The organism is Streptomyces sp. NPDC086549 (assembly GCF_044746205.1).
Taxonomy (GTDB): Bacteria; Actinomycetota; Actinomycetes; order Streptomycetales; family Streptomycetaceae; genus Streptomyces.
Genome location: NZ_JBIVBS010000007.1, coordinates 348,720 through 404,157 on the forward strand (window position 1 = coordinate 348,720; position 55,438 = coordinate 404,157).

54 protein-coding genes, 5 tRNA genes, 1 other RNA gene and 2 pseudogenes are annotated in these 55,438 nt (G+C 70.8%); 26 read left to right on the plus strand and 36 right to left on the minus strand.

Annotation, left to right across the window (positions count from 1 at the left end):
* Window positions 1–137: 137 nt before the first annotated feature.
* From ACIPSA_RS24145 to ACIPSA_RS24160, 4 genes are all read right to left on the minus strand, one after another.
* Complete coding sequence (locus tag ACIPSA_RS24145; RefSeq protein WP_402638044.1) at window positions 138–608, minus strand: PPOX class F420-dependent oxidoreductase; 471 nt, start codon at window positions 606–608, stop codon at window positions 138–140.
* A 67-nt stretch (window positions 609–675) separates the two neighbouring features.
* Complete coding sequence (locus ACIPSA_RS24150; RefSeq protein WP_402638045.1) at window positions 676–1,497, minus strand: YceI family protein; 822 nt, start codon at window positions 1,495–1,497, stop codon at window positions 676–678.
* A 111-nt stretch (window positions 1,498–1,608) separates the two neighbouring features.
* Window positions 1,609–4,173 carry an MFS transporter gene (locus ACIPSA_RS24155; RefSeq protein ID WP_402638046.1) on the minus strand — a complete coding sequence of 855 codons (2,565 nt, stop codon included), beginning with the start codon at window positions 4,171–4,173 and terminating at the stop codon, window positions 1,609–1,611.
* A gap of 21 nt (window positions 4,174–4,194) precedes the next feature.
* Window positions 4,195–4,713, minus strand: coding sequence for a MarR family winged helix-turn-helix transcriptional regulator (locus tag ACIPSA_RS24160; RefSeq protein ID WP_402638047.1), 519 nt, complete (start codon window positions 4,711–4,713; stop codon window positions 4,195–4,197).
* Window positions 4,714–4,918: 205 nt separating this feature from the next.
* Here ACIPSA_RS24160 and ACIPSA_RS24165 point away from each other — a divergent pair, with 205 nt between their 5' ends.
* Window positions 4,919–5,116, plus strand: a complete 198-nt coding sequence (locus ACIPSA_RS24165; RefSeq protein ID WP_402638048.1) for a hypothetical protein — start codon at window positions 4,919–4,921, stop codon at window positions 5,114–5,116.
* Window positions 5,117–5,212: 96 nt separating this feature from the next.
* Here the strand turns inward: ACIPSA_RS24165 and ACIPSA_RS24170 are convergent, their stop codons facing one another.
* The 9 genes from ACIPSA_RS24170 to ACIPSA_RS24210 all read right to left on the minus strand — a co-directional run bounded on the left by ACIPSA_RS24170 (window position 5,213) and on the right by ACIPSA_RS24210 (window position 10,617).
* On the minus strand, window positions 5,213–5,761 hold the full coding sequence (locus ACIPSA_RS24170; RefSeq protein ID WP_402638049.1) for a hypothetical protein: 549 nt from the start codon (window positions 5,759–5,761) through the stop codon (window positions 5,213–5,215).
* A 277-nt stretch (window positions 5,762–6,038) separates the two neighbouring features.
* Window positions 6,039–6,968 carry an RNA polymerase sigma factor SigF gene (locus ACIPSA_RS24175; RefSeq protein WP_402638050.1) on the minus strand — a complete coding sequence of 310 codons (930 nt, stop codon included), beginning with the start codon at window positions 6,966–6,968 and terminating at the stop codon, window positions 6,039–6,041.
* Between the two features lie 267 nt (window positions 6,969–7,235).
* Window positions 7,236–8,081, minus strand: a complete 846-nt coding sequence (locus ACIPSA_RS24180; protein WP_402638051.1) for an RNA polymerase sigma factor SigF — start codon at window positions 8,079–8,081, stop codon at window positions 7,236–7,238.
* A gap of 188 nt (window positions 8,082–8,269) precedes the next feature.
* Window positions 8,270–8,563 (minus strand): Dabb family protein, encoded by a 294-nt coding sequence (locus ACIPSA_RS24185; RefSeq protein WP_402638052.1) that lies wholly within the window; start codon window positions 8,561–8,563, stop codon window positions 8,270–8,272.
* A 33-nt stretch (window positions 8,564–8,596) separates the two neighbouring features.
* Complete coding sequence (locus tag ACIPSA_RS24190; protein ID WP_402638053.1) at window positions 8,597–8,776, minus strand: hypothetical protein; 180 nt, start codon at window positions 8,774–8,776, stop codon at window positions 8,597–8,599.
* 122 nt (window positions 8,777–8,898) lie between these two features.
* Window positions 8,899–8,983: transfer RNA gene (locus ACIPSA_RS24195), tRNA-Ser, on the minus strand.
* Window positions 8,984–9,028: 45 nt separating this feature from the next.
* The gene (tadA, locus tag ACIPSA_RS24200) at window positions 9,029–9,460 is read right to left on the minus strand and encodes a tRNA adenosine(34) deaminase TadA (protein WP_235459596.1); all 432 of its coding nucleotides are present in this window, start codon (window positions 9,458–9,460) and stop codon (window positions 9,029–9,031) included.
* Window positions 9,461–9,516: 56 nt separating this feature from the next.
* Window positions 9,517–10,047 (minus strand): hypothetical protein, encoded by a 531-nt coding sequence (locus ACIPSA_RS24205; protein WP_402638137.1) that lies wholly within the window; start codon window positions 10,045–10,047, stop codon window positions 9,517–9,519.
* A 357-nt stretch (window positions 10,048–10,404) separates the two neighbouring features.
* Window positions 10,405–10,617 (minus strand): hypothetical protein, encoded by a 213-nt coding sequence (locus tag ACIPSA_RS24210; RefSeq protein WP_402638054.1) that lies wholly within the window; start codon window positions 10,615–10,617, stop codon window positions 10,405–10,407.
* Window positions 10,618–10,713: 96 nt separating this feature from the next.
* Here ACIPSA_RS24210 and upp point away from each other — a divergent pair, with 96 nt between their 5' ends.
* Window positions 10,714–11,349 carry a uracil phosphoribosyltransferase gene (gene upp / locus ACIPSA_RS24215; RefSeq protein ID WP_402638055.1) on the plus strand — a complete coding sequence of 212 codons (636 nt, stop codon included), beginning with the start codon at window positions 10,714–10,716 and terminating at the stop codon, window positions 11,347–11,349.
* Window positions 11,350–11,416: 67 nt separating this feature from the next.
* On the opposite strand, the gene ACIPSA_RS24220 is transcribed toward upp, so the two are convergent.
* The gene (locus ACIPSA_RS24220) at window positions 11,417–12,058 is read right to left on the minus strand and encodes a LytR C-terminal domain-containing protein (protein WP_402638056.1); all 642 of its coding nucleotides are present in this window, start codon (window positions 12,056–12,058) and stop codon (window positions 11,417–11,419) included.
* A gap of 188 nt (window positions 12,059–12,246) precedes the next feature.
* Entirely contained in the window at window positions 12,247–12,543 is a 297-nt protein-coding gene (locus tag ACIPSA_RS24225; RefSeq protein WP_003999914.1) for a type II toxin-antitoxin system VapB family antitoxin, read from the minus strand.
* Between the two features lie 118 nt (window positions 12,544–12,661).
* Between ACIPSA_RS24225 and ACIPSA_RS24230 the strand changes: the two genes are divergently transcribed.
* A complete protein-coding gene (locus ACIPSA_RS24230; RefSeq protein ID WP_402638057.1) occupies window positions 12,662–14,323 on the plus strand; it encodes a helicase HerA-like domain-containing protein in 1,662 nt (553 codons plus the stop codon).
* Between the two features lie 202 nt (window positions 14,324–14,525).
* Here the strand turns inward: ACIPSA_RS24230 and ACIPSA_RS24235 are convergent, their stop codons facing one another.
* The 4 genes from ACIPSA_RS24235 to ACIPSA_RS24250 form a co-directional block, all read right to left on the minus strand.
* Window positions 14,526–14,843: a hypothetical protein gene (locus ACIPSA_RS24235; protein ID WP_402638058.1), complete on the minus strand. Its 318-nt coding sequence runs from the start codon at window positions 14,841–14,843 to the stop codon at window positions 14,526–14,528.
* Between the two features lie 78 nt (window positions 14,844–14,921).
* Window positions 14,922–15,590 carry an HdeD family acid-resistance protein gene (locus tag ACIPSA_RS24240; RefSeq protein ID WP_402638059.1) on the minus strand — a complete coding sequence of 223 codons (669 nt, stop codon included), beginning with the start codon at window positions 15,588–15,590 and terminating at the stop codon, window positions 14,922–14,924.
* A gap of 76 nt (window positions 15,591–15,666) precedes the next feature.
* The gene (locus ACIPSA_RS24245) at window positions 15,667–16,260 is read right to left on the minus strand and encodes an HhH-GPD-type base excision DNA repair protein (protein ID WP_402638060.1); all 594 of its coding nucleotides are present in this window, start codon (window positions 16,258–16,260) and stop codon (window positions 15,667–15,669) included.
* A gap of 24 nt (window positions 16,261–16,284) precedes the next feature.
* Entirely contained in the window at window positions 16,285–17,007 is a 723-nt protein-coding gene (locus ACIPSA_RS24250; protein ID WP_402638061.1) for a siderophore-interacting protein, read from the minus strand.
* Window positions 17,008–17,086: 79 nt separating this feature from the next.
* Between ACIPSA_RS24250 and ACIPSA_RS24255 the strand changes: the two genes are divergently transcribed.
* The 3 genes from ACIPSA_RS24255 (at window position 17,087) to ACIPSA_RS24265 (ending at window position 21,883) form a co-directional block, all read left to right on the plus strand.
* Entirely contained in the window at window positions 17,087–19,237 is a 2,151-nt protein-coding gene (locus ACIPSA_RS24255) for a penicillin acylase family protein (RefSeq protein WP_402638062.1), read from the plus strand.
* Complete coding sequence (locus tag ACIPSA_RS24260; protein WP_402638063.1) at window positions 19,230–19,847, plus strand: GNAT family N-acetyltransferase; 618 nt, start codon at window positions 19,230–19,232, stop codon at window positions 19,845–19,847. Before ACIPSA_RS24255 ends, ACIPSA_RS24260 begins: the two co-directional genes overlap by 8 nt.
* A 221-nt stretch (window positions 19,848–20,068) precedes the next feature.
* Window positions 20,069–21,883 (plus strand): copper resistance protein CopC, encoded by a 1,815-nt coding sequence (locus ACIPSA_RS24265; protein WP_402638138.1) that lies wholly within the window; start codon window positions 20,069–20,071, stop codon window positions 21,881–21,883.
* Window positions 21,884–21,915: 32 nt separating this feature from the next.
* On the opposite strand, the gene ACIPSA_RS24270 is transcribed toward ACIPSA_RS24265, so the two are convergent.
* On the minus strand, window positions 21,916–22,935 hold the full coding sequence (locus ACIPSA_RS24270; RefSeq protein WP_402638064.1) for an endonuclease/exonuclease/phosphatase family protein: 1,020 nt from the start codon (window positions 22,933–22,935) through the stop codon (window positions 21,916–21,918).
* Between the two features lie 487 nt (window positions 22,936–23,422).
* Between ACIPSA_RS24270 and ACIPSA_RS24275 the strand changes: the two genes are divergently transcribed.
* Both ACIPSA_RS24275 and ACIPSA_RS24280 read left to right on the plus strand, forming a co-directional pair.
* Window positions 23,423–24,004 (plus strand): hypothetical protein, encoded by a 582-nt coding sequence (locus ACIPSA_RS24275; RefSeq protein WP_402638065.1) that lies wholly within the window; start codon window positions 23,423–23,425, stop codon window positions 24,002–24,004.
* Between the two features lie 5 nt (window positions 24,005–24,009).
* Entirely contained in the window at window positions 24,010–24,903 is an 894-nt protein-coding gene (locus tag ACIPSA_RS24280) for an SgcJ/EcaC family oxidoreductase (protein WP_402638066.1), read from the plus strand.
* Between the two features lie 88 nt (window positions 24,904–24,991).
* On the opposite strand, the gene ACIPSA_RS24285 is transcribed toward ACIPSA_RS24280, so the two are convergent.
* Window positions 24,992–25,207 (minus strand): hypothetical protein, encoded by a 216-nt coding sequence (locus ACIPSA_RS24285; protein WP_402638067.1) that lies wholly within the window; start codon window positions 25,205–25,207, stop codon window positions 24,992–24,994.
* Window positions 25,208–25,630: 423 nt separating this feature from the next.
* Between ACIPSA_RS24285 and ACIPSA_RS24290 the strand changes: the two genes are divergently transcribed.
* Window positions 25,631–25,969: a hypothetical protein gene (locus tag ACIPSA_RS24290; protein WP_402638068.1), complete on the plus strand. Its 339-nt coding sequence runs from the start codon at window positions 25,631–25,633 to the stop codon at window positions 25,967–25,969.
* 160 nt (window positions 25,970–26,129) lie between these two features.
* Here the strand turns inward: ACIPSA_RS24290 and ACIPSA_RS24295 are convergent.
* The 4 genes and pseudogenes from ACIPSA_RS24295 to ACIPSA_RS24310 form a co-directional block, all read right to left on the minus strand.
* A pseudogene (locus tag ACIPSA_RS24295) lies at window positions 26,130–26,492 on the minus strand (hypothetical protein); the annotation flags it as partial.
* A complete protein-coding gene (locus ACIPSA_RS24300; protein WP_402638069.1) occupies window positions 26,489–26,917 on the minus strand; it encodes a hypothetical protein in 429 nt (142 codons plus the stop codon). The gene ACIPSA_RS24300 and the pseudogene ACIPSA_RS24295, both read right to left, overlap by 4 nt.
* A 300-nt stretch (window positions 26,918–27,217) precedes the next feature.
* Complete coding sequence (locus tag ACIPSA_RS24305; RefSeq protein WP_402638070.1) at window positions 27,218–27,643, minus strand: hypothetical protein; 426 nt, start codon at window positions 27,641–27,643, stop codon at window positions 27,218–27,220.
* Complete coding sequence (locus ACIPSA_RS24310) at window positions 27,640–27,918, minus strand: CopG family transcriptional regulator (protein ID WP_402638071.1); 279 nt, start codon at window positions 27,916–27,918, stop codon at window positions 27,640–27,642. The genes ACIPSA_RS24305 and ACIPSA_RS24310 overlap by 4 nt, the downstream gene beginning before the upstream one ends.
* Window positions 27,919–28,153: 235 nt before the next feature.
* Here ACIPSA_RS24310 and ACIPSA_RS24315 point away from each other — a divergent pair, with 235 nt between their 5' ends.
* A complete protein-coding gene (locus ACIPSA_RS24315; RefSeq protein WP_402638072.1) occupies window positions 28,154–28,582 on the plus strand; it encodes a hypothetical protein in 429 nt (142 codons plus the stop codon).
* A 95-nt stretch (window positions 28,583–28,677) separates the two neighbouring features.
* Window positions 28,678–29,364 (plus strand): annotated as a pseudogene (locus ACIPSA_RS24320) (site-specific integrase); the annotation flags it as partial.
* Window positions 29,365–29,443: 79 nt separating this feature from the next.
* Here ACIPSA_RS24320 and ACIPSA_RS24325 read toward each other — a convergent pair.
* Window positions 29,444–29,531, minus strand: a tRNA-Ser gene (locus ACIPSA_RS24325).
* 97 nt (window positions 29,532–29,628) lie between these two features.
* Between ACIPSA_RS24325 and ffs the strand changes: the two genes are divergently transcribed.
* The 6 genes from ffs (at window position 29,629) to ACIPSA_RS24355 (ending at window position 38,442) form a co-directional block, all read left to right on the plus strand.
* An RNA gene (gene ffs / locus ACIPSA_RS24330) (signal recognition particle sRNA small type) lies at window positions 29,629–29,727 on the plus strand.
* Window positions 29,728–29,785: 58 nt separating this feature from the next.
* A complete protein-coding gene (locus ACIPSA_RS24335) occupies window positions 29,786–32,038 on the plus strand; it encodes a DNA polymerase III subunit gamma and tau (protein WP_402638073.1) in 2,253 nt (750 codons plus the stop codon).
* 166 nt (window positions 32,039–32,204) lie between these two features.
* Window positions 32,205–33,458 carry a phosphoribosylamine--glycine ligase gene (purD, locus tag ACIPSA_RS24340; protein WP_402638074.1) on the plus strand — a complete coding sequence of 418 codons (1,254 nt, stop codon included), beginning with the start codon at window positions 32,205–32,207 and terminating at the stop codon, window positions 33,456–33,458.
* A 286-nt stretch (window positions 33,459–33,744) separates the two neighbouring features.
* Entirely contained in the window at window positions 33,745–35,775 is a 2,031-nt protein-coding gene (locus tag ACIPSA_RS24345; RefSeq protein ID WP_402638139.1) for a hypothetical protein, read from the plus strand.
* Between the two features lie 194 nt (window positions 35,776–35,969).
* Entirely contained in the window at window positions 35,970–37,472 is a 1,503-nt protein-coding gene (locus ACIPSA_RS24350; protein ID WP_402638075.1) for a N,N-dimethylformamidase beta subunit family domain-containing protein, read from the plus strand.
* 70 nt (window positions 37,473–37,542) lie between these two features.
* Complete coding sequence (locus tag ACIPSA_RS24355; RefSeq protein WP_402638076.1) at window positions 37,543–38,442, plus strand: phosphoribosylaminoimidazolesuccinocarboxamide synthase; 900 nt, start codon at window positions 37,543–37,545, stop codon at window positions 38,440–38,442.
* A 34-nt stretch (window positions 38,443–38,476) separates the two neighbouring features.
* Here the strand turns inward: ACIPSA_RS24355 and ACIPSA_RS24360 are convergent.
* The 8 genes from ACIPSA_RS24360 to ACIPSA_RS24395 form a co-directional block, all read right to left on the minus strand.
* Window positions 38,477–38,552: transfer RNA gene (locus ACIPSA_RS24360), tRNA-Gly, on the minus strand.
* A gap of 23 nt (window positions 38,553–38,575) precedes the next feature.
* On the minus strand, window positions 38,576–39,190 hold the full coding sequence (locus ACIPSA_RS24365; RefSeq protein ID WP_402638077.1) for a response regulator: 615 nt from the start codon (window positions 39,188–39,190) through the stop codon (window positions 38,576–38,578).
* The gene (locus tag ACIPSA_RS24370) at window positions 39,187–40,407 is read right to left on the minus strand and encodes a sensor histidine kinase (protein ID WP_402638078.1); all 1,221 of its coding nucleotides are present in this window, start codon (window positions 40,405–40,407) and stop codon (window positions 39,187–39,189) included. The genes ACIPSA_RS24365 and ACIPSA_RS24370 overlap by 4 nt, the downstream gene beginning before the upstream one ends.
* A 16-nt stretch (window positions 40,408–40,423) precedes the next feature.
* Entirely contained in the window at window positions 40,424–41,233 is an 810-nt protein-coding gene (locus ACIPSA_RS24375; RefSeq protein ID WP_402638079.1) for an ABC transporter permease, read from the minus strand.
* Window positions 41,230–42,225, minus strand: coding sequence for an ABC transporter ATP-binding protein (locus tag ACIPSA_RS24380; protein WP_402638080.1), 996 nt, complete (start codon window positions 42,223–42,225; stop codon window positions 41,230–41,232). The genes ACIPSA_RS24375 and ACIPSA_RS24380 overlap by 4 nt, the downstream gene beginning before the upstream one ends.
* 124 nt (window positions 42,226–42,349) lie before the next feature.
* Window positions 42,350–42,422 (minus strand) — tRNA-Gly (locus ACIPSA_RS24385).
* Window positions 42,423–42,507: 85 nt separating this feature from the next.
* Window positions 42,508–42,579: transfer RNA gene (locus ACIPSA_RS24390), tRNA-Gly, on the minus strand.
* Window positions 42,580–42,717: 138 nt separating this feature from the next.
* The gene (locus ACIPSA_RS24395; RefSeq protein ID WP_402638081.1) at window positions 42,718–43,035 is read right to left on the minus strand and encodes an Lsr2 family protein; all 318 of its coding nucleotides are present in this window, start codon (window positions 43,033–43,035) and stop codon (window positions 42,718–42,720) included.
* Window positions 43,036–43,377: 342 nt separating this feature from the next.
* Here ACIPSA_RS24395 and purS point away from each other — a divergent pair, with 342 nt between their 5' ends.
* The 7 genes from purS (at window position 43,378) to purM (ending at window position 51,385) form a co-directional block, all read left to right on the plus strand.
* Window positions 43,378–43,641, plus strand: coding sequence for a phosphoribosylformylglycinamidine synthase subunit PurS (gene purS, locus ACIPSA_RS24400; RefSeq protein WP_363299597.1), 264 nt, complete (start codon window positions 43,378–43,380; stop codon window positions 43,639–43,641).
* Window positions 43,638–44,318, plus strand: a complete 681-nt coding sequence (purQ, locus tag ACIPSA_RS24405; protein ID WP_402638082.1) for a phosphoribosylformylglycinamidine synthase subunit PurQ — start codon at window positions 43,638–43,640, stop codon at window positions 44,316–44,318. The genes purS and purQ overlap by 4 nt, the downstream gene beginning before the upstream one ends.
* Window positions 44,315–46,573: a phosphoribosylformylglycinamidine synthase subunit PurL gene (purL, locus tag ACIPSA_RS24410; RefSeq protein WP_402638083.1), complete on the plus strand. Its 2,259-nt coding sequence runs from the start codon at window positions 44,315–44,317 to the stop codon at window positions 46,571–46,573. The genes purQ and purL overlap by 4 nt, the downstream gene beginning before the upstream one ends.
* Window positions 46,574–47,035: 462 nt before the next feature.
* Window positions 47,036–47,833, plus strand: coding sequence for a sterol carrier family protein (locus ACIPSA_RS24415; RefSeq protein ID WP_402638084.1), 798 nt, complete (start codon window positions 47,036–47,038; stop codon window positions 47,831–47,833).
* Window positions 47,834–47,870: 37 nt separating this feature from the next.
* Window positions 47,871–48,677, plus strand: a complete 807-nt coding sequence (locus tag ACIPSA_RS24420) for an META domain-containing protein (protein ID WP_402638085.1) — start codon at window positions 47,871–47,873, stop codon at window positions 48,675–48,677.
* Window positions 48,678–48,750: 73 nt separating this feature from the next.
* On the plus strand, window positions 48,751–50,280 hold the full coding sequence (gene purF, locus ACIPSA_RS24425) for an amidophosphoribosyltransferase (RefSeq protein ID WP_402638086.1): 1,530 nt from the start codon (window positions 48,751–48,753) through the stop codon (window positions 50,278–50,280).
* A 34-nt stretch (window positions 50,281–50,314) separates the two neighbouring features.
* Entirely contained in the window at window positions 50,315–51,385 is a 1,071-nt protein-coding gene (gene purM / locus ACIPSA_RS24430) for a phosphoribosylformylglycinamidine cyclo-ligase (protein WP_402638087.1), read from the plus strand.
* 212 nt (window positions 51,386–51,597) lie between these two features.
* On the opposite strand, the gene ACIPSA_RS24435 is transcribed toward purM, so the two are convergent.
* The gene (locus tag ACIPSA_RS24435; protein WP_402638088.1) at window positions 51,598–51,852 is read right to left on the minus strand and encodes a DUF3073 domain-containing protein; all 255 of its coding nucleotides are present in this window, start codon (window positions 51,850–51,852) and stop codon (window positions 51,598–51,600) included.
* Window positions 51,853–52,142: 290 nt separating this feature from the next.
* A complete protein-coding gene (locus tag ACIPSA_RS24440; RefSeq protein ID WP_402638089.1) occupies window positions 52,143–53,255 on the minus strand; it encodes a Leu/Phe/Val dehydrogenase in 1,113 nt (370 codons plus the stop codon).
* Window positions 53,256–53,545: 290 nt separating this feature from the next.
* Between ACIPSA_RS24440 and ACIPSA_RS24445 the strand changes: the two genes are divergently transcribed.
* Together ACIPSA_RS24445 and bldC are read left to right on the plus strand one after the other, a co-directional pair.
* Window positions 53,546–54,388 carry a hypothetical protein gene (locus ACIPSA_RS24445; protein WP_402638090.1) on the plus strand — a complete coding sequence of 281 codons (843 nt, stop codon included), beginning with the start codon at window positions 53,546–53,548 and terminating at the stop codon, window positions 54,386–54,388.
* A 520-nt stretch (window positions 54,389–54,908) separates the two neighbouring features.
* The gene (gene bldC, locus ACIPSA_RS24450; protein ID WP_003949541.1) at window positions 54,909–55,115 is read left to right on the plus strand and encodes a developmental transcriptional regulator BldC; all 207 of its coding nucleotides are present in this window, start codon (window positions 54,909–54,911) and stop codon (window positions 55,113–55,115) included.
* Window positions 55,116–55,438: the final 323 nt, after the last annotated feature.

Consider the following 55,438-nt stretch of genomic DNA (forward strand, 5'->3'; position numbering starts at 1 on the left):
TGATGGTTACGGTGGGTTGGGCAACATTCAACGACCTCACGCATAAGACCAGCTGGTGAGGGCGGCCGCGGCCCGTTGAGGGTGGGCGGGGAAGAGAAGGGCGGTGGCTACGGCCACCGCCCTTCTCCGTGTCTCCGTTACTCCCCGGACGCCAGCCGCGCCGGGAACCCGCCCGTGGCGACCGGCCCCCATCGGTCCGGGGTCACCCGGATGATCGACTTGCCCTGCTTGATCATCGCCTCCCGGTACTCGTCCCAGTCCGGGTGCTCGCCGGCGATGTTGCGGTAGTACTCCACGAGCGGTTCGACGGAGTCGGGGGCGTCGATGACCTCCGCCGTTCCGTCGATCTGGACCCACGGCCCGTTCCAGTCGTCGCTCAGGACGATCAGGCTGACCCGCGGGTCCCGCTTGGCGTTCCGCGTCTTGGCGCGCTCCGGGTAGGTGGAGGCCACGATCCGCCCCGAGTCGTCGACCCCGCAGGTCAGCGGCGATCCCTGGGGGCCGCCGTCGGCCCGCCGGGTGAGCAGGACGGCGCGGTGGCGGGGGCGTACGAAGTCCAGCAACTCGTCGAGGGCGACGGTGGTGTTGGTCGCGATGTTCGGTGCCATGGCGGCAGCCTAGGGGCAGCGGGCCCGGGTCCGGCTGACCCTGCTGGGCCTACGTTCGTGGCGGTGACTACGCCTGCGGCAGCGAGGCTCCCTGGACCGCCTGGATGTCCAGCTCCACCTTCAGCGTCGTACCGATGGCGGCGATGCCGGCCTGGACGATCTGGTTGTAGTTCATGGCGAAGTCCTCGCGGCGCAGCTCCGCCGTGGCGCGGAAGGCGGCGCGGGTGCCGCCCCACGGGTCGGAGCCGGTGCCGAGGTAGGCCAGGTCCAGGTCGACGGGGCGGACGACACCGTGCATCGCCAGCTCGCCCCGGACCGTCCAGCGGTCGCCGCCGGCCGCCGTCACGCCCGTCGAGCGGTAGGTGATCTCGGGGTGCCGTTCGACGTCCAGGAAGTCGGCGGAGCGCAGGTGGGTGTCGCGCATGCCGTTGCCGGTATCGATGGAGGCCGCGCGGATGACGGCCTGGACGCGCGACCTGGTGACGTCGTCCGCCGCGATCTCGACCGTGCCCGCGAACTCCGTGAACCGGCCGTGCACGCTGGAGATCCCCAGGTGCTGTGCGACGGCGCCCACCGTGGAGTGCGCCGGGTCGATGGTCCACGGGCCGGGCGGGGGCAGCTCGGCGCCACCGTGCCGGGCCAGCGTCACCGTGCCGACTTCGGCCCGTCCGCTCGCGGTGACGATCGCGCTGGCGGCGGCGGGGGCGTATCCGACGGCCGTGACGATCACCGTGTACGCCCCGGGGACGAGGGCGGTCGTGTCCCGTACGGCCCCCTCCGGGTCGGCCTCGGCGCGCAGCACCTGGGTGCCCGTCGCGTCGGTCACCGTGACGACCGCGTGCGACACGGCCCATCCGTCCCGGGTGTGGATCCTCGCCGTCAGTGCCATCCCGTTTTCTCCCTGGAAAGCGTTGAAAAGCCAGATAAATTGCGCGGCATGAAACCGGCCCGTGGCGGACGCCTCCTTGTGGGCTCGCCCGCCACGGGCCGGGGTTTGTGACTACTCGCCGGGGTGGGCGAGCACGATGTCGTGGCCGTCGACTCCGGTGCCGTTCACCGTCAGGGCCGTGGCCACCGGCGGGTAGCCCGTCGCGATGACGGTGTACTCGCCGCCGTCCAGGTCGGCGAAGGCGTACGCCCCGTCCGTCCCGGTGGTGGCCGTGCCGACCACGTTGCCGGCCGCGTCCACGAGGGTCACGCGGGCGTCGGCCAGCGGGCCGTGCGGGGCCCGTACGACGCCCTGGAGCTGGGCGCCGGCGTCCAGGTCGACCTCGATCCGGGTGACACCGGTGGTGCCGATCTCGACCGGCAGGGCGCGGGGCCGGAACCCGGCCGCGTTCACCGCGACGGTCACCACGCCCGGGACCAGCTCGGCGAAGCCGAACTCGCCCTGCTCACCGGTGGTCCCGGCGGCCAGCAGGTCTCCGCGGACATCGGTGACGATCACCATCGCGTCCTTGACCGGCAGCGCGCTGCCGGAGCCCCGGACCACACCGCTCAGCCCGCTGGTGCCGCTGAGCAGGATGTCGTACGACACCGGGTCGTCGGCCACGACGATCGTGGAGGCCTGCGGCTGGTAGCCGTCGGCGGAGGCGATCAGGACGTACGAGCCCGTGCCCGGTGCGTCCAGCGTGTAGGAACCGTCGGCCTGGGCGACCGAGCGGCCCAGCTGGCGGCCGGAGAGGGAGATCAGGGTGACCGCGGCCTGGGCGACCGGGGCACTCTCGGCGCCGCGGACGAAGCCGTGGACCGGGGTGCCGCCGGATGCGGGCCGGGGGGCGGGCACCGTGGCGACGGCGGTGAACTGGTCGTCGGCGGCGACCGCGGTGCCGTCCTCCGTGCTCACGGCCGGGGCGGCCCAGCTCGGGACCTTCTCGGCGGTGGGTTCCTGCGCGGCCATGATCGCGGTCTCAGCGGTCTGAGCGATCTCAGCGGTCGCGGCGATCTCGGCGGTCTCCGCGACCTTCGCCTGCGCGGCCTGGGCCAGTGCGCCCGTGGTCCGCAGCGGGACCTCCTTGATGAACAGGGTGACCAGGAAGGCGAGGAAGGCGATCGGCGCGACGTACAGGAAGACGTCGGCGATGCCGTGCCCGTACGCGCTCTCCAGCCAGGTGCGGATGTGCTTGGGCAGGGCGTCCATGTCGGGCAGCTGGCCGCTGCCAGACGCCTTGGCGGCCGCCAGCTGCTCCTTGGGGCGCAGCTCGCCGATCGTGTCCTTGGCGTAGTGGGTGATCCGGGTCGTCATCACGGAGCCGAGCGCCGAGACGCCCACCGCACCGCCGAGGGACCGGAAGAAGGTGACGACCGAGCTGGCGGCGCCGAGTTCGTGCGGGGCGACCTGGTTCTGGGTGGACAGGACCAGGTTCTGCATCATCATGCCGATGCCGAGGCCCATCACCGCCATGAAGATGGCGATCTTCCAGTAGTCGGTGTCGTACCGCATGGTGCCGAGCAGGCCGAGACCGGCCGTCAGCAGCACACCGCCGGTGACCAGCCAGGCCTTCCACTTGCCGGTCTTGGTGATGACCTGGCCGGAGACGGTCGACGACACGAACAGACCGGCGATCATGGGGATCGTCATGACGCCCGACATCGTCGGGGACTTGTCCCGCGCCAGCTGGAAGTACTGGCTGAAGAAGACCGTGCCGGTGAACATCGCGATACCGACGAAGAGGGAGGCGACCGAGGCCAGCGTGATCGTGCGGTTCTTGAACAGCCGCAGCGGGATGATCGGCTCGGTGGCCTTCGTCTCGATGAAGAGGAAGATCAGGGTGAGGGCGAGCGCGCCGCCGACCATCGTGTAGGTCTGCCAGGACAGCCAGTCGTACTTGTCGTCCGCGAAGGTGACCCAGACCAGCAGCAGGCTGACGGCGGCGGTGATGAAGAAGGCACCGGCCCAGTCGACCTTGACCTTGCGCTTGGTCTCCGGGAGGTGCAGCGTCTTCTGCAGCACGAACAGGGCGATCAGGGCGAAGGGCACGCCGACGTACAGGCACCAGCGCCAGCCGAGCCAGTCGGTGTCGGTGATGACACCGCCGACGAGCGGCCCGCCCACGGTGGCGACGGCGAAGGTGGCGCCCAGGTAGCCGCTGTACCGGCCCCGCTCACGCGGGGAGATCATGGCGGCCATGATGATCTGGGCCAGCGCGGTCAGACCACCGGCGCCGAGGCCCTGAATGACGCGGGCGCCGATGAGCATGCCCGGGTTCTGCGCGAGACCGGCGACGACAGAGCCCGCGATGTAGATGACCAGGGCTATCTGGACCAGCGTCTTCTTGCTGACCAGGTCGGCGAGCTTGCCCCAGAGGGGGGTCGAGGCGGTCAGCGACAGCAGCGCGCCGGTGACGACCCACGTGTAGGCGCTCTGGCCGCCGCCGAGGTCCTTGATGATCGCGGGCAGGGCGTTGGAGACGATGGTGGAGGACAGGATGGCGGCGAACATGCCGAGCAGCAGTCCGGAGAGGGCCTCCATGATCTGCCTGTGCGTCATCGGGGCGTGCGCGTGCTCGGCGCCTCCCCCGTGCTTGGCGTGGGCCCGCACACCGGCCGGTGTGGTCGTTGCCATGAGCTTCCTTCTCTTACGTGCTTATGCGGGTGTACGGGTGGTCGTTGTCGCGATTACGGGTGATACGGCGGTCGCGGTGTCGGGCCGCGCGGGTCCGTGTCCGTGTCCGGTGCGGCAGTCGCCGAAGCTCTCCCTGAGCCGGGCCATGAGCCGGATCAGCTGGTCGACCTCGTCGTCGGCCCAGTCGCTCATCCGCTCGGCCAGCAGCTCGGTGCTGCGCCGGGAGAGTTCGCCGAGCATGGCCTGTCCGGCGGGGGTGAGGCGCAGGATGCGCGAGCGCTTGTCCGCGGGGTCGGGGGACCGTTCGATCCAGCCGCGCTCCGCGACGTGCGCGACATGCCGGCTGGTCACGGACATGTCCACGGAGAGCAGCTCGGCGAGCTTGCTCATGCGCATGTCTCCGTAGCGGCCGAGCAGCGTCAGCACAGCAGTGGAACCGGCCGGGCAGTCGTGCGGAAGGATCCGCCCCAGGTCCCGTTTGACCGCTCCGAAGGCGCTGAGCTGACGCGCCAGCTCCTCGAACTGCGTCTGCTCCGCCATCGCACCTCCCGAATTCGTTGCTTGGGGCAACCTTAGATCTGCTTGGTTGCTGCAGGCAAATAAGTTGGGGGCTGGTGGCGCAAAAACTTGGCAAAGGCAAGTATCGCGAACGTAAATACGCAGGTGGGGATGGGGCAGATGGGCGGGTGTGGGTGGGCGGACCCCCACTTGGGCCGGATCCCTGGATTCGCTAGTGTCTCGGGCCATGGCTAACACCCAGGGCCCCCAGGGCAACTACGACCCCGCAGGCAGCACCCAGATGTTCCGCGCGTTCGTGGACGAGGCCCCCCAGGGGGGCAGGCAGCAGGCGTCCGCTCCGGCGGGACCCCGCGTCGGGCTGATCATCGGCGTCATCGCCGCGGTGGCGGTCGTGGCGGCGGTGGCCTGGCTGGCGCTCATGTAGTCCGGACGCGCGGCACCGCCGGTTCCGAACGGCACCGCCGGTTCGGAACGGCACCGCCGGTTCCACCGGACCAGGACCTGATCCGCCGGACAGGTCCTATTTCCACTGGACGGTCACGTCCCGCGTCTCGATGTGCATGCCCAGCGGCACCCTCCATGCGTCGACGCACACCGTCCAGGTCTTCGTCATGCCCGCGTCGGCCCCGATCGGCGCCGGGAGGTCCTCCGTCGACTCGATCGTCGCCCAGTCGATGCCGAGGGCGCCGATGATGTGGGTGCCGAAGGTCACCGTGCCCGAACGGACCGCGGTTCCCCCGGAGTTGTGGAAGGCGACCGTCACCTTCTCGCACCAGCGCTTGTCCGTGGCCTCGCGTGCGGGGGCCTCCCAGGTGAGAGCCGCGGGGGCCGGAGGGGCTGTGCGCGTGGGCGCCGGCGCCGTGGGCACCGGTCCGGTGGAGGCCGGCCGACCGGGCGTGCCGCCGTGATCGGCGGGCTTGCCGGCCGGGCTCGGGGAGTCGGGGCCGCCGACGGAGGCGGAGGACTCGGGTACAGCGGATTCGGAAGTCCGCGGGGCGCCAGGCGAGTTGGCGCCGGCGCCACCAGTGCCACCGGCATCACCGGTGCCGCCGAGCGGTGTCAGTGTCACCTTCCCGGTCGGAGTGAGCCGTGCCTGAGGCGCGGTCCCGGCCGGGCCGACCGCGACGTAACCGCCGCCACCGGCACCGCTTCCGCAGGCCGCCGTGACAACGCCCAGACAGACGACGGCCGCCGACGCTGCCGTAACGGCGCCTCGGCGGCCACTCGTCCATGTCGTCCATGTTGCCCATGTCGCCCATGTCGTCCGAAGCATCGCGCCATGGTGGCTGACACTTCGTCAAAGAGGAAGCTCTGTGCGGAGCTTCCGCATGTGACGGTGGTGCGGGTCAGTCCGAGATGAGGCCCTCGCGCAGCTGGGCCAGGGTTCGGGTCAGGAGCCGGGAGACGTGCATCTGGGAGATGCCGACCTCCTCGCCGATCTGGGACTGGGTCATGTTGGCGAAGAAGCGGAGCATGATGATCCGGCGTTCGCGCGGCGGGAGTTTGGCCAGCAGCGGCTTCAGGGACTCGCGGTACTCGACGCCCTCCAGGGCGGTGTCCTCGTAGCCCAGGCGGTCCGCGAGGGAGCCCTCGCCGCCGTCGTCCTCGGGGGCCGGGGAGTCCAGGGAGGAGGCCGTGTAGGCGTTGCCGACCGCCAGGCCGTCGACCACGTCCTCCTCGGACACGCCCAGGACGGCGGCCAGTTCGGTGACCGTCGGCGAGCGGTCCAGCTTCTGGGAGAGCTCGTCGCTGGCCTTGGTGAGGGCCAGGCGCAGCTCCTGGAGGCGGCGCGGGACGCGCACCGACCACGACGTGTCGCGGAAGAAGCGCTTGATCTCGCCCACGACCGTCGGCATCGCGAACGTCGGGAACTCCACGCCGCGTTCGCAGTCGAAGCGGTCGATCGCCTTGATGAGGCCGATGGTGCCGACCTGGACGATGTCCTCCATCGGCTCGTTGCGGCTGCGGAAGCGGGCCGCCGCGTAGCGGACGAGCGGGAGGTTGAGCTCGATCAGGGTGTCCCGGACGTAGGCACGCTCGGGGCTGTTCTCGTCGAGTGCGGCGAGCCGCAGGAACAGGGAGCGGGACAGGGTGCGGGTGTCGATGTTCGCCGTGGCCGGCAGGGCCTGGACATCTTCGGCGGCCGGGAGCTCCGGGGCCGGAGGGGCCTCGAGGGCCGTGACGTCGTCGAGCACGTCGATAGCGTCGAGTTCCTTGGGCGCTGCCTCGCTCATCGTGGGCGTGAGCACCTTCGAGCTGCCCTGTTCTGCGGACATGCCACCCCCTTTGGGTCGCGGGACGGTCGTGGCGGCGATCTCTTTCGAGGAACGCAGCCTTCACCTGAATACCGGAGCCGGAGCCACGGCAAACGCGCTTCCCGCAGAATGTCACATGTCGGCAACACGCTGTAGTGACATGTCGACATGTGAGTTACGAATCGGCCCTGGAAAGAGGGGGTCTGACGGTTTTTCGACGCACAACTGTCGGGAACCGCCCTGGTGAGCGATTCGCTCGCGCCGGTGATGGCTCGATCCTTTTTGCGGTTATGCGTCGATCCGGTTCGCCGAACGCAGCCGCTGGAAGCTACGCGCGAGTAGCCGTGAGACGTGCATCTGGGACACGCCGAGTTCCGCGCTGATCTGTGACTGGGTGAGATTGCTGTAGTAGCGGAGCAGAAGGATTCTCTGTTCGCGTTCGGGGAGTTGGACCAGGAGGTGGCGGACCAGGTCGCGGTGTTCCACGCCGTCCAGGGCCGGGTCCTCGTAGCCGATGCGGTCCAGGAGGCCCGGCAGTCCGTCGCCCTCCTGGGCGGCCTCCAGGGACGTCGCGTGGTACGAGCGTCCGGCCTCGATGCAGGACAGCACCTCGTCCTCGCCGATGCGCAGCCGTTCGGCGATCTCGGCGGTCGTGGGGGAGCGTCCGAAGGCGGTCGTCAGGTCCTCCGTCGCGCTGTTGACCTGGACCCACAGCTCGTGCAGCCGGCGCGGTACGTGGACCGTGCGGACGTTGTCCCGGAAGTACCGCTTGATCTCGCCCACCACCGTCGGCATGGCGAAGGTCGGGAACTGCACGCCCCGGTCCGGGTCGAAGCGGTCGATGGCGTTGATGAGACCGATCGTGCCGACCTGGACCACGTCCTCCATGGGTTCGTTGCGGGAGCGAAACCGGGCGGCCGCGTAGCGTACGAGCGGGAGGTTGGCCTCGATGAGCGCCCCACGCACCCGGTTGTGCTCCGGAGTGCCCGGCTGGAGCCCCTTGAGCTGTGCGAAGAGCACCTGGGTGAGGGCGCGCGTGTCGGCGCCGCGGCGCTTCTCGGGGGCTGGTGCGGGTGCGGGGGCGGGTGCGGGGGTGGGCGCCTCTTCCTGGGGCGGCGCAGTACTGGCCGACACGGTCTACGCCACCTCTTCATCGGTCAATCATCCGTCAAAAGCGGTCATAGCATCACAAGACATGTGCACTGTGTGCAAGCACCGCATAACGCCGTGTTGAAGGCAAGTTGGGGCACAGGGCGCACAAAAGCCCCCCGCTGTTCCGGCGGAGGGCCAGTGGGCGTACGGCTCGGAAAGAGGCGTACGGCTCAGAATTCGTAGTCGGCGATCACCCACGTGGCGAACTCCCGCCACAGTGCGACGCCCGCCTGGTGTGCCGGGTGCTCCAGGTAGCGCTTGAGGGCGTCCGCGTCCTCGACCGCCGAGTTGATCGCGAAGTCGTATGCGATGGGACGGTCGCTGATGTTCCAGCCGCACTCCCAGAACCGCAGCTCCTCGATCCGGTCGCCGAGGGCCCGGAAGGCCGCGTCTCCCGCCACGACCCTCGGGTCGTCGCGCTCGACGCCCTCGTTGAGCCTGAACAGGACCAGGTGGCGGATCATGGGTCTTCCCCTCAGTTCTTCGCTAGCTCTTCGTCAGCTCTTCGCTCCGTCGGCGATCCAGGTCATGAAGTCGCCTATGGCCTTGGCGGCGTCCGAAATGCCCTCAAAGCCTATCTGGACATAGTCCGCGGCCTTGGCCGGGTCTGTGATGATCACGTACAGCGCGAAGACCACGAGCACGTACACGGCGATCTTCTTGGCGTTCACCGCCACCGCAGCCTCCCCTGTGACTGTTGTGCTTCTAGGGACCCCTGTTGCCGGCGGCGAGTGTAACGTTCTTTCTTTTTCTGCCGAATGCACGATGGGCCCCGTCTTCCGACGAGGCCCATCTTCAGCGGTAGCGGAGGGATTTGAACCCTCGGTGACTTGCGCCACACTCGCTTTCGAGGCGAGCTCCTTCGGCCGCTCGGACACGCTACCGAGGGAGACCCTACAGCACAGGGGGCCATGGTTTGAAATCGGTATTCACCGGTCCCGGAAAAACTCCGTGAGCAGCCGCGCGCACTCTCCGGCCAGTACACCCTCGATGACCTCCGGCCGGTGGTTGAGCCTCCGGTCCCGTACGAGGTCCCAGACGGAGCCGGCCGCGCCCGCCTTCTCGTCGCGGGCGCCGTAGACGACCCGGTCCACGCGGGACTGGACCAGAGCCCCGGCGCACATCGTGCAGGGCTCCAGGGTGACCACGAGCGTGCAGCCGGTCAGCCGCCACTCGCCGAGCGCGGCGGCGGCCCGGCGCAGGGCCAGCACCTCGGCGTGCGCCGTGGGGTCGCCGACGGCCTCGCGCTCGTTGTGCCCGGTCGCGAGCACCGTCGTACCGTCCGGGGACAGCACGACGGCGCCGACGGGGACGTCCCCGCCCCGGACGGCCTGCTCGGCCTCGTCCAGGGCGAGCCGCATCGCGGCGCGCCAGCGGTCGCGTACCGGGTCCGCTGCCCCGCCCGGTTCCGGGGCGGTCAGCGGACGGTCTCCAGCACCTCCGAGGCGCCCAGGGCCTCGGCGATCGTGCCCAGCGCGTCCTCCGCGTCCAGGGCGCGCAGTTCCTTCTCGCTCACGCCCAGGTCGTCGAGGATCTCGCTGTCGCCCACCGGGCTGTGCGGCACCGCGTCGGCGGAGGTGCCGTCCTCGTCGCCGTTCTCCTCGGACTCACCGTCCTCGGTGCCGTCGAGGTCCAGGGAGTCCAGGTCGGGGCCGTCGGAGCCGGGCTCGCGGCCCAGCAGTTCGTCCGTGAGCAGCAGCTCGCCGTACGCACTGCGGGCAGCGGCGGCGGCGTCCGAGACGTAGATGCGAGGGTCGTCCTCGCCGTCCACGCGGACGACGCCGAACCAGGCGTCCTCCTGCTCGATCAGGACGAGCACCGTGTCGTCATCGGGATTGGCTTCCCGGGCCAGGTCGGCCAGATCCGACAGGGTTTCCACATCGTCGAGCTCTGTGTCGCTCGCTTCCCACCCGTCTTCGGTGCGCGCGAGCAGTGCGGCGAAGTACACCGTGACTCTCCCACTGGTCATAGGCGTGCCGGTTGGGGGTCCCCCCGGCGGAGGTTCTTGGGCGGGGAGAGCTGTGCTCCGAGCCCCGCCCACTCGGAATCGTGGCAGAAACAAGGCGTTCAGGGGACGTCTTCGGCTCCCTGTGTCCGGCAGTTTTGATCGCACGTATGCAAAGAAGGCACCCGTGCGTCCGTGTAGGAATCACCAGCGCACTCGTTGCCGCCACCTGCGGATCGTACGCGGCTTTTCGTGTCGCCCACGCACGGCCTTCCCGGGAACGCCTCCGCAATTCCCGATCTTTCCCACGGGTACCGCCGATCTTCCCCGCCGGTACCGCCGGTCTTCCCTACCGGTTTCCTACCAGCGGAAGGTCCGCATGCGCATGGCGTGCCGCAGCCGGGCCGCCTTGGCGCGCCGCGGCTGGACGCGGTCGCGCAACTCCCGGGCCTCGGCGAGTTCGCGCAGGAACAGGGCCCGGCGGCGCCGGCGCTCGGCGTCCGTCTCCGGCGGCGACACGCCCGCCCCGGACTCGCCGGGGGCTCCGGAATCGCGGTCAGGCAGGTCAGGCATCGGCACACCACCCCAGGTCCGTCCCTCCGACTTTCCCCCGGACGGGCCGTTTGATGCCAGAGCGAGGGGTGGGGAAGCGCGGTTACTGTTATGGACATGCGTCTCCACGTCGTCGACCACCCCCTGGTCGCCCACAAGCTCACCACCCTGCGCGACCAGCGCACCGACTCCGCGACCTTCCGCCGGCTCGCCGACGAACTGGTCACCCTGCTCGCCTACGAGGCCACGCGGGACGTACGCACCGAGGCCGTCGACGTCCAGACCCCGGTCTCCCCCACCACCGGCGTCAAGCTCTCCCACCCGCGTCCGCTGGTGGTGCCGATCCTGCGCGCCGGGCTCGGCATGCTGGACGGCATGGTCCGGCTGCTGCCGACCGCCGAGGTGGGCTTCCTGGGCATGATCCGCAACGAGGAGACGCTGCAGGCCTCCACCTACGCCTCGCGCATGCCGGAGGACCTCTCCGGCCGCCAGGTGTACGTCCTGGACCCCATGCTGGCCACGGGCGGCACCCTGGTCGCGGCGATCCAGGAGCTGATCAAGCGCGGCGCCGACGACGTGACCGCGGTAGTGCTGCTGGCCGCCCCGGAGGGCGTCGCGGTCATGGAGCGCGAGCTCGCGGGCACCCCGGTCACGGTCGTCACGGCGGCCGTCGACGACCACCTCAACGAGCACGGCTACATCGTCCCCGGCCTGGGTGACGCGGGGGACCGGCTGTACGGGGCGGCCGAGTAGGCCGTACGGCTTTCTCGGGTCGTACGGCTTCCGCAGGTCGTACGGCTTCCTCGGGCCGTACGACCTCTCAGCAGGTCTTCTTCGAGGCGGCGGACGTCGTGACGGGCGTGGTCAGCTTGGCCAGTGCCCGGTCGGCGTCCGCCTTCTTCGTCAGCGCCTTGAAGCCGTCGCCGAGGACGAGGTCGAGGGCGGCGCCCTTACGGGCGACGTCGGTGCGGCGTTCGGCGGTGGTCAACTGGGTGGCGAGGACGGGCAGCGAGGTGCCGAGGGAAGAGGTGGGGCCGAGGAGTATCCCGGTGCCCTTGATCTTCTTGTCGAACTCCTTCGACGCGTTGCCCACGTCACCGATCTTGAAGCCGCGCTTCTTCAGCTCGTCCGCGGTGTCCTTGGCGAGGCCGCTGCGGGGCGTGGCGTTGTAGACGTTGACGGTGATGCTGCGCGGCTCGGGCAGTGCCGCCACGGGGGAGGGCGAGGGGCTCGCCTTGGTCGTGCAGTCGGCCTTGGAGCCGGCCGCCGAGGCCTTCTTGCCGCCACCGGTGAAGACATCGATGAGCTGCAGGGTTCCCCAGCCGATCAGGCCGAGCACGGCGGCGGATGCCACCAGCCCGAAAGCGAGCCTGCCGCGCCGCCGGGGAGGGCGCATGCGCGGGTACTTGTCCCCCGTGATCCGGTACTGGCCGCCCATGCCGGGGGGAGTCAGCATGCTCATGGGCGCAGCGTAGTGTGCCGCGGCGGCGATTCCTACTAGATGATCATTCAACGCCGCCCGGGAGAACCCGAAAGGGGCAACCTGTTACCTGGGCGTGTCCGAAGGGCGTCCCGATAGGCCTGCCCGAGGGGTGTGCCCGAAGGGGTGTGCCCGAAGGGGTGTGCCCGAAGGGGTGTGCCCGAAGGGGGTCAGTCCAGCTCCAGCACGCGCGCGTGCAGCACCTGCCGCTGCTGCAGGGCCGCGCGGACCGCGCGGTGGAGGCCGTCCTCCAGATACAGGTCGCCCTGCCACTTCACGACGTGCGCGAAGAGGTCGCCGTAGAACGTCGAGTCCTCGGCGAGGAGGGTCTCCAGGTCGAGCTGCCCCTTGGTCGTCACGAGCTGATCGAGGCGGACCGGGCGCGGCGCGACGTCCGCCCACTGCCGGGTGCTCTCCCGGCCGTGGTCGGGGTACGGCCGGCCGTTTCCGATGCGCTTGAAGATCACACGGAAAGCCTACCGGTCGAGACGTTCCGGGCGCAGCCATGGCGAGCGAGTGCGACGCTGGAAAAGACGCAGTAAAGCAGGGCAAAACGGGAACAGGGGTCCGGAACAGGGGTCTGAGATGAGTGACAGCGAGACCGTGCCTGCCGCCACCGCTCCCGAGACACCGGGCAGCGCTCCCGCCCTCCCCGGGGAGGCCCTGAAGATCGCCTCCGGCTACGCCTTCGCCGGTCCGGCGCTGGATCTGGGCGCCCTCGTCTGGGACGGGCGGTGCCTCCCCGACGCGCAGATCCGCATCCCCCTCTCCATGCTCAGCCGCCACGGCCTGGTCGCGGGCGCCACCGGCACCGGCAAGACCAAGACGCTCCAGCTGATCGCCGAGCAGCTCTCGGCGCAGGGTGTGCCGGTCTTCATGGCGGACATGAAGGGCGACCTGTCCGGAATCTCGGCACCCGGGCAGCCGGACGAGCGGGTCCGGAGCCGCGCGGCGGACGTCCACCAGCAGTGGACCCCGGCCGGCTTCCCCGCCGAGTTCTTCGCCCTGGGCGGCATCGGCCACGGCATCCCGCTGCGGGCCACGATGACCAGCTTCGGCCCGGTGCTGCTGTCCAAGGTGCTCGGGCTCAACCGGACCCAGGAGCAGTCACTGGGCCTGATCTTCCACTACGCCGACACCAAGGGCCTGGAACTCGTCGACCTCAAGGACCTCAGGGCGGTCGTCGCGTTCCTGACCTCGGACGAGGGCAGGACGGAACTGAAGAGCACCGGCGGCCTGTCCACCGCCACGGCCGGGGTGATCCTGCGCGCCCTCACCACCTTCGAGGCGCAGGGCATGGCCGGCTTCTTCGGGGAGCCGGAGTTCGACACGGGCGAGTTCCTGCGCACGGCACCGGACGGGCGGGGCATCGTCTCCGTCCTGGAACTCCCCGCCGTGCAGGACAGGCCGCTGCTCTTCTCGACGTTCCTGATGTGGCTGCTGGCCGACCTCTTCCACGACCTTCCCGAGGTCGGCGACGTCGACAAGCCCAAGCTGGTCTTCTTCTTCGACGAGGCGCACCTGCTGTTCGACGGCGCCTCCACGGTGTTCCTCGACTCGATCACGCGGACCGTGCGCCTCATTCGCTCGAAAGGGGTGGGCGTGTTCTTCGTCACGCAGACCCCGAAGGACGTGCCGTCCGAGGTCCTCGCCCAGCTCGGCAACCGCGTCCAGCACGCCCTGCGTGCCTTCACCCCCGATGATCAGAAGGCCCTGAGGGCCGCGGTGAAGACCTTCCCCGACTCGGCGTACGACCTGGAGGAGCTCCTCACCGGCCTCGGCACCGGCGAGGCGGTCGTCACGGTCCTGAGCGAGAAGGGCGCACCCACCCCGGTCGCCGCGACCCGGTTGCGCGCGCCGCGGTCCCTGATGGGCCCGGTCGACGCGGCCGTGCTGGAGCGGGCGGTACGGTCGTCCCCGCTCCACGAACGTTATGCACAGGCTGTGGACCGCGAGTCGGCGTACGAGAAGCTGACGGCGGCCGAGCGCGGGGCCAAGGGACCCGACGAGGTGCGCGGGGCCAAAGGGCCCGACGAGATGCGCGGCGGCAAGGGGCCGGACGAGCTGCGCGGGGCCAAGGGGCCCGACGAGATGCGGGCCGAGCCGAGGGCCGGGCGGCAGCAGCCGTCGGTCGTCGAACAGGTCGTCGGCAGCCCCGTGTTCAAGGCCCTCGCCCGTTCGATCGGAACGCAGATCGGACGCGAGATCACCCGGTCGGTCTTCGGGACGGCGCGGCGGAGACGGTAGCCCGCCCCCGCCGCGTCGATCAGCGTTCCTGTTCCTTCGGGGGCTGTTCCCGCCGGGGTTCCGGCTTGGACTTGGCCGCACTGCGGACGGCCTCCGCGCGCAGCAGGGCGCGCAGGACCGCGTACGGGTCTGTGGGCATGACTGTGCTCCTTGCGTTCCTTGCGTTTCTTGCGTCGAACCGACTGACCTCGTGCGGGGTCTGTCAGCAGCGCAGGACCACGGAGCGCAGGGTGTGCAGGGCGTACGGCGGCTGCGGCGCGGCGTACGGCGGACCGACCGCCAAGGCGGCGGGCGCCGGGTCGGGGAGGGAGGACGCGGGGCGTCCGGGTACGGCGGGACGAGGGGCGGTGCGGGACGGCGGCCGCAGAGCCGTGTCGAGGGTGTCGTGGTCGACGACGTCGGCGGAGACGACCGGTGCCGCGTGCAGCTCGGCGCGGGTGCCCGGTACCAGCAGGACGAGCAGCAGGACGAGCACCCGCGGCCAGGTGCGGCCGCGCCGGGGGCGTCGCGTGGTGCTCATGGAGGTCATCTCCCCATCGGGTGCGCTCCGTTCAACGCGACGCGCCGGAGATTCGCTCGTACGGCGTACGGACGGCCGTCACAGCGCGCGCGGAACCAGCTCGGCGTGGCTGCGGACCCGGATCGAGGTGATGATCTCGACGATGCCGACCGCGATCAGCCAGATGCCGGCGACCAGGGTGAGCACCGCGATCGACTCGAACGGCGAGACGATCAGCACGACTCCGGCGAGGAACGTGACGATCCCGAGGAAGATCTGCCAGCCCCGGGCGGGCATGCCGCTGTCGGAGGCGGCGGCCATGGTCACGGTGATCCCGCGGATCAGCCAGCCGATGCCGATCCACAGGGCCAGCAGCAGGATCGACTCCATGGCGCCGCGGAAGCAGAACAGGCCCAGCAGGATCGACAGCGCGCCGCTGATGAACGCCAGCACCCGCAGCCCCGTCGACTTGTGCGTGCCGAAGGCGGAGGCCAGCTGGAGCACGCCGCTGACGAGGAGGTAGATGCCGAACAGGACGCCGGCGACGAGCAGGGAGGGGCCCGGCCAGATCAGCACCAGGACGCCCAGGACCAGGGAGGCGATCCCGGTGAGCAGGACGACCTGCCAGGCCGCTTGCGCCAGGGCGTGCAGGGGGCCTTCGAAGGGCGGCTCGGGCTCGTGGTGGCCGCGCGGGGTGTGCGTGGAGTGGACCTTGCGGTCGTCGTACTCCCGGCCCTCGGGGGAGCCGCTGCTCGGTGGCTCGGTCATGCTCCATGCTTTGGCCGGGACCGGAGAGCCCGCCACTTCGGGCGGGCCACCCGGCTGACGCCACGCGCCCGTGGCGCTACTTGCCCGTGGCCTTCGCCGCCTTGGCCGCCGCCTTCGTCTCCTGCTTGTGCGCCCGCACCTTGGCCAGCGACTCGGGTCCGGTGATGTCGGCGACGGACCGGAAGGACTTCGGCTCGCCGTACGGGCCCGCGGCCTCCCGCCAGCCCGTGGGCCGGACGCCCAGCTGCTTGCCGAGCAGCGCGAGGAAGATCTGTGCCTTCTGCTTGCCGAACCCGGGCAGGTCCTGAAGCCGTTTCAGCAGTTCCTGCCCGCTGTCGACGTCCCGCCAGATGGCTTCGGGGTCGCCGTCGTAGTGCTCGACGAGGTACTGGCACAACTGCTGGACGCGCTTGGCCATCGACCCCGGGTAGCGGTGCACGGCGGGCTTCTCCGAGAGCAGGGCGGCGAACGCCTCCGGGTCCTGCGCCGCGATCTCGTGCGCGTCCAGGTCGTCGGTGCCGAGGCGCTGCGCGATGGTCGCCGGGCCCTTGAACGCCCACTCCATCGGGACCTGCTGGTCCAGCAGCATCCCGGTCAGAGCGGCGAGCGGACTGCGGCCGAGGAGCGCGTCGGCCTCGGGGTCCTGGGCGAGGTGCAGGGTGACGTCCATGGCTCGATGATCCCGCGAACGGGATCAGGACGCGCGCCAGTAGCCCAGCGCGTGCAGCCGGTCCCTGGGAAGGCCGAGGTCCTTGCGGACGTACGACGAGAGCGTGCGCGTCGTCCGCGTGTCGCAGGCGATCCACACGTACGGGTCCGGGGTGCCCCGCAGCAGCTCGGGCAGCTCCGCGCGCACCCGCTCGACGAGGTGCGCGCCGGAGTCGCGGCGCGGCACCTGCCGTATCTCGTGCCGGGCCGGGTCGGCGTGGCAGGGGAGGCCGTCCAGGGTGCCCTCGAACCAGATGGTCGCGGGGGCGGAACCAAGCGCGCCGAGGAGGGAGTTGACCGCGGGCAGCGAGGCCGGGTCGCCGATCGCGAGGAGGTGCGAGGGCTCGGGGGCGGGGCGTTCGAAGCCGGTGCCCTGGACGGTCGCCTCGATGGTGTCACCGGGCTTCGCCGAGCGGGCCCAGTCACTGGCGCGCCCCTCGTGGAGCGCGAACTCCAGGCCGAAGGTGCCGTTCGCGGGGTCCGGGGCGACCAGGGTGTACGCCCGCTGGTGCGGCCGGTCCGTGGCGGTGAACCACAGCCGGACCCACATGGTCGGGTGGACGCCGGCCGCCGCGAGCAGGCCTCCGTCGGTCACGCGCAGTCTGCGGTAGTGCGGGGTGACGTCCTCGGCTTCGGTGACGGTGAGGAGGAAGTCCTTGGCGCGCAGCAACTTGAGGACCGCGCCTTCCCAGCCCCGCCCCTGGCCCATGACGTGTCCACCCCTCGCGTACGATCCTCAGCACGGATAACTTAGGCAAGGCTAACCTAAAGTAAAGGGGGGTCACACGGTGACCACCGAGATCTGCCGCGACGCCTGGGGCATTCCGCACCTGCGTGCCGGCAGCGCACGCGAACTCGCCCGCGCCCAGGGCCGGGTCACCGCCCTCGACCGGGCCTGGCAACTGGAGGTCGAGCGGCACCGGTCGCAGGGCACCTCGGCGTCCTTCCTCGGCACCCCGGCCCTGCCCTGGGACGTGTTCGCGCGCCGCGCCCGCCTGGACGACACGGCCCGACGCTGCTTCGCGGCCCTGGAGAGCCGGGACCCGGAGACCGCGGACTGGGTACGGGCGTACGTCGACGGCGTCAACGAGCGTCTGGCCGACGGCGCCCGGCGCAGCCCCGAGTTCGCCGAGGCCGGTCTCGCCCCGGGCCGCTGGGAGCCCTGGACCCCGCTCGGCGTCTGGCTCGGCACCCACATCCTCTTCGCGGGCTTCCCGGCCAAGTTGTGGCGGGAGCAGGTCGTGCGGCACCTCGGGCCGGACGCCGTCGCCCTGTTCGCCACCGACGGCCCCGGCACCTCCGGCAGCAACGGCTGGCTGGTGAGCGGCGGGCGCACGGTCACCGCACGGGCCGTCATTGCGGGGGACCCGCACCGCTTCATCGAGGACCCCGGCGTCTACCAGCAGATCCGCCTCGCCTGCCCCGAGTTCGACGTCGTCGGCCTCGCCGTCCCCGGTGTCCCCGGCATCGCCCACTTCGGCCACACCGGCACGGTCGCCTGGGCCATCACCAACGCCATGGCGGACTACCAGGACCTGTATCGGGAACGGCTGCGCCGCACCGGCGCCGGGGTGGAGGCCCTCGGTCCCGACGGCAGCTGGCGGCGCGCCGTCCGGTACACGGAGACCGTGGAGGTCGCCGGGGACGCACCGGTCGAGATCGAGGTGATCGAGACGGAACGGGGGCCGGTGATCGCCGGAGGACCGGAGGGCCTGGACGGCGGTGACCCGTACAGCAGTGAGCCGCACAGAGATGACCTGTACAGCGATGACCCGTACAGAGATGACCTCGGCATCCCCACCGCCCTCGCCCTCCGCCACCCGCCCCGGGTCACCGAAGACCTCGGCTTCGGCGCCCTCCTCCCCCTGCTGCGCGCCCGCCGCGTCACCGACGTCGACCGGGCCCTCGACGACTGGGCCGAGCCGGTCAACGTCGTCCAGGCCGCCGACACCGAGGGCGGTCTGCTGCACCGCGTCGCCGGACGGGTCCCGGTGCGGGCGGAGGCCAACCGGACCCGGCTGGTGCCCGCCTGGGAACCCGGGTACGAGTGGACCGGCTGGCACGAGATGCCCCGCGCCGGACTCACCGACGGCATCGCCGTGATGGCGAACCAGCGCGGCCCGGCCTCCCCCCTCGGCGTCGAGTTCGCGCCACCGCACCGCGCCGACCGCATCCGCGCCCTCCTCGGCGAGCGCCGCACCTGGTCAGCCGCCGGCATGCCCGCGATCCACACCGACACCCACCTCGCCTCCGCCGCGCCCCTGCTGGACCGCCTGGCCGCCCTCGACGACCTCACCCCCGAGGCCGCACGGCTCAGGGACCGCCTCCTGGCCTGGGACCGCCGGATGGACGCGGACAGCGCGGACGCGGCGGCGTTCGCGGCGGTGCGCGGCGCCGTCGTACGCCGGCTCGCCGCGCACCCGGCGTTCGCCGCGCTGACCGAGCCGCCCGCCTACCCGGAGGTCCTGCTCCCCTGGCTCGCCCTCACCCCGCGGATCGGCTTCGCCCTCGAACACCTGCTGACGGCGCGGGAGCTGTACGGCATCGACCGGCAGGCCGCCGTCCGTGCCGCCGTCGAGGAGACCGCCGCGGGCAAGCCGGCCGGCACCTGGGGGGACACCCACCGGCTCGCCCCCTGGCGGGCACTGACCGGGACGCCGTACGCCCCGCCGGCCGAACCCGCTCTGTCCGGCGACCACGACTGCGTGCTGTGCACCTCCGCCGTGCCCGGCCTCACCGACCTCGCCGCCCGCGGCCCCGCCGCCCGCTACGTCTGGGACCTGGCCCGCCGCGAGGACAGCGCCTGGGTGGTGCCCTTCGGCGCGTCAGGGGTCCCCGGCTCACCGCACCACCGCGACCAACTCCCCCTGTGGCTCGGGGGAGAGCTCGTCCCCGTCGTCACCGACTGGGACCGTCTGGAGAAGGAGACCGATGTCTGAGCCGTACGCCCCCGCCCGCGAGGCCGTCCACGAACAGCTGGTCGACGGCTTCGGGACCATCCGCATCCTGCCCCTCGACCCGGAGGCGGACGCCGGTGTCCTGCACGCCTGGGTCGGCGAGGAACGGGCCGCGTTCTGGGGCATGAACGGCCTCACCCGCGAGCAGGTCCGGGAGATCTACGCCCACATGGACACGCTCGACACCCATCACGCCTTCCTGGCCGTCAAGGACGGCGAACCGGTCGCGCTCCTGCAGACCTACGAGCCGGAGGCCGACCGGGTGAGCGAGTGCTACGAGGTCCGGCCCGGCGACATCGGCATCCATCTGCTCCTCGCGCCCGCCGGGCGGGGCGGAGCGCGAGCGGGCTGGACGGCGGCGCTGGTGACCGCGTTCGCCTCGTACGTCCTGCTCGGCCTGGACCGGCGCCGGATCGTGGTCGACCCGGACGTGCGCAACGAGAAGGCGATCGCCCGGTTCCTGCGGCAGGGCTTCGAGAAGGGCCCGGTGGTCGTCCTGCCGGAGATCGACATCCCGGACGTGCACCTGCCGGAGAAGCACGCCCGACTGGCCTTCCTCACCCGGGAGGTAGCCTTCCCGGGCGCCTCCTGACGACCTGGTCGCGCTTCCCCGAGGCCGCCCCCTGGTAACGGACGGCGGGGCGTCCGCGCCGCCCACCTGGTGAGCGCGGCGGACGGTTCGTCCGTACGTATCCGAGAGCACGAGTCCGAAGACGGAGCGGTGACGTGGGCGAAGGGCGTGGCGGTGTCTCCTGGAGCGGTGTCTTCTGGAACGGTGGATTCCGCAGGGGAACCCGGCGAGTTCAAGGGCTGGTGCTGCTGGGCGCCATGCTGGTCCTGCTCGTCCTCGGCGGAGCCGGCACAGCCTCGGCCCACGCCGCCCTCCGCTCCACCGACCCTGCTGACGGAAGCGTCCTCAAGTCCGCTCCCGAGCACATCACCCTGACCTTCACCGAGTCCGTCGCCCTGCTCGACGACTCCTTCCGGGTGTACGACCCGAGCAACCACCAGGTCCGCACCGGCGAACCCGAGCACGCTCCCGGCAGTTCCGACTCCGCCCGGATCACCCTGCCCGGCAAGCTCGGCACCGGCACCTTCACCGTGGCCTGGCGGGTGGTCTCGGCGGACAGCCACCCGGTCTCCGGCGCCTTCACCTTCTCCGTGGGCAAGCCCTCCCCGACCACCGCCGTCGTGACCGCCGGAGCCACCGAGGACCCCGCCACCGCGGCCCTCTGCAACATCGCGCGCTACGCCGCGTACGCCGCGGCGGCCCTCCTCATCGGCACGCTCGTGTTCCTGGCCGTCTGCCGCCCGCCGGACTCCGGCCCGCTCCGGCGGCCCGTCCTGGCCGGCTGGTGGACGCTGCTCGGCGCCACCGTGGTCCTGCTGGTGCTCCGCGCCCCCTACGAGGAGGGCACGGGCCCGGCGACGGCCTTCGACCTCTCCGCCCTGGGGCGCGCGGCGACCGGCCGCCCGGGGCTGGCCCTGCTGGCCCGCCTGGCGCTGCTGCTGGTCGCGGGTGCCCTGCTGCCGCGCCTGCGCCGCCGGTCCCGCCCGGCCCTCGCGGCCGGGGCCGTCCTCTCCGTCGGCCTGGCCCTGACCTGGGCCGCCGCCGAGCACGCCTCGGCGGGCATCCAGGTGCCGCTCGCGATGACCTCGTCCGTTCTGCACCTCCTTGCGATGGCCGTCTGGCTGGGCGGCCTCACCGCGCTGCTCACGACGCTGTACCGCGCCGCCGAGCCCGTTCCGCCGCTCGTCGCCGGCCGCTTCTCCCGCCTCGCCTTCGCCTCCGTGACCGTCCTGGCCGTCACCGGCGTCTACCAGTCTTGGCGCGGCCTGGGTTCCTGGAACGCGCTCACCGACACGCCGTACGGCCGCCTCCTGATCGTCAAGCTCGGCGCGGTGTCGCTGCTGCTGGCGGCGGCGGGACGGTCACGGCGGTGGACGGCACGGCTGGTGACGGCGAGGGTGCCGGAGGCCGTGCGGGAGCGGGTGCCGGAACCGGTCGGGGGGTCGGCACCGGAGTCGCCGCCCGTGTCCGTACCGGAGCTGTCGCCGGTGTCCGTACCGGAGTCGTCGCCGGTGTCCGTACCGGAGTCGTCGTCCGTGCCCGCACCGGAGGGTCCGCCCGCCGATCCGGACCCGTACCGCCGTGGCCTGCGTCGCTCCGTGCTCGCCGAAGTGGCGGTCGCCGTCGTGGTGCTGGGGATCACGACCACCCTGACGAGCACCCTGCCGGGCCGCGCGGCGGCCGAGGCGTCCGAGTCGGCGGCGACGGCGCCCGGTCTGCCGACGGCCTCCGTCACCATGGTCCCGTTCCGGGTCGGCAACCACGGCGGGAAGGTGCAGATCACCCTCGACCCCGGCAGGGTGGGCCAGAGCTCCGTGGAGGCCGTGATCTACGGCCCCGACGGCGGCCTGGCCGCCGTCCCCGAACTCCGGATCGCCTTCACCCTGCCCGCCCAGAAGATCGGCCCGATCGAGGCCAAGGTCACCGACAAGGGCGGCTACTGGGGAACCGAGTCCCTCAACCTGCCCATCCCCGGCACTTGGACGATGAGGGTGACGGTGCGGGTGTCGGACGTGGACCAGGTGACGGTGTCCAAGCCGGTGCGGATCGTCCGGTAGCGGCAGCGCGGCGACCGGTCAGGGGTGGCCGGTCAGCGGTGGCCGGTCTTCGGTACGCGTAGCGTCGCGACGATGCCGGCATGGTCGGACGGCCACAACCCCGACGGCGTGCGATCGCTCTGCCGGTCCCCGACCAGGTGGATGTTCTTCACGCCGAAGTCTCCGCGGAACAGGACCAGGTCGATTCGCAGACTCAAGGCCGAGACCGGGTTCTTCAGGTCGGGCGCCTGGCAGCAGGTGAAGCCGGGATCGGTGGGGTGCTTTTCGCGCCAGGCATCGGTGAAGCCTGAATTGAGCAGGAATTGGTACGTCGGGAACGTCGGGTTCTGCGGATCGTTGGCGGTCGTATTGAAATCACCGGCGAACACCACCGGGAGATCCGTGTCCGCCGCGCTCGCGACGAGGTCCTGCGCCTGTGCTCGCTGGACGCTGAACGGCGGCAGTGGCTCCAAGTGCGTCGTGACGAATCGGAAGGTGCGGCCGTCGACCGTGGCGTCGACCGACGCCCAGCCGTTCCGGCTGGTGATCGAGCCGACCGGCGATGGTTGCACGTGCTGGATCGCGTACGTCTGCACCTGCAGGTTCGACACCTTGACGGGCCTGGACGGACCGACCCGGGCGAGGATCACGTTGCGCACGGAGAGGCGTACGTCGAAGCCGAGCGTGCTGGGGGCCTCGATGTCTTCCTCGGGCACGATCGCCACTGCCTCGTAATGCCGGCCGAGCCGGTCGAGCGCGGCGAGGAGCGACTTGAGCTGGTCCGACTGCACGTTCGTCGCGGGCGGCGCCCCGGTGCGCACGATGTCGGCCTCTTGCAGGGCGACGAGATCGGGCTCGTCCCGGGCGACTTCGCGGGCCACGGCGGCGGCGCGCTCGCTCGGTCGTGACGCCAGGATCTGCTGGTACGTCAGCGTTACCGCCGCGAAGAACTGCTGCGGCGTCCTCGCGTCGGCAAGAGCCTGGAAGTCACTGCCCACATACATGTTCTGCGTCATGACGCGGACATTCGCATCGCCGTTTCCGCCCGCGAGCCCGGCCGCACTGTCCGGCATTATCACAACGCCGAAAAGCACACTCGCCAGAAGCGCACTGAAAACGCGAGAAATCCGATTCACCCCGTGGATATTACTTGCGAGAAGCGGCTTTTCTGGAAACAACACACCAGGGCGAGCGGGTGGCCACGCACGAAGCCGGGGCAGCGCGAGGGAGCGACGCGGCATCCGCGGACGCCCGGCCGCCGGGCCACGAGCGGGCCCCGGCGAGGGCCAGGACACGGCACGGCACGGCGTCCGGCCGCAAGTCCCTGTGCCGAGCCGTAGGGAAAACCCCACGATTCACCGCAGCCGAAGAAAGATGGTGAACTCTCAAGTATCGTCCGGGCATCCGCTCCGTCGGCCTCCCCCACCCCCCACCTCAACGGAGACCACACCCATGTCCGCTGCGACGAACGCATCCGGCTCCGCTTTACCGGACGCCCGATGTAGTACCCCCGACGGTCCCAGAACCCCTTGCACGGCCCCCGCTCCCGCCACCGTCCTGATGGACGACCAGGCACTCGCGGACTTCCTCGGTACGGCCATCGGCGAGTACCGGCTCATCACACCCGAGGCCCCGTTGCCCTGCTTCGCGCTCCTGATCGGCAGCGCGGAGGGGACGACCTACCACGTGCGGCGCATCGCTTTCGGCCGTAACGCACGTACCAGTGATCCGGCAGCCCGACGGGAGTTCCGCGAGGCGATCGTGCCGAAGTTCGGACCGGCGTACGAGAACGAGCACCGCGGCTGGTGGATGGACTCCCACGACCTCCTCCGGGCGTCCCGCGAGGCCGAGGCCCTGGGGATGGACCTGCTCGGCTCCATCCACATGCACCCGGACTGGCACCGCCTGGGCCCGCCGTCGGAACGGGGCCACACGCTCAGCGAGCGCCCGACTCCCATGGATTGTCATCTCTTCGGCCGGACCGGGTGGCCCCTCAACATCATCTGTTACCTGGAGCGACGAGGCAGCGCGTTCTACCACGCCTTGGCGGCCTGGGCCCCGCCGCCCCAGCACGCCGTCGAGGGCGCCGAATGCCCCGAGTTCGCCCTGCGTGTCCGTACCCGTTCACTGGTGGAGGTGTGACGGCGATGCATCAGCCCGAAGAAGCGAAAGTTCCCGCCCAGGACGGCGCCCAGGACGGCGGCCGGGACGTCACCGAGGACGACGCCCGGGCGATCCGGGCCCTGTGGGCCGAGATGGCCCGCGGCTGGGCGGCAGGTGACGCCGCGCTCTTCGCCGCGAGCTTCGCGGAGGACTGCGATTTCACGACCGTACGAGGAGACAAGCCGCGCGGCCGGAGCGGCATCGAGGCCGGGCACGACGCCCTCTTTCGCGGGCCGTACGCCGGGACCACCCTCGACGCACGCGTCGTCGCCGTCCGATTCCTCGGCCCCGGCCTGGCCACGGTCGAGGCGGAGTCCACCGTCGTCGCCCCGAACGGCGAGCCGCTGACCGCCACGCACGCGCTGGCCGTCGTGGAACGGACGGCGGAGCGCCCCTGGTCGATCAGGGCGTTTCACAACATGGTCCCCGTGGCGCCCCCGGTGCGGCGGGCCCCCGACGCGAAGGATTCCACCGTGGACGAACCCACCGCCCGGCCCAGGCTCCGGCATCTGGCGATCGTGGCCCGTGACCCGGAGAAGCTGGCCGATTTCTACTCCTCGGTCTTCGAGATGGAACTCTTCCACCGTGATCCGGACGGCAGCTGCTTCCTCTCCGACGGCTATCTGACCCTCGCCCTGATCAAGCACCAGCTCGACGGTGAGACCCCGGTCGGCATGAACCACTTCGGCTTCCACATCGACGACACGGCCACCACCTCCGAGGCCCTGATGGCGGCCGGCACCCCGAAACCGGCCGAACGCTTCACCAACCGCCCCTTCGCCGAGTACCGGGCCATGGACCCCGAAGGGAACTGGTTCGACCTCTCGGAACACGGCTTCGGCGGCCCCCGCCCCCCGTCAGGCCCCGCCGGGTCCTGACGGCGGGCCGACGCCGACCCGGACAACGACGAAGGCCCCAGCCGGTCGACCGGCTGGGGCCTTCAGCCGCCCAAGACCGGAGCGGCAGTCATACCCGCTTGACGACGATCGAGTCCGGGAGCAGCTTCTCCAGGTCGTCCACGTCCGAGGTGAAGACGGTGACCTGCCCCTTTTCGTCCCTGGCCGCGAGGTCGAGCCAGGCGATCATTTTCCGGTCGCCGCGCACAGCGAGAAACAGGGCTTCGCAGTCGAGTACGAAGACGCGCAGTGGCCGCTGCCCGTACTCACCGGCCCGCTTCTTCACGCGGTCTCTCCGGCGTTGTGTCCTCCGGCGGTGCGGCGACGCTCGTGCTCGGTGAGGGGGCCGTGTTCCTCCCGCAGCCAATCGACCAGCTCCAGCGGCCGGTCTCGGTCGCGCTTGAATCGCAGTGCTGTTGCGGTCTCAACTTCTGAGTCTGCGGCCCCATCCTCATGACCTGGTGGGCCGTCAAGCGACTTGCAGCCCGTTGGTAGCGGCGGGCATACAGAGCGCTGTGGCCGGCCTCAGTCACCCTAGGCGTTCGTTACCCCAACACGCCTCCTCAAGGCATCAGTTGACTCCCGCGACCGTAGCCCTGGGCGTCCAGCTCCGGGAAGAAGCACTTGATTATCCAGAACGGTTGCAACCCTCTCATGAGTGACTAAAGTGGGTATTGATCCCATTTGAGAACTCTGCAAGGGGGTTGTTATGCCCGTCGCGACCAGAAGGCGGGTCGCCATCCTGGGATCGGCCTTCATCGCCGCAACTCTTGCTCTTGCCCCGGTCGGCCTTCAGCAGGCTTCCGCGGCAACACCGAGTGCGACACACGCAAGCAGTACAGCCGTCAACGTTCCTACGTCGACCCAGGATTACCAGCGCGGCTTCAAGGACGGCTTCAAATCCGGGCTCCGCAGTGGCCAGCGGTCCTGTGATCAGAATGAGGAGCGAGCTGCCACCGCTCTTCACAAGGACACGAACAAGGACTATCGGCACGGCTTCAAGGATGGCTTCAAATCCGGATTCCGCCAGGGACAGAGGTCGTGCTGACTCGGTCGTAGTCTCTTGAACCCGAAGCGCCGACTGGTGGTTCAGGCTTACATCTACCGCCTCCCACCACCCTCCCCAGCGCCCATCCCGTCTGCCTGGGTCGATGGCGGGCGGGATGGGCGCTCCCTGCGCACGCCGTCGTGTCTTGTCTCGGTTGATGCTTGAAGTCGTATGCGCAGGCTGGGAGTTCGGCGCCCTGGCGGTGTGCGAGCGTCAGGAAGAGTACTGGTCGGATCGTCCACGTGATGCGGATGCTGTCCTGGGTGACGGTGACCGTGCAGGGCTCGGAGCGCAGCAGGGCATGCCGTGTCGCTGTGCGGCCCAGGTACAGCCAGGCCCATGCCTGGTCTGAGGCGTCGGGGTCCAGGGCGGGGGAGATCGTGCGGAGTGTGACCGCGACCCATCTGTCTGCCTGGGGTGCCGAGCAGGCGTCGAAGGACCCGCGAAGCGCCGCCGGCTCCTGTTCGTCGACATCTTGCGTCCGGCACTCGCACCAGTGGCCGCGGCGGGGCTCGTTGCTCAGCGCAGGTGCTCTCCCCTGCCCGCGTTCGTGAAGAGCTCCGCGGTGACGGTCCGGCCGCCGTCGCTGTCATGGACCACGATCCGGTGGGCGATCACGCCGACCAGGCTCAGGCCTCGGCCGTGCTCGGTGTCGTCGGTCTGGTCCTCGGCCTTCGGGGCCGTGGTGGCGCCTCCGTCGTCTGTGACCGACGGGGCGAGGCTGTGCGGCGCGGGCACGTCGTCACCGACGCTGCTGAGATCGCCAAGGCTCCTCGCCTCGAAGAAGAGGACATCGAGCCTTACACGATCGAAGAGGTTCGGAGCCTCCTTGTGGAAGCGGCCGAGCTCCGCAACAGCGCGCGCAGGGTCGTCGCCCTGGCGCTCGGGCTCCGCCAGGGTGAGGCGCTGGGCCTGCACGGGGAGGATGTCCGGAACGGTCGTCTCCATGACGCTCACCACACTGCTGCGACCGTCCTGGTGATCCTCGGCGTCCCGGACGACGGACAACGTCGAAGGGCCCCACTGCGAACAGTGGGGCCCTTCGACATCGTGCCCGGTGAGGCACTGGCGGAGGATACGAGATTCGAACTCGTGAGGGGTTGTCCCCAACACGCTTTCCAAATGTTCGTCTGGGGGTTCGGGGGTGCTCGCGGGCATCCTGACCTGCGGCGGAGTGGGGCATTGGGCGGGTGGTGGACGGTGCTGGACGGGGGTGAATGAGACCAGAACTGAGACCAGGGCGCCGGGTCATACCTTCTTGACGACGATGGTGTCCGGGAGGAGCTTCTCCAGGTCGTCTACGTCCGAGGTGAAGACGGTGACCTGCCCCTTCTGCTGGCGTGCGATGACAGCGAGCACGGCATCGATTGCGTACTTGTGACCGTGCAGCTTGGCGTCAGCCAGGAGGCGCCGGGCCTGGCGGGCCTCGTCCTTTCCGATGTCGGCGACCTTGAGCCGGGAGAGCACCCAGTCCCAGCGCTGTTCGGTTGTTCTGCTGTCGTACGCCTCGACCAGCGTCATCGGGGACGTCACCACCTCGGCTTCACCCCGGGCCGCGAGGTCGAGCCAGGCGATCATCTTCCGGTCGCCGCGCACGGCCAGAGACAGGGCTTCGCAGTCGAGTACGAAGACGCGCAGTGGACGCTGGCCGTGCTCGCGGGCGCGCTTCTTCACGCGGCCTCTCCGGCGTTGTGCCCTCCGGTGGTGCGGCGGCGCTCGTGCTCGGCGTCGAGATCTTCCAGTTCCGCGAGTGCTGCCGCGTGCTCGTCCTCGGTGACCGGGCCGTGTTCCTCCTGCAGCCAGTCGACCAGCTCCAGCAGTCGGTCCCGATCGCGCTTGAATCGCAGTGCTTCGGCTACATACGCCGAAAGTCCCCTCTCCGCCGCGTCGGCGCGGATCTCGTCGAGGAGATCTTCAGGGATCGTCACAGTGACTTTTTTCGCCGCCATACAAGAGACCATACTCCTGGTGTAAGTGCCCTTACCAGGGGCGTTGAACCAGTCGTGCTCAGGATGCGAATGGTTGATCCCGGAGTCTTCCCCGACGTTGATCGCTGGGCCACATCGTTTCACTCGGTCACCCTGTGTCGTTCACTCTCACCAGCGCATGCGGCAAATGGTGCGGATAGTCGCCCTTCGACGCGGTGAGCCTCCTGCCGTTGGCGGAACCACAAGAGGAGGGGCCGTGTCCCTGCTGCCTTCGGCAGACGTCTTCAGGTCGATCGAGCTAAAGGTTTCGCAGTTGCTCGGCGGACAATTGGTGTGTCCGCATGCGCCCGGGGAGCGGTGTTCGGTGGGTGAGCACCTCACGCTCTCGGAGGCGAAGGACGCGGCGGCGCGAGATGCCACCGACGTCGCTCTTCGGGACACGCTGTGGCGATGCGTAGGCCGCGATGCCCGTAGTGACCTGCCGAACTTGGCTCAGCGTAGCCAGTTGCTCGCGCTGTATTTCGTCGTCCCCTACCTCCGGAAGTCGGCCGGGAGAGTGTCGAGGAGGCTCTGCGTCGATGTCGCCGAGGTGAGGTCGGCCATGGTGTTCGGTGCGTTGTACGGTCTGGCGCTGGCCACCGACGGCGACGATGTAGCGCGCTCCCCCGGCCATCTCGGAGCCTGAGCGCCCCCGCCGGAGGCATGCTTTGACCGTCGTTCTACTGTCAGGTGCTCACCTCCCTAGGGCGTCCCGCCCGGCGGAGCGGAGCGCAGCCGGGTCTCCTCGTCGAAGCGGCCAAGCTCCGCAACAGCGCGCGCTGGGTCGTCGCCCTGGCCCTCGGTCTCCGCCAGGGTGAGGCGCTCGGCCTGCACTGGGAAGACGTCGACCTGGACGCCGGTTATGCCCGCATCCGCAAGAACCGTCTTCGTCCCAAGTACGCGCACGGCTGCGGTGGCAATCCGTGCGGCCGGAAGGCGGGCTACTGCCCCAAGCGGGAGCAGACCCGGCGCGAGCACAAGTCCACCAAGTCCCGCGCGGGACGGCGCACCATCGGCCTGCCCGATCCGCTGATCAAGATTCTCCGGCAGCACCAGGAAGCCCAGGAGCGGGAGCGGATCACGGCCGGTGCCGACTGGGAGGGCAAGGGGTACGTCTTCGCCTCCCCGATCGGCGGACCGCTGAGCCCGAACACCGACTTCCATGTCTGGAAGCGGCTTCTTCGGGACGCGGGCGTGCGAGACGGCCGTCTCCATGACGCTCGCCACACCGCTGCGACAGTCCTCCTGATCCTCGGCGTCCCGGACGTCGTGATCGACTCGATCATGGGTTGGGAGCCTGGGGGAGCGGCGCGGATGCGCGCCCGGTACATGCATGTGACGGGGACGATGCTCCGCAAGGTCGCCCAACAAGTCGGGGATGCGCTCTGGGTGCCACCCGGCACCGGAACCGAAGAAAAGAACAACTGAGACGGAAAGTGAGACGGACAATGTCGAAGGGCCCCACCGCGAACGGTGGGGCCCTTCGACATCGTGCCCGGTGAGGCACTGGCGGAGGATACGAGATTCGAACTCGTGAGGGGTTGCCCCCAACACGCTTTCCAAGCGTGCGCCCTAGGCCTCTAGGCGAATCCTCCGCCGGAAACATTACATGACCGAGGGGAGTGCTCGCGAACCCGTTCCCGCAGGCCGACATCGGGTACAGCCCGCGGGCCGCGATCGGGTACTGTTGGGCGCAGCCCCTCACGCGGCGCTATCTGACTGAACTCCCCCAGGGCCGGAAGGCAGCAAGGGTAGGTTGGCTCTGGCGGGTGCGTGGGGGGCGCTTGCGTTCCCGGGCGGGAGCCTTCGGCGGGGCCGGTTGTCAGTAGGCGCCTATAACCTCGTATGCGTGTCGTCTCTCGCGCTGTACCGCCGCTACCGCCCGGAGTCCTTCGCCGAGGTCATCGGGCAGGAGCATGTCACCGACCCGCTGCAGCAGGCGCTGCGGAACAACCGGGTCAATCACGCTTACCTGTTCAGCGGCCCGCGCGGATGTGGCAAGACGACCAGTGCACGGATCCTGGCCCGGTGCCTGAACTGCGAGCAGGGGCCGACACCGACGCCGTGCGGCGAGTGCCAGTCGTGCCGCGACCTGGCCAGGAACGGGCCCGGATCGATCGACGTGATCGAGATCGACGCCGCTTCGCACGGTGGTGTCGATGATGCCCGTGAGCTGAGGGAGAAGGCGTTCTTCGGGCCGGCCGGCAGCCGGTACAAGATCTACATCATCGACGAGGCCCACATGGTCACGTCGGCCGGCTTCAACGCGCTGCTCAAGGTCGTCGAGGAGCCGCCGGAGCATCTCAAGTTCATCTTCGCCACCACCGAGCCCGAGAAGGTCATCGGGACCATCCGGTCGCGGACCCATCACTATCCGTTCCGGCTGGTGCCGCCGGGCACCCTTCGGGACTACCTCGGTGAGGTGTGCCAGAAGGAGGACATCCCCGTCGAGGACGGCGTGCTGCCGCTCGTCGTGCGCGCCGGTGCCGGCTCCGTGCGTGACTCCATGTCCGTGATGGACCAGCTGCTCGCCGGTGCGGGGGCGGACGGTGTGACGTACGCCATGGCGACCTCCCTGCTCGGGTACACCGAAGGGTCACTGCTGGACTCGGTCGTCGAGGCGTTCGTCACGGGGGATGGGGCCGCGGCGTTCGAGGTCGTGGACCGGGTCATCGAAGGCGGAAACGACCCCCGCCGGTTCGTCGCCGACCTGCTGGAGCGGCTTCGGGACCTGGTGATCCTCGCCGCCGTCCCGGACGCCGTCGAGAAGGGCCTCATCGACGCCCCGGCCGATGTCATCGAGCGCATGCAGGCCCAGGCCGGCGTCTTCGGCGCCGCGGAGCTCAGCCGCGCCGCCGACCTCGTCAACGAGGGGCTCACCGAGATGCGCGGCGCCACCTCGCCCCGCCTCCAGCTCGAACTCATCTGCGCACGCGTGCTGCTGCCCGCCGCCTACGGGGACGAGCGTTCGGTGATGGCCCGTCTCGACCGCCTTGAGCGGGGCGTCAACTTCTCCGGGGGCGGCGGCGCGCCTGCCGCGGGGTACGTTCCCGGGCCCGAGGCACACATGGGCGGGGGACCGGCCGTCGCCGCGCCCGTCCCGCCGGGTGGTGGCGTCGCGGCGGCCAGGGCGGCCGTGCGGGGCCCCGCGGGCGGCGGTCCCGCGGTCACGGCTCCCCCTGTGGCTGCCGGTGCCGGTGCCGGGGGTGTCGAACAAGCCGTTCAGCCCACTGCCCCGGCGCAGGCCGCCCCGCAGGCTCCCGCTCCCGCTCCTGCCCCCGCAGCCGCGTCCGCTCAGGCCCCGGCGCCCGGCGCCTGGCCCACCGCGGCACCCACGGGTGCCGGCCGGCGGCCCGGCGGCTGGCCCACGGCGGCCCCGGCGGGCGGCGGCCAGCCGCCCCGGAATCAGGCGGCGCCCGCGGCCCCGGCGGCCTCCGCGCCCCCGGCGGCGCCTGCCGCCCCCGTGGCTCCCGCCACCCCGGCGGCCCCCGCCCCCGGCGGCCTCGACCCCCGCATGCTCTGGCCGAACATCCTGGAGGCGGTCAAGAACCGCCGCCGCTTCACCTGGATCCTGCTCAGCCAGAACGCCCAGGTCACGGGCTTCGACGGCACCACCCTCCAACTCGGCTTCGTCAACGCCGGCGCCCGCGACAACTTCGCCGGCAGCGGCAGCGAGGACGTGCTGCGGCAGGCGCTGTCCGAGCAGTTCAACGTGCAGTGGAAGGTCGAGGCGATCGTCGACCCGACGGGCGGCTCGGCGCCCCCGCCGTCCGGCGGCTCCTCGGGTTACGGCGGAGGCGCCCCCGGCGGCTACGGCAGCCCCGGCGGCGGTGGCGGATACGGCACCCCCGGCGCGGCGCCCGCGCAGCGCCCCGCCGCCCCCCAGCCGGCCCCCGCCGCTCCCCAGGTCCAGCCTCCGGCCGCGGCTGCCTCCGCCCCGGCCCCCCAGCCCGCAGCCGCCCCCGAGCCGCCCCCGGTGGCCCCGGAGGACGACATCGCGGAGGACGACGACCCCGACCTCGACGAGTCGGCCCTGTCCGGCCACGAGCTCATCGTGCGCGAGCTGGGAGCGACCGTGGTCGAAGAGCTCTCGAACGAGTAGACGACGAGCGAACGAGCAGACGAGCAAACGGGCGAAGGAGCAGCTCGCCGGCGCCTCCGGTGCCTCCACGGACAGCCCTCTTTGGAGGAACGCACAGCACCCCCGTTCCCCGCCCTTCGGAAGCCCGCACAAAACACCCGGGCCCGCGGCGGTTAGGCTGACCCCCGTGAAGGTCCTCGTCATCGGCAGCGGCGCCCGCGAACACGCCCTGTGCCGCTCCCTGTCCCTCGACCCCGACGTCACGGCGCTGCACTGCGCCCCCGGCAACGCCGGCATCGCCGAGGTCGCCGAGCTGCACCAGGTGGACGCCCTGGACGGCAAGGCCGTGTCCGCGCTGGCCACGGAGCTCGAAGCCGACCTCGTGGTCGTCGGCCCGGAGGCCCCCCTGGTCGCCGGTGTCGCCGACGCCGTACGCGAGGCGGGCATCCCGGTCTTCGGCCCCTCCAAGGAGGCCGCGGTGATCGAGGGCTCCAAGGCCTTCGCCAAGGACGTGATGGCGACCGCCGAGGTGCCCACCGCCCGGTCCTACGTCTGCACGACCGCCGAGGAGGTGGCCGAGGCCCTCGACGCCTTCGGCGCCCCCTACGTCGTCAAGGACGACGGACTGGCCGCGGGCAAGGGAGTGGTCGTCACCCACGACCTCGACGCCGCCAAGGCGCACGCGGCCGAATGCGAGCGCGTCGTCATCGAGGAGTTTCTCGACGGCCCCGAGGTGTCCCTGTTCGCCGTCACCGACGGGGAGACCGTCGTCCCGCTCCAGCCGGCGCAGGACTTCAAGCGGGCCCTCGACGGCGACGAGGGCCCGAACACGGGCGGCATGGGTGCGTACTCCCCGCTTCCCTGGGCCGACCCGAAACTCGTGGAAGAGGTCCTGCAGACCGTTCTGCAGCCCACGGTCGACGAGATGCGCCGCCGCGGCACCCCGTTCTCCGGTCTGCTCTACGCAGGTCTCGCGATCACCTCGCGCGGCGTGCGGGTCATCGAGTTCAACGCCCGCTTCGGCGACCCGGAGACCCAGGTCGTCCTGGCCCGCCTGAGGACGCCCCTGGCCGGTGTCCTGCTCGCCGCCGCGAACGGCACCCTCGACGACCTGGCGCCCCTGCGCTGGAGCGACGACGCGGCGGTCACGGTGGTCGTCGCCTCGCACAACTACCCCGGCACCCCGCGCACCGGCGACCCGATCACGGGCCTCGACCGGGTGGCCGCCGAGGACGCCCCGCACGCGTACGTCCTGCACGCGGGCACCAGGCGTGACGGCGACGCGATCGTGAGCGCGGGCGGCCGCGTCCTGTCCGTCACGGCGACCGGCAAGGACCTCGCCAAGGCCCGTGAGCGGGCGTACGAGGCCGTGGCCCGCATCGGCCTCGACGGCTCCCAGCACCGTACGGACATCGCCGCGAAGGCGGCGGCCGGCGAGTAATCGCGCGCCCACCGCGCCCTCCTCGTTCCCGTTCAGGCCCCGGAGAAATCCGGGGCCTGTTCATTGCTGTCCGTCATCCACCTCTGACCAAGCCCATTCCATCGAGTGAGCAATGCCCCATCCGGCTGACGGGGGCCGAGGCCCCAACTAGGGTGCGGCGCAAGCGTTCCGGCACTTGGCCCACCGCGCATTGCGATGTCACCGGCGGGTGCCACAGTGGGGGAGTGAGCAACGCCAGGACAGCACGAGGGCATCAGGGAGGGGGTGACGTCCGGTCGTGACCGGTATGGGTGTGGAGGCGGGCGCGCAGGCCGCGCGGTCCCGGGCTCTTGCCGTGCTGCGTATCCGCGGCCGGGCGCTGGCCGTCGCCCTGCTGCCCGCGGCGGCCGCCGTGATCCTGCTGGCCGGCGGTTCCACGGGCCATCTCGTCGGCCGGGGCTGGGACCTCGCCCGCTGGATCGTGGGCGTGGCCGCGCTGCTGGTGCTGCTGGCCGCCGCGGGTATCGCGCTGGTCGTGGCCCGTGCCCGTCCCGCCGTGAGCCCGACGGTCCCGATCCCGGAGGAGTCGGCCCCCGATCTCTACCGGATGGTGCGGGACCTCGCCGACCGGCTCGACGTCCCCGCTCCCTCCGCCATAGCGCTCACCCCGGACTGCGACAGCTGGCTGGAGGACCGCACCCACCCCGCCCACGGCCCGCCCCCGCCGGAGCACCGTGACGAGCTGGCGGACCTGGGGCGGCGCACGCACCGCCGTACGCCTGCCTCGCCCGTCCTCGTCATCGGCTCCCCGTTCCTGTGGTGGATGCGGGTCGGCGAGCTGCGCGCGGTCCTCGCCCCGGTCGTCGCCGGTACGGGACCCTCGGCGCACCCGGACATATCCGCGGCCCGCCGTTTCATACGGGGGCTGGACGCGGCGGTGGCCGTGACCTCGGCGCCCGGCCGTGGCCCGGTCTCCCGCACGGTGCTTGCGGGCGTCGGCTGGGTGGTGCGCGTGCTGCTGCGCGGCTGCCGGGAACACGCGGCCGAGATGGAGCGAGGCGTGGCCGCCGCGGCCGCCGAGCGTGCACAGGCTGTGGATTACGGGCTGCGGATCGTCGCCCAGGAACAGGTGGGGCTGGCGTACGCGGGCTGGGACCGGCTGCTGACCCGGGTGGCGCTCCCGGCCTGGCGGATGGGCCGCTGGCCCTCCCGGCTGGACGCGGGCGTCGTCGCGGCGCTCACCGAGCTGTCCCGGCGTGACCGCCTGGCCGAGGGCTTCGCCTCCCGTCTGGGTGAGCGCCCCGCCTGCGACCTGCTGGAGGAGCCCGGCCTGGTGGACGAGGCCGCCTCCCTGCTCGCCGCCCGCCTCTTCCACGGCGGACCAGCCGAGCCGGGCCCGGACTGGTGCCCGGTGGACTGGCAGGAGTACCCGGACGAGGTCGTGGACCGGAAATGGCGCACCGACGCGGCCCGCCTCCACCGGGTGTTGGACGCCCTCGGCGTCCGCACCACCCCCGACCCCACCGCCCCGGACCCCGGCGGCCCCACCCTGTCCCGCGTCCTCGACCACCTGGCGACCCCACCGGACAACGCCGAAGGCCACCGGACGGACGCCGCGGACCACAGACCGTCCACGGGCGCGGACGACGAGGGAGCCGTTGGCGTCGCCGGGGACGACCAGTCCGCCGGAGACGACGGGTCCGCCGGAGGTGACGTGTCTTCCGGGGACGACCGGCCTGCCGGAGGTGACGGGACCGCCGGGGACGACCGGCCTGCCGGAGGTGACGGGACCGCCGGGGACGACCGGCCCGCCGGAGGTGACGGGACCGCCGGGGACGACCGGCTCGCCGGAGACGACCGGTCCGCCGGAGACGACGGGGCCTTCCCGGACGTCGTCGGGTACGACGACGAGCCGGACGGTGACGCCGGAAGCCAGCGCGGTGCGGCACTCGCGGCCAGGCTCAGCGCCGAGCTGGCCCGTGAGGAGGCCTCCACCGCCGCCCGGCCGACCGGCTCGGCCGCCCACGGCCAGGCACCCGGCACCGCCCTCTGGGACGACGGAGTCCTGCCCCTCTTCCCCCTCCAGCCCCCGCGCACCGCCCGCGAGCTCCTCGCCGACCACGTCACGGCGATGGTGTGCTGCGCGGCGATGGACACGGCCGGCGCGATTCCCGGCCTCGACTGGCTCGACGGCCCGTCCCTCCTCATCAACGGCGAGCGGGCCGCCGACCTCACCTCCCGGGTCCTCAGCCTGATCGAGGAAGGGGATCCGGACCCGCTTCACGCCTGGCTGATCGAGTCGGGGATACGCCCCGAAAAGCCGGTGCGACTCGTCTGACGTCGGCCGATGCACAGCCGTACCGGAGGGGTCCCTTCCAGTTCAGGTCAATTCGCAACGAATAGTGACCACGCGCGTGCGTTATGTGATGTGCTGGGACCGATCGCGCACATGGCAAGGGCTTTCGACATACGACAGCCGCATCGCGCATACATCGCGCACACATCGCGGGGGCCCGAGGGAGGGGAGCGACCATGGGATCCGAGCAGATCCGCCGCTGGGAGTCGGGAGCACTCGCGCACGCCGTCACCGACCCCTTCGGCCTGGGACCGGTCCCCTGGCTGCGGGGCAGCGAGACGTACTTCGACGACACCGGCCATGTCGTCCCCTGGTACGTGGACGCCACCCAGCAGCACACGCACCGGACGGGCACCGGCGTCCCGCGCGTACCGGCCCCACGTCCGGCCGGCGGCACCCGCTCGGCCGACGACGTCCACCGCCAGATCAAGGGCTTCACCTCCACCGGCGCGGTCGCGCCCGGCGAGGCCGTCGACTTCCACATCACCGTCGACCCGCCCCAGCAGTTCAGCGTGGACATCTACCGGATCGGCCACTACGGCGGCGACGGAGCCGCCAAGATCACCACCAGTCCCCGTCTCTCCGGCATCGTGCAGCCCCCGCCGCTGACCGCCGACCGCACGGTCTCCTGCCACCACTGGTGGCTGTCCTGGCGGCTGCAGATCCCGTCGTACTGGAGCATCGGCGCCTACGTGGCCGTCCTGACCACCGCCGACGGCTACCGCTCCCACGTGCCGTTCACGATCCGCGACAACCACCCCGCGGACCTGCTCCTGCTGCTCCCCGACGTCACCTGGCAGGCCTACAACCTCTACCCGGAGGACGGTCACACCGGCGCCAGCCTCTACCACGCCTGGGACGACAAGGGCCGCCTGCTCGGCGAGGCGAACGCCGCGACCACGGTCTCCTTCGACCGCCCCTACGCGGGCGCGGGCCTGCCCCTGCACGTCGGCCACGCCTACGACTTCATCCGCTGGGCGGAACGGTACGGCTACGACCTCGCCTACGCCGACGCCCGCGACCTGCACGCCGGCCGCGTCGACCCCACCCGCTACCGGGGCCTGGTCTTCCCCGGCCACGACGAGTACTGGTCGACGCAGATGCGCCGCACGGTGGAGATCGCCCGCGAGAGCGGCACGTCGCTCGTCTTCCTCTCGGCCAACACCATGTACTGGCAGGTGGAGCTGGGCCCCGCCCCGTCCGGCGTGCCCGACCGCCTGCTCACCTGCCGCAAGCGCAAGGGGCCGGGCAGGCCGGTGCTCTGGCGCGAGATCGACCGCCCCGAGCAGCAGCTGGTCGGCATCCAGTACGCGGGCCGGGTCCCCGAGCCCCATCCGCTGGTCGTCCGCAACGCCGGCCACTGGCTGTGGGAGGCGACCGGCGCCGGCGACGGCGACGAGCTGGCGGGCCTGGTGGCGGGTGAGGCCGACCGCTACTTCCCGCGCACGCCGCTCCCCGACCACGAGGAGCGCATCCTCCTCGCCCATTCCCCCTACACCGACAACGACGGCGTCCTGCGCCACCAGGAGACCTCCCTGTACCGCGCGCCCTCCGGGGCCCTGGTCTTCGCGTCGGGGACGTTCGCCTGGTCACCGGCGCTGGACCGCCCCGGTCACGTCGACCCCCGTATCCAGCGCGCCACCGCGAACCTCCTCGACCGCATCTGCAAGCGCGACTGACCCACTGTCCATGGCCGGCCACCTCATACGGGACAATCGAGCCAGTTGGACAGAACCACGGGGAGGAACCGTGTCCGGATTCGTCGAAAAGCCCGAGCCGATCCAGGTTCCGGGCCTGGTGCATCTGCACACCGGCAAGGTGCGCGAGCTGTACCAGAACGAGGCGGGCGACCTCGTGATGGTCGCCAGCGACCGCATCTCCGCCTACGACTGGGTGTTGCCGACCGAGATCCCCGACAAGGGCCGGGTCCTCACCCGGCTCTCCCTGTGGTGGTTCGACCAGCTCGCCGACCTGGTCCCCAACCACGTCCTGAGCACCGAGCTCCCCGAGGGCGCCCCCGCCGACTGGGCCGGCCGCACCCTGGTCTGCAAGTCCCTGCGGATGATCCCGGTCGAGGCCGTGGCCCGCGGCTATCTCACCGGCTCGGGCCTCGTCGAGTACCAGGAGTCCCGTACCGTCTGCGGCCTCGCCCTTCCCGAAGGCCTCGTCGACGGCTCCGAGCTGCCCGCCCCGATCTTCACCCCGGCCACCAAGGCCGAGGTCGGCGAGCACGACGAGAACGTGTCGTACGAGGAGGTCGCCCGCCAGGTCGGCGCGGACACCGCCGCCCAGCTGCGCCAGACCACCCTCGCCGTCTACAACCGCGCCCGGGACATCGCCCGCGACCGCGGGATCATCCTCGCGGACACCAAGTTCGAGTTCGGTTTCGAGGGCGAGACCCTCGTCCTGGCCGACGAGGTCCTCACCCCGGACTCCTCCCGCTTCTGGCCGGCCGACCAGTGGCAGCCGGGCCGCGCGCAGCCGTCGTACGACAAGCAGTTCGTCCGCGACTGGCTGACCTCCGCGGAATCCGGCTGGGACCGGAAGAGCGAGCAGCCCCCGCCGCCGCTGCCGCAGGAGGTCGTGGACGCGACCCGGGCGAAGTACGTCGAGGCGTACGAGCGCCTGACGGGCATGAGCTGGGCATGACGCAAAAGGCCCCCGGGAAACCGGGGGCCTTTTCTGGAGCGGACGACGAGGCTCGAACTCGCGACCTCAACCTTGGCAAGGTTGCGCTCTACCAACTGAGCTACGTCCGCATTGCGCTGCTGCGCGAGAGCAACTATACCCAACCTCGCTCCCGAGCGAGACGTACCGCCGCATGACGGTTCTCGGCGCCGAGTTTCGTCACGGCCGACGAGAGGTAGTTCCGCACGGTCCCCGGCGACAGCGCGGCCCGCTCGGCGATCTCCGAGACCGGCGCCCCGTCGGCGGCCAGCTCCAGGACCTCGGCCTCGCGAGCGGTCAACGGCGAGTCCCCGGCGGAGATCGCGTCGGCGGCCAACTCCGGGTCGACGTAACGGTTTCCGGCGTGCACGGTACGGATGATCTCCGCGAGCCGCTGCGCACTGACCGTCTTGGGGACGAACCCGCGCACACCCGCCGCAAGGGCGCGCTTCAGATGGCCGGGCCGTCCGTGACCGGTGACGATCAGCACCTGGCAGCCGGGCAGTTCGGCCCGCAGGGATGTGGCGACCTTCACACCGTCGGCGCCCGGCATCTGAAGATCCAGGACCGCGACGTCCGGTTCGTGGGCGCGCGCCATGGCGAGCGCCTCGGGCCCGGTCGCCGCCTCGGCGACCACGACGAGATCGTCCTCCAGGGCGAGCAGCGCGGCCAGCGCCCCCCGGATCAGATGCTCGTCGTCGGCGAGCAACAGCCGTACCGCAGAACTCATGACATGACTCCAGTCACACTCGTCAAGGGCACCTCGGCCACCAGCCGGAACCGGTCCTGCCCGACGGCACCGGCCGTCAGGATCCCGTCCACCACGGCCAGCCGCTCCCGCAGCCCCGCGAGTCCGGAACCCCCACCCCCGTCGGGGGCTCCGGACGCTCCGTCGTTCTCCACCGTCAGCACCACATGTCCCTCCAGCACCCGCAGACTCACGGCACACCGCCTGGCGTTCCCGTGCCGCAGCGCGTTGGTGGCGGCCTCCCGCACCACCCAGCCGAGCGCGGACTGCACGTCGGCGGGCAGCCCATCGGCCGCGCCGGTGATCTCGCAGTCGATCCCGGCCGCCTTCAACACGCCCTGCGCGCCGACGAGTTCGACCCCGAGGTCGGCCTCCCGGTAGCCCCGTACGACATCGCGCACCTCCCGCTGTGACTCCTGTGCGATGCGCTGCACCTCGATCATCTGCTCCACGGCCTCCGGTCGCCCCCGCCGGGCCAGTTGGACGGCCAGCTCGCTCTTGAGGGCGATCACGGACAGGTTCCGCCCCAGGACGTCGTGCAGATCCCGCCCGAACCGCAGCCGCTCCTCGGCGACGGCGAGCCGGGCCCGGGTCTCGCGGGCCTCGTCGAGTTCGTAGACGGCGTTGAGCAGCCACACGGAGAACATGGAGGTGGCAGCGAGGGAAGCGGCCCCCACCAGGACGATGATCGCGGTCACCAGCGCGGCCGGCCCGGGCACGCCCAGCGGGAAGGACACCGCGCCCGCCCCGGCGGCGAAGCCCGTCACCAGGGCGAACACCCGCCGCCGGTGGCGGACTCCGAGCGCCATGGTGCCCGCGCCGAAGATCAGCACGCCCGCGAAGACCATGCCCGCGGCCGTGTCGACGTCGTCGCCCTTCGGGCCGTACTCCTCGAGCACCAGGGCGGCGACGGCGAGGGCGTAGGTGGCCGCGCCGAGTGCCCACAGCAGCCGCAGGGGTTGGTCGCGCCGGCCGCGCGTCCAGTCGAGCGCCCGCGAGGCGGTCACCGCGCACAGCGCCGCGTGCCCGGTCACCGCGGCCGGCAGCCAGCCCGCGAGGCCCGTACCCACCTGCCCGAACACCGGGAGTCCGATCGCCGCGACCTCGATCAGGGCGAAGAAGTGGAACGACCAGCGGGTGTACGTCTCGACCTTGGCGGGCGTGCTCTTGCCCCGCCACCAGCCGCGAGCGCCGTTCATCTCCTCGTACCCTCCGTCAGCGCCGCGGTTCCCACCGGAACCACCGCCGTACAGCAAACACCGCCACAACGGTCCAGGCCAGCGCGGTCGCCACGGTGCCCAGCGCCTCGTACGCGCTCAGCTGTCCGGTCCAGCCGGCGCGGACCAGACGGATGGCGGGAGAGAGCGGCAGGAGTTCGCAGACGGCGGCGAGCCGGTCGGGCAGGACCTCGGCGGGGATCGCGATGCCCGAGCCGACCATCGACACGAGCACCAGCGGCAGCGCGGTGACCTGGGCGCTCTCCGCGGTCCTGGTGAAGGACGAGGTGAGGGCGGCGAGCGCGGCGCACAGCGCCAGCCCCGACAGCACCCCGAGGACGGTCAGATACGGCGCCCGGGGAGCCCCCGTGCGAAGGAGCACCGCGCAGCCCACGGACAGCACCAGCGACTGGGCGAGTCCGACGCACACGGCGGGCAGGGCCGTCCCGACGAGGATCTCGGTGTCCCCGAGTTCGCCGGTGCGCAGCCGTTTGAGGACCAGTTCCTCGCGGCGGGCGACGAAGGCGCTCACCAGGGAGGTGTAGACGGCGAAGAGGAAGGAGAAGCCGATCGCGGCCGTCAGCATCACCGTGCCGATGGTCAGCCCTTCGGCCTTCAGGTCTATCTGGTCGACCGCGGGCCGCACGCTGAACGGCAGCGCGAGCGGCATGAGCAGCGCGGTGAGGACGGCGCCCCGGCTGCGGCCGAGGAGGGTGAGTTCGGCCCGGGCCAGGGCGCGCAGCCGCCGGGCCGCGGGGGTGAACGCCGGGGTGCTCGCCCGGGTGGGGGTGCCCATGCTGTCGCTCATGCCGCTGCTCCTGCCGCTCCGGTCGCCGTTCCTGCTGTTGCTCCTGTTGTTGCTCCGGCCGCGGGCTCCCGCTCCCGCGCGATCCCCAGGAACGCCTCCTCCAGCGAGGCCGACCGCACGTCGAGGCCGCGCAGTTCGATCCCGGCCCGCTCGGCCCACACCAGCAGCCCGGTGGCCGCCCGCTGGAGCTCCCGGGTGCGCAGCTGTACGGCCCTCCCCGCCAGCTCGTGCCCGCACACCCCCAGCTCGGCGAGCGGCGGCAGGTCCCCGAGGAAGTACCCCTCGGGCAGTTCGAAGGAGATACGGGACGGCCGGCCCGCGGTCACCTCGGCGGGGGTCCCGGAGGCGGCGATGCGCCCCTCGTGCAGGATCGCGACGCGGTCGGCGAGGCCCTCCGCCTCCTCCAGGTAGTGCGTGGTCAGCAGCACGGTGGTGCCGGCGTCGCGCAGCGCCCGAACCAACTGCCAGGTGTCCCGGCGGCCTTCGGCGTCGAGCCCGGTCGTCGGCTCGTCCAGGAACAGCACCTCGGGCTCGCCGAGCAGCGCGAGCGCCAGATCCAGGCGTCGCCGCTCACCTCCGGACAGCTGCTTCACCCGCACACCGGCCTTCCCGGCCAGCCCGACGAGCGCCAGTGCCTCTGCTTCGGGCCGGGCTCCGGTCGTGCACCCCGCCCACATCTGCGCGGTCTCGGCGACGGTCAGTTCGGACGGGAAGCCGCCCTCCTGGAGCATCACGCCGGTGCGCGGCCGTACGTCGGCCCGCTCCCGGTAGGGGTCGTGGCCGAGGACCCGTACCCGGCCGCCGGCCGGTGCCGCGAGTCCCTCCAGCAGCTCGACCGTGGATGTCTTGCCCGCGCCGTTGGTGCCCAGCAGGGCGAAGATCTCGCCGCGGGCCACGGAGAAGCTGATTCCGCGTACCGCCTCGAACCCGCCCCCGTAGACACGCCGGAGGTCAGTGACCTCTATCACGTGCTCGTGCTCGTCGATGTCCATGACTTCAGCGTCCCGGCGGGCGGGGCCGGACAGCAGTGCGCGGTGTCATCACTCGGCATGACAAATGTCAGACGGGAGGAACGCGAAAAAAGACCCCGGTCCGAGGACCGGGGTCTTACTCCTGAGCGGACGACGAGGCTCGAACTCGCGACCTCAACCTTGGCAAGGTTGCGCTCTACCAACTGAGCTACGTCCGCACTGCCCCCGACCGGCTCCCACCGATCGGTGCGAGCACCAGCCTACCTGATCCACAGCAGTGGTCGTGATGGTAGATGGTGCCAGAGCGGGTGACAGGAATTGCACACTGCGCCTTCCCCCTGGAAGGGGGATGTTCTGCTACTGAACTACACCCGCATGTACTCCTCGGGGTTCCGGCCTTTCGGCCTCGCCCCTCGGCGTGCTCCAGACATTAGCTGATCAGCAGGGGGGTAGCGCAAGTCGGTTGTCCTCAGGGTCCTGTGACGGACCCTGAGGACCTACCCCTCGCGGGCGTCACTGCGCGGCGCTGAACGCCTCGTAGACCTTCTTGGGGATCCGGCCGCGGGCCGGCACGTCCATCTTGTTGGCCTGGGCCCAGGCCCGGACGGCCGCCGGGTCGGGCGCGACCTCCGTCTGGCGGTACGTCTTGCCCGACTTCGCCCGCTTGCGGCCGGCCGTCACGTACGGCTCAAGGGCCTTACGCAGTTTCTTGGCATTGGCTTGATTCAGGTCGATCTCGTACGACTTGCCGTCGAGTCCGAAGGCGATCGTTTCCGCCGCTTCCGAGCCGTCGATGTCGTCAAAGAGAGTGACCACGACCTTCTGCGCCACGAATATCGGTCCCTTCGTGCGACACCCCGTCTGTGGTGACGTGCCATGACGTCGCGGAGATGTCGACTGTCCGCCTGTTATTGGGCAAAGTATCGGCTATTGCCAATTCATTTGTACAGTGCCCGGCATTGCAAAGTGAAGCCCGACTAAATCCGCCCGCGTGTCCGAAGGCAATAGCTGCCACGGGCGGCTCGTCGAACTTTCCCAGATTTTTTCGCGAGGGCACCCGCCCGACACCTGATCGTGATGCCCGTCACGTAGTTTCCTACAACTCTACTCGCGTAGAAATTTTGTGCGGGTAGTCTGAAGGAACCTGCTCAGCACCACACACCGGGAGTGCCAGTGGCACGCGTCGTAGTCGACGTCATGCTCAAGCCGGAGATCCTCGACCCCCAGGGCCAGGCGGTGCAGCGCGCACTGCCGCGGCTGGGTTTCGAAGGCATCTCCGACGTACGTCAGGGAAAGCGATTCGAACTCCAAGTTGACGGCCCGGTCGACGAGGCCGCGCTCGCCCGCATCCACGATCTTGCGGAATCCTTCCTCGCCAACACCGTGATCGAGGACTTCACCGTCAAGGTGGAAGAAGTCGCGGAGGCGGCCAAGTGACCGCTCGTATTGGCGTCGTCACTTTCCCGGGAAGCCTCGACGACCGGGACACTCAGCGTGCGATCCGCCTCGCAGGCGCCGAACCGGTCGCCCTCTGGCACAAGGACAAGGACCTCAAGCAGGTCGACGCCGTGGTGCTGCCCGGCGGTTTCTCCTACGGCGACTATCTGCGGGCCGGAGCCATCTCCCGGTTCTCGCCGGTGATGGAGACCATCATCGAGCAGGCGAAGGCCGGACTTCCGGTCCTCGGTATCTGCAACGGCTTCCAGGTCCTCACGGAGGCCCACCTCCTCCCGGGCGCGATGCTCGGCAACAACCACCTCCACTTCATCTGCCGCGACCAGAAGCTGCGGGTGGAGAACGCGGACACCGCCTGGACCAGCGACTACCGCGCCGGCCAGGAGATCCACATCCCGCTGAAGAACATGGACGGCCGGTACGTCGCCGACGAGTACACGCTCGACAAGCTGGAGGCCGAGGGTCGGGTCGCCTTCCGCTACGTGGACTTCAACCCCAACGGCTCGCTCCGCGACATCGCCGGCATCACCAACGAGGCCGGGAACGTCGTCGGCCTCATGCCGCACCCCGAGCACGCTGTCGAGCCGCTGATCGGCACGGGCCGTACCGACGGCCTCCCGTTCTTCACCTCGATCCTCAAGAAGCTGGTCAACGCATGAGCCGGACGCCTCTGGACACGGTCGAGCACGCGGCCGCGACCCCCGACGTCGAGCTGCCCTGGGCCGAACTCGGTCTGAAGAAGGACGAGTACGAGCGGGTGGTGGAGATCCTCGGCCGCCGCCCGACCGGCGCCGAGCTCGCCATGTACTCGGTCATGTGGTCCGAGCACTGCTCGTACAAGTCCTCCAAGGTCCACCTGCGCCAGTTCGGCGAGAAGGCCCCGCAGAGCGACGCCCTCCTCGTCGGCATCGGCGAGAACGCGGGCGTGGTCGACGTCGGCCAGGGCTACGCGGTGACCTTCAAGGTCGAGTCGCACAACCACCCCTCGTACGTCGAGCCTTACCAGGGCGCGGCCACCGGTGTCGGCGGCATCGTCCGCGACATCATCGCGATGGGCGCGCGCCCGGTCGCGGTCGTGGACCCGCTGCGCTTCGGCGCCGCCGACCACCCGGACACCAAGCGCGTCCTGCCGGGCGTGGTCGCCGGCATCGGCGGCTACGGCAACTGCCTGGGCCTGCCCAACATCGGCGGCGAGGTCGTCTTCGACGCCTGCTACCAGGGCAACCCGCTGGTCAACGCCGGTGCCATCGGCGTCATGCGGCACGAGGACATCCACCTCGCCAAGGCGTCCGGCGCGGGCAACAAGGTCGTCCTCTACGGCGCCCGCACCGGCGGTGACGGCATCGGCGGCGCCTCGATCCTCGCCTCCGAGACCTTCGACGACGCCAAGCCCTCCAAGCGTCCGGCGGTCCAGGTCGGCGACCCCTTCCAGGAGAAGCTCCTCATCGAGTGCACCCTGGAGGCCTTCCAGGAGAAGCTGGTCGTCGGCATCCAGGACCTCGGTGCGGCGGGCCTGTCCTGCGCCACCTCCGAGCTGGCCTCCAACGGCTCCGGCGGCATGCGCGTGACCCTGGACGACGTACCGCTGCGCGACTCGACGCTCTCGCCCGAGGAGATCCTCATGAGCGAGTCGCAGGAGCGCATGTGCGCGGTCGTGGAGCCGGAGAAGGTCGACCGGTTCCTGGAGATCTGCGCCAAGTGGGACGTCATCGCCACCGTCATCGGTGAGGTCACCGACGGCGACCGTCTTGAGATCTACTGGCACGGCGGCAAGATCGTCGACGTCGACCCGCGCACGGTCGCGCACGAGGGCCCGGTCTACGAACGCCCGTACGCCCGTCCGGACTGGCAGGACGCCCTCCAGGCCGACGACGCGAACAAGCTGCCGCGGCCGCAGACGGGCAAGGAGCTCAAGGACCAGGTCCTGAAGCTGGTCGCCTCGCCCAACCAGGCCTCCAAGAAGTGGATCACCTCGCAGTACGACCACTTCGTGCAGGGCAACACCGTCCTCGCCCAGCCCGAGGACTCCGGCATGATCCGGGTCGACGAGGAGACCGGCCTCGGCGTCGCCATCGCCACGGACGGAAACGGCCGGTACGCCAAGCTCGACCCGTACGCGGGCGCCCAGCTGGCGCTCGCCGAGGCCTACCGCAACGTCGCCACCACCGGTGCCAAGCCGCTGGCCGTCTCCGACTGCCTGAACTTCGGCTCGCCCGAGGACCCGGCGGTCATGTGGCAGTTCGCGGAGGCCGTCCGCGGCCTGGCCGACGCCTGCCTGCAGCTGGGCACCCCGGTGACCGGCGGCAACGTCTCGCTGTACAACCAGACGGGCGAGGTGGCCATCCACCCGACCCCGGTGGTGGCCGTGCTGGGTGTCATCGACGACGTCGCCCGCCGCACGCCGGTCGCCTTCCAGGAGGAGGGCCAGCTCCTCTACCTGCTCGGCGACACTCGCGAGGAGTTCGGCGGTTCGGCCTGGTCGCAGGTCGTCCACGACCACCTCGGCGGCCTGCCCCCGAAGGTCGACCTGGAGCGCGAGCGCCTGCTCGGCGAGATCCTGATCTCCGCCTCCCGCGACGGCATGATCGACTCCGCGCACGACCTGTCCGACGGCGGTCTGATCCAGGCGGTCGTCGAGTCGGCGCTGCTCGGCGGCAAGGGCGCGCGGCTGGTCGTCCCGGACGGGCTTGACACGTTCACCTTCCTGTTCTCCGAGTCGGCGGGGCGTGCGGTCGTAGCCGTGCCGCGCTCGGAGGAGGTCCGCTTCAACGACATGTGCGGCGCGCGCGGTCTTCCGGCCGCCCGCATCGGTGTCGTCGACGGCGACTCCGTGGATGTCCAGGGCGAGTTCGAACTCTCCCTCGACGAGCTGCGCGAGGCGCACGAGGGGACGATCCCGGCGCTGCTCGCGTAACTCCGCGTACGCAGGCGAAGGCCCCGCCCGGAACTCCGCGCGGGGCCTTCGCCGTCGGCGCCGCGGTCGGCCGGCCCGCCTTGGCCGCGTGGCGGCAGCCAGGCGCGACCGGCCGGCTCAAGGCGCGCGAGCACGTCGCCAGGACCGGACCGGCGTCGTCGCCGCCTTGATCACCGCCGCCCGCCGGACGGCGGGGCCGTCGCTGCGGCGCTCCGTGGCCCGGCGGCCGAGCGACCCGGCGGTCGAGCCACCCGGCGGCCGAGCCACCCGGCGGTCGAGCGGCCGGGCGGTCGAGCGGCCGGGCCCTTGGCTGCCGGCTGTGCCGCGCCGACCGGTACTCGCGGCGGGCCCGCCAGGCGTCCTCCGTCTCCACGTGAGACCCCCGGGCAAGTCGCCGACGACGCCTTCGGGCTGGTCGAAAAGGGCCTGAAGGACCACACGGTGAAGGCATAGGGTCGCCCCATGCCCCCGGCCAGGAAACGCGCACGCGCCTACGATCCCGCCAAGACCCGGAGCGCGGTGTTCGCCCAGCTCGGAAACGTACGGGAGGCCGTCCGCGGCCTCGGCCCCGAGCAGCTCGCCCTCCCCACGCGGCTGGGCGAGTGGACCGTACGGGACCTGATCGCGCACATCGGCATGGCGGTCACCGCCGTCCACCGCTCGCTCGACCTCCCGGAGCCCGCGAAACAGGACGCCGTGCTCCTCGACTGGCCCTTCGCCACCGCCGCCAACTCCTCGGCCATCGCGGATTTCACCCGGCGGCTCGCCGAGCAGCAGCCCGACCTCGACGCCTATCTCGCCGACGTCGACCGGAGCCTCGGCGAGCTCCTCGACGAGCACCCCGGCACCCGGCTCCTGGACACCAGCGCGGGCGCGCTGTCGCTGGACGACTACCTCGTCACCCGCACCGTCGAACTCGTCGTCCACACCGACGACCTGAACGCCGCCGTGCCGGGCCTGGAGGTGCCGTACGACCGCCAGGCCCTCGCCGCCACCACCCGGCTCCTCGCCGACGCGCTCGCCGTGAAGGCCCCCGGCGGTTCGACGGAGGTCCGCATCCCGCCGTACGCCGTCGTGCAGTGCGTCGAGGGGCCCCGGCACACCCGCGGCACCCCGCCGAACGTCGTCGAGACCGACCCGCTCACCTGGATCCGGCTCGCCACCGGGCGGCTGGGCTGGAAGGACGCCATCGACGCGGCGAAGGCGAGCGCGAGCGGGGAACGGGCGGATCTCGAAACCCTGCTGCCACTGATGTCGTAGCGGGAACCGATCGCCCCGGTCCTTCCGTCGAATCGACATGTACCGGCAGTACAGGCACAAACAGCGACTGACTCTCACGGCCGCCGCCGTGCTCGTCCCCCTCGCGGCGGCCTGCGGCAGCGAGCACGCGGGCAGCGGAACCGCCGTGGCCCGGCAGGCGGTCACCGGCGTCCACTGGACCGTCGACAGCGTCACCGTGGACGGCACGGCCCACCGCGCCCCGGCCGGCGCGCACGTGGAGATCGGCGACGACGGCCGGGCCGAGGGCAACTACGGCTGCAACCACTTCAGCGCGCGGGCCTCCTTCGAGGGCGGCCGGGTCCGGCTCAGCGACACCGCGGCGACCGAGATGGCGTGCGCAGAGCAGCCCATGGCCTTCGAGCGGAACCTCGCCCGCACCCTCGCCGCCGGTCCCCTCACCACCGCGGTGAAGGGCGACAAGCTGACCCTCACCACCACCGCCGGCGACACCGTCCACCTGACCGAGGAGCAGGACGCCCCGCTCTACGGCACCAGGTGGACGATCACGGCACTCGGCGCCGGTGGCACCGTCGGCTCGCTGCCGAAGGGCGCCGACGCCCACCTCACCTTCGACCGGAAGACCGGCAGGGTCACCGGCCGCCTGGGCTGCAATCAGGTCACCGCGCGGGCCACGGTCAGCCACTCCCGTATCACCCTGGGCTCTCCCGGGACGACCCGAATGATGTGCGACGCCTCACTCATGGATACGGAAAAGACTCTGCTGCGCCTCTTCGACGGCACCGTGACGTATCGAGTGGATCATCGAACCCTTACGCTGACCAGCGCAAACGGCGAGACCGTGACCGCTGTTGCCGAGAGGTGACCGATGACGAACGCGTAACTTCGGGGCATTGACCAATTCGGACCAGTGGTCGATCTCGCCTACACTCGGTGCCGTGCCACGTGGTGACGGTCGACTCAATCACGATCTGCTCCCCGGTGAGAAAGGCCCCCAGGACGCGTGTGGCGTCTTCGGTGTCTGGGCTCCGGGCGAAGAGGTCGCAAAGCTCACGTACTTCGGGCTCTACGCCCTCCAGCACCGGGGTCAGGAATCCGCGGGAATCGCGGTCAGCAACGGCTCCCAGATCCTCGTCTTCAAGGACATGGGCCTGGTCTCCCAGGTCTTCGACGAAACCTCGCTCGGTTCGCTCCAGGGTCACATCGCGGTCGGACACGCCCGCTACTCGACCACCGGCGCCTCCGTGTGGGAGAACGCCCAGCCGACGTTCCGCGCCACCGCGCACGGATCGATCGCGCTCGGCCACAACGGCAACCTGGTCAACACGGCGCAGCTCGCCGAGATGGTCGCCGACCTCCCGAAGGACCACAACGGCCGGTCCACCCGGGTCGCGGCCACCAACGACACCGACCTGCTCACCGCGCTCCTCGCGGCCCAGGTCGACGAGGACGGCAAGCCGCTGACCGTCGAGGAGGCCGCGCACGCGATCCTCCCGCAGGTCAAGGGCGCCTTCTCGCTCGTCTTCATGAACGAGCACACCCTCTACGCCGCCCGCGACCCGCAGGGCATCCGCCCGCTGGTCCTCGGTCGCCTGGAGCGCGGCTGGGTCGTCGCCTCCGAGTCCGCCGCCCTCGACATCACGGGCGCCAGCTTCGTCCGCGAGATAGAGCCGGGCGAGTTCGTCGCGATCGACGAGAACGGCCTGCGTACCTCCCGGTTCGCGGAAGCGAAGCCCAAGGGCTGTGTCTTCGAGTACGTGTACCTCGCCCGCCCCGACACCGACATCGCCGGGCGGAACGTCTACCTCTCCCGTGTCGAGATGGGCCGCCGCCTCGCCAAGGAGGCCCCGGTCGAGGCCGACCTGGTGATACCGACCCCGGAGTCCGGCACCCCGGCCGCCATCGGCTACGCGGAGGCCTCCGGCATCCCGTTCGGCGCCGGCCTGGTGAAGAACGCGTACGTCGGCCGGACCTTCATCCAGCCCTCGCAGACCATCCGCCAGCTCGGCATCCGCCTGAAGCTGAACCCGCTCAAGGAAGTCATCAAGGGCAAGCGCCTGGTCGTCGTCGACGACTCGATCGTGCGCGGCAACACGCAGCGTGCGCTGGTCCGCATGCTCCGTGAGGCGGGCGCGGCCGAGGTCCACATCCGGATCTCCTCGCCGCCCGTGAAGTGGCCCTGCTTCTTCGGTATCGACTTCGCCACCCGCGCCGAGCTCATCGCCAACGGCATGACCATCGAGGAGATCGGCACCTCGCTCGGCGCCGACTCCCTGGCGTACATCTCCATCGACGGCATGATCGAGGCGACCACCATCGCCAAGCCGAACCTGTGCCGCGCCTGCTTCGACGGCGAGTACCCGATGGAGCTCCCGGACCCCGAGCTGCTCGGCAAGCAGCTCCTGGAGACCGAGCTGGCCGCCGGTCCGGCAGCCACGGCCGCGGCCGACGCCATCCGTCGCCCGTAAGCCTCGTAGAAACCAACCCGAAAGATCCCAGGCAATGTCTGAGAGCCAGTCCTCCGGTGCTTCCTACGCGGCTGCCGGCGTCGACATCGAAGCGGGCGACCGCGCCGTCGAGCTGATGAAGGAGTGGGTGAAGAAGACCCAGCGCCCCGAGGTCCTCGGCGGCCTCGGCGGCTTCGCCGGCCTCTTCGACGCCTCCGCCCTCAAGCACTACGAGCGTCCCCTCCTCGCCTCCGCCACGGACGGCGTCGGCACCAAGGTCGACATCGCGCGCCAGATGGGCGTCTACGACACCATCGGGCACGACCTGGTCGCCATGGTCATGGACGACATCGTGGTGTGCGGTGCCGAGCCGCTGTTCATGACCGACTACATCTGCGTCGGCAAGGTCCACCCCGAGCGCGTCGCCGCCATCGTGAAGGGCATCGCGGAGGGCTGCGTGCTGGCCGGCTGCGCCCTGGTGGGCGGTGAGACGGCCGAACACCCGGGTCTGCTGGGTGCGGACGACTTCGACGTCGCCGGCGCCGGTACGGGCGTTGTGGAGGCCGACCGGCTGCTGGGCGCGGATCGTATCCGTAAGGGTGACGCGGTGATCGCCATGGCGTCCTCCGGGCTTCACTCGAACGGGTACTCCCTGGTCCGCCACGTCCTGCTGAACCAGGCGGGCCTGGCGCTCGACGCGCACATCGAGGAACTCGGCCGTACGCTCGGCGAGGAGCTCCTGGAGCCGACCAAGATCTACTCGCTGGACTGCCTGGCCCTCATCCGCACCGCCGAGGTCCACGCCTTCAGCCATGTCACCGGTGGTGGCCTGGCCGCCAACCTGGCCCGCGTGATCCCGGACCACCTGCACGCGGTCGTCGACCGCTCCACCTGGACCCCGGGCGCGATCTTCGACCTCGTCGGGAAGACCGGCGACGTCGAGCGCCTGGAGCTGGAGAAGACCCTCAACATGGGCGTCGGCATGATCGCGATCGTGCCCGAGGAGTCGGTGGACGTGGCCCTGACGGTGCTGGCCGACCGCGGGGTCGAGGCCTGGGTCGCCGGCGAGATCACGGACCGTGGCGAGCACGAGACCGGCGCGGCCCTGATCGGCGACTACGCCTGACGGTCCCGGTGACCGCGCCCGACGGTGGCGGGGCCTCGCGGCCCCGCCGGCCCCGGACCCGGCGGTCCTGGGCCCGGTATCCGGCGGTCCTGGGCCCGGTATCCGGCGGTCCTGGGCCCAGCGCCCCGGAGGGCAGCACGAAACCCGGTCCGGCGCTGAGGCCCCGGACCGGGTGAGGTGCAGTCGCTACGGAAACCGCGAAAAGCGCTACGTCAAGCGCCGCGACGATGCGACGTGGGACCGGACTCGTCGTCCTCGTCCTCATCGTCGTCGTTGTACAGATCCGCGTACTGGGCGTACGGGTCGTCTTCCTCGTCGTCGTCCTCGAACGGCTCGCCGTTCGGCGGCTGGCTCGAAGTCGAAGCGCCCAGCTCGTTGGCCAGACGCGACAGGTCAGTCCCGCCGCTGTTGTACTTCAGCTGGCGGGCGACCTTCGTCTGCTTGGCCTTGGCCCGGCCGCGCCCCATGGCTCGACCCCCTCGGTGACGGGGCTCGACGGCCCCAGAGTCTTGACACGCGTTCATGATCTGGAACGGACTCTCCGAAGAGAGACCGGTCCGTAGGGCTTCCACGGTACCTGAGCCCACGCCCATACGGTACGTCGCCCGCAGGACGCGCCTCGGCCCAGAACCTGCGAGGCGCCCCGTCCCCGCTGGTCAACCGCGATTTTAACCACTTATTGGCGCCCGACCCGCCGACGAACGTGAGAGTTCTCTCTAACCGTCCGCCGACGGGTACCGGCAAACCGTGCGGAACCTCAGCGTCCGCGTGCCGCGGAGGCCTCGTGCATCCGCTGCTCGGCGATCCGGTCGGCCGCGGCGGCCGGCGGAATCCCGTCTTCCTTCGCACGTGCGAAGATGGCGAGCGTGGTGTCGAAGATCTTCGCCGCCTTCGCCTTGCACCGGTCGAAGTCGAACCCGTGGAGCTCGTCGGCGACCTGGATGACGCCGCCGGCGTTCACCACGTAGTCCGGCGCGTAGAGGATCCCGCGGTCGGCGAGGTCCTTCTCCACACCCGGGTGGGCGAGCTGGTTGTTGGCCGCGCCGCACACCACCTTGGCCGTGAGCACCGGTACGGAGTCGTCGTTCAGGGCCCCGCCGAGCGCGCAGGGGGCGTAGATGTCGAGGCCGCCGACATGGGCGCCGCGGATCAGCGCGTCGGTGTCGGCGACCGCCGTCACACCCTCGGGGTACTGGTCGAGGATTCGCCGTACGGCGTCCTCGCGCACGTCCGTGATCACGACCTCGGCACCCTCGTCCCGCAGGTGCCGGACCAGGTGGTGCCCGACCTTGCCGACGCCGGCGATGCCGACCCGGCGGCCGCGCAGCGAGGGGTCGCCCCACAGGTGCTGGGCGGAGGCGCGCATGCCCTGGTAGACACCGAAGGCGGTCAGGACGGAGGAGTCGCCCGCGCCGCCGTTCTCCGGCGAGCGCCCGGTCGTCCAGCGGCACTCGCGGGCCACGACGTCCATGTCGGCGACGTACGTGCCGACGTCGCACGCGGTGACGTACCGACCGCCGAGCGAAGCCACCATCCGCCCGTAGGCGAGCAGCAGCTCCTCGGTCTTGTCGCGCTCCGGGTCGCCGATGATCACGGCCTTGCCGCCGCCGTGGTCGAGCCCGGCCATGGCGTTCTTGTACGACATCCCGCGCGCGAGGTTGAGGGCGTCGGCGACGGCCTCCGCCTCGGTCGCGTACGGGTAGAAGCGCGTACCGCCGAGCGCGGGGCCCAGGGCGGTGGAGTGGATGGCGATCACGGCCTTGAGTCCGGTCGCGCGGTCCTGGCAGAGCACTACTTGCTCATGACCCCCCTGGTCCGAGTGGAACAGGGTGTGCAGTACATCAGCAGGTGCGCCGGTTACGTCGGTCACGGTGGTGACTCCCGGGTAAGTTGCGGCGGTCGAAAGACCAGCTCCCGTGCGGGTGGCGGGTGCTGTGGCATGAGCGTAGAGCCTGTGCCCACCCGCCATCCGTGCAGTGTTCAGGATCACCCTCTCGCGGCGTACGCGCACGCATGCGCGTGGCACGATCTGCAGTGGATTCCCGTCCGCTTCGGGATGCCTTGTCCGCGTGTCCCGTGCGTGTCCCGCGCGTGTCACGCACCGGTTCGGTACGGGCTCCGTGCGGGTTTCGAGCCAGGTCCGGTGGGGAGGGAGCAGGCGTGCCCAAGGTGTCCTCGGTGATCGTCCCCTACGCGACGTACCTGCGCGTGTACGAGCCGCTGGCCGCCTTCCCGGAGCCGGAGCGCGGCTACTGGGCGCGCTACGCCCGCCGCCCCGGGCGCCCCTCCTACCAGGACGAACTCCGCCGCTCCCTGGCCGACCTGCTGCCCACCCCGCCCGTTCCGGTGCCGGTGCACGAGAGCGGCGACGCCTTCGTGCTGGACGTCGACGGGGTGGTGTGCGTCTGCCCCTGGCGCACCCGGCTGCGCGGCTGGCAGGCACTGGGCGAGCTGGCCGACGAGCTTCCCCCGCCGGTGCTGGACGCGGTGCTGCCCCCGGTGGTGCGCCGGCAGGCCACCCAGGACTACGAGCGCTGGCTGGTCCGCAACCCCGATGCCCGCCCCTGGATCCGCACCGCGACCTGGCAGGTGCCGCTGAACTGGTTCGTGCTGGTCTCGGACGAGGAGCGGGAGTACGCCAAGGGGACCGCCGAGGAGGCTCCCCTGCTGCGCTACCGCACGCCCATGGTGCAGGCCCGGCGGCGCGTGGCGCGGGGGCTGCGGACGCTCAAGGACGCCATCGAGGAGGGGCCGCTGATCGACGGCCTGGTGGACGTGGGGCGGTGGCTGGAGGAGTTCCACCCGCGCTCGCTGGTGGAGCTGGACTACGGCGGCCTGGTGCACGTGGTGCCGGCGGGCGAGCTGGAGGGCGATCACTCGGCGGCCGACGTGGCCGAGGGCATCGACGCGCTGCGCCGGGGCGACGGGGCGGCCGCCGGGGAGGCGTACGGGCGGCTGGTGGAGCGGTGGCGCGCGGTGCGCGACCGGCGCTCCTCGAACTGAGTGACGTACATCACGGTTCGAACGAGACTCGAACGACGTACCGTTTACGGCACTTAGATCACCTGACGGGATGTTGACCCCGATCCGGGCTTATGTGTCAAGGGTGACAGAGCGCACTTACACGGCTCTTGCGCCCCTTGCCGCTCCTCGTGCCAAAATAGGACAAGGAGTCCGGGGAAGGCTCCTTCCGCCCAACTATGCTCCGCTCTGGGCGGAATCTCAGCATTGCACTCTTTGGGGGGTCTGGTGACTCCTGATCGCCCTGTGACTGATCGTCACAGTGGCGTGACTGTCCGCTATGGCATGGTCCATCGGCTTCCGCGGCTGATGACTACCTGGGAGGGCAATTCCATCGGTTTGGCCGACGCGGCTGGACAGATGGTGTAGTTGTAGTGCCGAGGACAAGCCGTTCGTCCTATAACCGACTCGACTCGCGTCCGCCATTTCGGGCAACGCGGGTCAAGGTGCAGAATTTAGAGGAAAGAACCGAGAAGGTTCGGTTCTCCCGAGGAGGCCGCTCATGACCGCTCGCACCCCTGATGCCGAGCCGCTGCTGACCCCGGCTGAGGTCGCCACGATGTTCCGCGTCGACCCTAAGACGGTCACGCGGTGGGCGAAGGCCGGCAAGCTCACTTCGATCCGTACGCTCGGCGGGCACCGCCGCTACCGCGAGGCGGAGGTTCGCGCCCTGCTCGCGGGCATCCCGCAGCAGCGTAGCGAGGCCTGAACAACTGCATAACCGGGCAGAACGGCTGGTCCCCCAACCCGCCGAGGCGCCCGGAACCCTAGCTCCAAGCGACGCGGGACCTGCCCCAACAGGCCCACGCCCAGGCCGAAAAGAACTTCTCAGGCAAGCGACACAGGGTGCGTCGTAGATCGCGCTGGACTCCGCCGGGTCCAGCGCGATCTTTTTTGTGCGCTGAACGTCCCGATCGCGGGGCTCTGTGAGCGGGCTTGTCGGAGTCTGGGGAGGGGTGTCGGTTCCTCTGTGGACACTCCTCGGGAGTGGTGCAATTGCACATATTAAATTGACCTGTTGTAGGAGAGGTG

Coding starts and splice junctions, on each gene's coding strand:
- ACIPSA_RS24235 (WP_402638058.1), bottom strand. CDS start 14,843: ATGAGCACCACGCGACGCCCCCGGCGCGGCCGCACCTGGCCGCGGGTG.
- ACIPSA_RS24375 (WP_402638079.1), bottom strand. CDS start 41,233: ATGAGCGACAGCATGGGCACCCCCACCCGGGCGAGCACCCCGGCGTTC.
- ACIPSA_RS24165 (WP_402638048.1), top strand. CDS start 4,919: ATGGCTAACACCCAGGGCCCCCAGGGCAACTACGACCCCGCAGGCAGC.
- purM (WP_402638087.1), top strand. CDS start 50,315: ATGTCTGAGAGCCAGTCCTCCGGTGCTTCCTACGCGGCTGCCGGCGTC.
- ACIPSA_RS24370 (WP_402638078.1), bottom strand. CDS start 40,407: ATGAACGGCGCTCGCGGCTGGTGGCGGGGCAAGAGCACGCCCGCCAAG.
- ACIPSA_RS24220 (WP_402638056.1), bottom strand. CDS start 12,058: ATGAGCATGCTGACTCCCCCCGGCATGGGCGGCCAGTACCGGATCACG.
- bldC (WP_003949541.1), top strand. CDS start 54,909: ATGACCGCTCGCACCCCTGATGCCGAGCCGCTGCTGACCCCGGCTGAG.
- ACIPSA_RS24280 (WP_402638066.1), top strand. CDS start 24,010: ATGCATCAGCCCGAAGAAGCGAAAGTTCCCGCCCAGGACGGCGCCCAG.
- ACIPSA_RS24345 (WP_402638139.1), top strand. CDS start 33,745: ATGGGTGTGGAGGCGGGCGCGCAGGCCGCGCGGTCCCGGGCTCTTGCC.
- ACIPSA_RS24275 (WP_402638065.1), top strand. CDS start 23,423: ATGGACGACCAGGCACTCGCGGACTTCCTCGGTACGGCCATCGGCGAG.
- ACIPSA_RS24300 (WP_402638069.1), bottom strand. CDS start 26,917: ATGGAGACGACCGTTCCGGACATCCTCCCCGTGCAGGCCCAGCGCCTC.
- ACIPSA_RS24310 (WP_402638071.1), bottom strand. CDS start 27,918: ATGGCGGCGAAAAAAGTCACTGTGACGATCCCTGAAGATCTCCTCGAC.
- ACIPSA_RS24230 (WP_402638057.1), top strand. CDS start 12,662: ATGAGTGACAGCGAGACCGTGCCTGCCGCCACCGCTCCCGAGACACCG.
- ACIPSA_RS24145 (WP_402638044.1), bottom strand. CDS start 608: ATGGCACCGAACATCGCGACCAACACCACCGTCGCCCTCGACGAGTTG.
- ACIPSA_RS24160 (WP_402638047.1), bottom strand. CDS start 4,713: ATGGCGGAGCAGACGCAGTTCGAGGAGCTGGCGCGTCAGCTCAGCGCC.
- ACIPSA_RS24270 (WP_402638064.1), bottom strand. CDS start 22,935: ATGCCGGACAGTGCGGCCGGGCTCGCGGGCGGAAACGGCGATGCGAAT.
- ACIPSA_RS24250 (WP_402638061.1), bottom strand. CDS start 17,007: ATGGGCCAGGGGCGGGGCTGGGAAGGCGCGGTCCTCAAGTTGCTGCGC.
- ACIPSA_RS24185 (WP_402638052.1), bottom strand. CDS start 8,563: ATGATCCGCCACCTGGTCCTGTTCAGGCTCAACGAGGGCGTCGAGCGC.
- ACIPSA_RS24245 (WP_402638060.1), bottom strand. CDS start 16,260: ATGGACGTCACCCTGCACCTCGCCCAGGACCCCGAGGCCGACGCGCTC.
- ACIPSA_RS24435 (WP_402638088.1), bottom strand. CDS start 51,852: ATGGGGCGCGGCCGGGCCAAGGCCAAGCAGACGAAGGTCGCCCGCCAG.
- upp (WP_402638055.1), top strand. CDS start 10,714: ATGCGTCTCCACGTCGTCGACCACCCCCTGGTCGCCCACAAGCTCACC.
- ACIPSA_RS24240 (WP_402638059.1), bottom strand. CDS start 15,590: ATGACCGAGCCACCGAGCAGCGGCTCCCCCGAGGGCCGGGAGTACGAC.
- ACIPSA_RS24210 (WP_402638054.1), bottom strand. CDS start 10,617: ATGCCTGACCTGCCTGACCGCGATTCCGGAGCCCCCGGCGAGTCCGGG.
- ACIPSA_RS24365 (WP_402638077.1), bottom strand. CDS start 39,190: ATGAGTTCTGCGGTACGGCTGTTGCTCGCCGACGACGAGCATCTGATC.
- ACIPSA_RS24150 (WP_402638045.1), bottom strand. CDS start 1,497: ATGGCACTGACGGCGAGGATCCACACCCGGGACGGATGGGCCGTGTCG.
- tadA (WP_235459596.1), bottom strand. CDS start 9,460: ATGCGGCTCGCCCTGGACGAGGCCGAGCAGGCCGTCCGGGGCGGGGAC.
- ACIPSA_RS24175 (WP_402638050.1), bottom strand. CDS start 6,968: ATGTCCGCAGAACAGGGCAGCTCGAAGGTGCTCACGCCCACGATGAGC.
- ACIPSA_RS24380 (WP_402638080.1), bottom strand. CDS start 42,225: ATGGACATCGACGAGCACGAGCACGTGATAGAGGTCACTGACCTCCGG.
- ACIPSA_RS24155 (WP_402638046.1), bottom strand. CDS start 4,173: ATGGCAACGACCACACCGGCCGGTGTGCGGGCCCACGCCAAGCACGGG.
- ACIPSA_RS24350 (WP_402638075.1), top strand. CDS start 35,970: ATGGGATCCGAGCAGATCCGCCGCTGGGAGTCGGGAGCACTCGCGCAC.
- purL (WP_402638083.1), top strand. CDS start 44,315: ATGAGCCGGACGCCTCTGGACACGGTCGAGCACGCGGCCGCGACCCCC.
- ACIPSA_RS24260 (WP_402638063.1), top strand. CDS start 19,230: ATGTCTGAGCCGTACGCCCCCGCCCGCGAGGCCGTCCACGAACAGCTG.
- ACIPSA_RS24420 (WP_402638085.1), top strand. CDS start 47,871: ATGTACCGGCAGTACAGGCACAAACAGCGACTGACTCTCACGGCCGCC.
- ACIPSA_RS24290 (WP_402638068.1), top strand. CDS start 25,631: ATGCCCGTCGCGACCAGAAGGCGGGTCGCCATCCTGGGATCGGCCTTC.
- ACIPSA_RS24415 (WP_402638084.1), top strand. CDS start 47,036: ATGCCCCCGGCCAGGAAACGCGCACGCGCCTACGATCCCGCCAAGACC.